At 49.5% G+C, this 57671-nt stretch carries 46 protein-coding genes (2 of these 46 running past the window's edge); 23 read left to right on the forward strand and 23 right to left on the reverse strand.

The genetic code is table 11. From position 1 onward, the window contains the following. Together ACFS25_RS11825 and ACFS25_RS11830 are read left to right on the forward strand one after the other, a co-directional pair. Positions 1-738, forward strand: partial view of a DEAD/DEAH box helicase gene (locus ACFS25_RS11825; RefSeq protein WP_381500880.1) — the final stretch only. It extends 771 nt beyond the left edge of the window; 738 of the gene's 1509 nt are visible here — the last part of the coding sequence; its start codon lies off the left edge, out of view; it ends in the stop codon at positions 736-738. Between the two features lie 89 nt (positions 739-827). After that, positions 828-1937, forward strand: a complete 1110-nt coding sequence (locus ACFS25_RS11830; protein ID WP_381500395.1) for a Gfo/Idh/MocA family protein — start codon at positions 828-830, stop codon at positions 1935-1937. Between the two features lie 66 nt (positions 1938-2003). Here the strand turns inward: ACFS25_RS11830 and ACFS25_RS11835 are convergent, their stop codons facing one another. Then, entirely contained in the window at positions 2004-3248 is a 1245-nt protein-coding gene (locus ACFS25_RS11835) for a BamA/TamA family outer membrane protein (protein WP_381500398.1), read from the reverse strand. A 156-nt stretch (positions 3249-3404) separates the two neighbouring features. Further along, entirely contained in the window at positions 3405-4151 is a 747-nt protein-coding gene (locus ACFS25_RS11840; protein ID WP_381500401.1) for a hypothetical protein, read from the reverse strand. A gap of 169 nt (positions 4152-4320) precedes the next feature. Between ACFS25_RS11840 and ACFS25_RS11845 the strand changes: the two genes are divergently transcribed. The 3 genes from ACFS25_RS11845 to ACFS25_RS11855 all read left to right on the forward strand — a co-directional run bounded on the left by ACFS25_RS11845 (position 4321) and on the right by ACFS25_RS11855 (position 9659). Beyond that, positions 4321-7395, forward strand: coding sequence for an amidohydrolase family protein (locus ACFS25_RS11845; RefSeq protein WP_381500404.1), 3075 nt, complete (start codon positions 4321-4323; stop codon positions 7393-7395). A 65-nt stretch (positions 7396-7460) separates the two neighbouring features. Next, a complete protein-coding gene (locus ACFS25_RS11850) occupies positions 7461-8765 on the forward strand; it encodes an amidohydrolase family protein (protein ID WP_381500407.1) in 1305 nt (434 codons plus the stop codon). A 156-nt stretch (positions 8766-8921) separates the two neighbouring features. Continuing rightward, complete coding sequence (locus tag ACFS25_RS11855; RefSeq protein ID WP_381500410.1) at positions 8922-9659, forward strand: YqjF family protein; 738 nt, start codon at positions 8922-8924, stop codon at positions 9657-9659. Positions 9660-9711: 52 nt separating this feature from the next. Here ACFS25_RS11855 and ACFS25_RS11860 read toward each other — a convergent pair whose 3' ends face one another. Further along, positions 9712-11910, reverse strand: a complete 2199-nt coding sequence (locus tag ACFS25_RS11860) for a B12-binding domain-containing radical SAM protein (RefSeq protein ID WP_381500413.1) — start codon at positions 11908-11910, stop codon at positions 9712-9714. A 202-nt stretch (positions 11911-12112) separates the two neighbouring features. Here ACFS25_RS11860 and ACFS25_RS11865 point away from each other — a divergent pair, with 202 nt between their 5' ends. Continuing rightward, positions 12113-12562, forward strand: a complete 450-nt coding sequence (locus ACFS25_RS11865) for a GNAT family N-acetyltransferase (RefSeq protein WP_381500417.1) — start codon at positions 12113-12115, stop codon at positions 12560-12562. A gap of 155 nt (positions 12563-12717) precedes the next feature. Here the strand turns inward: ACFS25_RS11865 and ACFS25_RS11870 are convergent, their stop codons facing one another. The 5 genes from ACFS25_RS11870 to ACFS25_RS11890 all read right to left on the reverse strand — a co-directional run bounded on the left by ACFS25_RS11870 (position 12718) and on the right by ACFS25_RS11890 (position 18336). Next, entirely contained in the window at positions 12718-13323 is a 606-nt protein-coding gene (locus ACFS25_RS11870) for a hypothetical protein (RefSeq protein WP_381500421.1), read from the reverse strand. Between the two features lie 108 nt (positions 13324-13431). After that, complete coding sequence (locus ACFS25_RS11875) at positions 13432-14502, reverse strand: peptidoglycan DD-metalloendopeptidase family protein (protein WP_381500423.1); 1071 nt, start codon at positions 14500-14502, stop codon at positions 13432-13434. Between the two features lie 72 nt (positions 14503-14574). After that, positions 14575-15546: a thioredoxin-disulfide reductase gene (gene trxB / locus ACFS25_RS11880; RefSeq protein WP_381500425.1), complete on the reverse strand. Its 972-nt coding sequence runs from the start codon at positions 15544-15546 to the stop codon at positions 14575-14577. A 181-nt stretch (positions 15547-15727) separates the two neighbouring features. Further along, a complete protein-coding gene (locus tag ACFS25_RS11885; protein ID WP_381500428.1) occupies positions 15728-17701 on the reverse strand; it encodes an OmpA family protein in 1974 nt (657 codons plus the stop codon). Next, positions 17656-18336: a 7-carboxy-7-deazaguanine synthase QueE gene (locus tag ACFS25_RS11890; RefSeq protein ID WP_381500431.1), complete on the reverse strand. Its 681-nt coding sequence runs from the start codon at positions 18334-18336 to the stop codon at positions 17656-17658. Before ACFS25_RS11890 ends, ACFS25_RS11885 begins: the two co-directional genes overlap by 46 nt. 616 nt (positions 18337-18952) lie before the next feature. Here ACFS25_RS11890 and hisG point away from each other — a divergent pair. The 5 genes from hisG (at position 18953) to ACFS25_RS11915 (ending at position 23532) form a co-directional block, all read left to right on the forward strand. After that, the gene (gene hisG, locus ACFS25_RS11895; protein ID WP_381500434.1) at positions 18953-19813 is read left to right on the forward strand and encodes an ATP phosphoribosyltransferase; all 861 of its coding nucleotides are present in this window, start codon (positions 18953-18955) and stop codon (positions 19811-19813) included. 94 nt (positions 19814-19907) lie between these two features. Continuing rightward, positions 19908-21197 (forward strand): histidinol dehydrogenase, encoded by a 1290-nt coding sequence (hisD, locus tag ACFS25_RS11900; protein ID WP_381500437.1) that lies wholly within the window; start codon positions 19908-19910, stop codon positions 21195-21197. 268 nt (positions 21198-21465) lie between these two features. Next, a complete protein-coding gene (locus ACFS25_RS11905; protein ID WP_381500439.1) occupies positions 21466-21783 on the forward strand; it encodes a type II toxin-antitoxin system VapC family toxin in 318 nt (105 codons plus the stop codon). A gap of 52 nt (positions 21784-21835) precedes the next feature. Next, positions 21836-23020, forward strand: coding sequence for an aminotransferase class V-fold PLP-dependent enzyme (locus ACFS25_RS11910; RefSeq protein WP_381500442.1), 1185 nt, complete (start codon positions 21836-21838; stop codon positions 23018-23020). Further along, complete coding sequence (locus ACFS25_RS11915; protein WP_381500444.1) at positions 23017-23532, forward strand: peptide deformylase; 516 nt, start codon at positions 23017-23019, stop codon at positions 23530-23532. Before ACFS25_RS11910 ends, ACFS25_RS11915 begins: the two co-directional genes overlap by 4 nt. Positions 23533-23682: 150 nt before the next feature. Here ACFS25_RS11915 and ACFS25_RS11920 read toward each other — a convergent pair whose 3' ends face one another. Further along, positions 23683-24030 (reverse strand): hypothetical protein, encoded by a 348-nt coding sequence (locus ACFS25_RS11920; protein WP_381500447.1) that lies wholly within the window; start codon positions 24028-24030, stop codon positions 23683-23685. Positions 24031-24132: 102 nt separating this feature from the next. Next, positions 24133-24711, reverse strand: a complete 579-nt coding sequence (locus ACFS25_RS11925) for a DUF4142 domain-containing protein (RefSeq protein WP_381500449.1) — start codon at positions 24709-24711, stop codon at positions 24133-24135. 128 nt (positions 24712-24839) lie between these two features. Between ACFS25_RS11925 and parS the strand changes: the two genes are divergently transcribed. The 6 genes from parS (at position 24840) to ACFS25_RS11955 (ending at position 32655) form a co-directional block, all read left to right on the forward strand. Further along, entirely contained in the window at positions 24840-25223 is a 384-nt protein-coding gene (gene parS, locus ACFS25_RS11930) for a type II RES/Xre toxin-antitoxin system antitoxin (RefSeq protein ID WP_381500452.1), read from the forward strand. An 11-nt stretch (positions 25224-25234) separates the two neighbouring features. After that, entirely contained in the window at positions 25235-25684 is a 450-nt protein-coding gene (locus ACFS25_RS11935) for an RES family NAD+ phosphorylase (protein WP_381500455.1), read from the forward strand. Positions 25685-25972: 288 nt separating this feature from the next. After that, positions 25973-28489, forward strand: a complete 2517-nt coding sequence (gyrA, locus tag ACFS25_RS11940) for a DNA gyrase subunit A (protein ID WP_381500457.1) — start codon at positions 25973-25975, stop codon at positions 28487-28489. Positions 28490-28629: 140 nt separating this feature from the next. Then, positions 28630-30069: a tetratricopeptide repeat protein gene (locus tag ACFS25_RS11945; RefSeq protein ID WP_381500460.1), complete on the forward strand. Its 1440-nt coding sequence runs from the start codon at positions 28630-28632 to the stop codon at positions 30067-30069. Between the two features lie 121 nt (positions 30070-30190). After that, a complete protein-coding gene (locus ACFS25_RS11950; RefSeq protein ID WP_381500463.1) occupies positions 30191-31513 on the forward strand; it encodes an IS3 family transposase in 1323 nt (440 codons plus the stop codon). A 611-nt stretch (positions 31514-32124) separates the two neighbouring features. Continuing rightward, positions 32125-32655: an IS3 family transposase gene (locus ACFS25_RS11955; RefSeq protein ID WP_381500467.1), complete on the forward strand. Its 531-nt coding sequence runs from the start codon at positions 32125-32127 to the stop codon at positions 32653-32655. Between the two features lie 451 nt (positions 32656-33106). On the opposite strand, the gene ACFS25_RS11960 is transcribed toward ACFS25_RS11955, so the two are convergent. Both ACFS25_RS11960 and ACFS25_RS11965 read right to left on the reverse strand, forming a co-directional pair. Then, positions 33107-33604, reverse strand: a complete 498-nt coding sequence (locus ACFS25_RS11960; protein WP_381500470.1) for a helix-turn-helix transcriptional regulator — start codon at positions 33602-33604, stop codon at positions 33107-33109. A 168-nt stretch (positions 33605-33772) separates the two neighbouring features. Continuing rightward, positions 33773-34588: a 2,3,4,5-tetrahydropyridine-2,6-dicarboxylate N-succinyltransferase gene (locus tag ACFS25_RS11965; RefSeq protein WP_381500472.1), complete on the reverse strand. Its 816-nt coding sequence runs from the start codon at positions 34586-34588 to the stop codon at positions 33773-33775. A 1137-nt stretch (positions 34589-35725) separates the two neighbouring features. Between ACFS25_RS11965 and gap the strand changes: the two genes are divergently transcribed. After that, complete coding sequence (gene gap, locus ACFS25_RS11970) at positions 35726-36718, forward strand: type I glyceraldehyde-3-phosphate dehydrogenase (RefSeq protein ID WP_381500475.1); 993 nt, start codon at positions 35726-35728, stop codon at positions 36716-36718. 106 nt (positions 36719-36824) lie between these two features. Here the strand turns inward: gap and trmB are convergent, their stop codons facing one another. From trmB to ACFS25_RS11985, 3 genes are read right to left on the reverse strand one after another with little or no spacing between them, the layout of a single operon-like run. Continuing rightward, complete coding sequence (gene trmB, locus ACFS25_RS11975) at positions 36825-37487, reverse strand: tRNA (guanosine(46)-N7)-methyltransferase TrmB (RefSeq protein ID WP_381500478.1); 663 nt, start codon at positions 37485-37487, stop codon at positions 36825-36827. Positions 37488-37489: 2 nt separating this feature from the next. After that, positions 37490-38776, reverse strand: coding sequence for a bifunctional folylpolyglutamate synthase/dihydrofolate synthase (locus tag ACFS25_RS11980; protein ID WP_381500481.1), 1287 nt, complete (start codon positions 38774-38776; stop codon positions 37490-37492). Next, on the reverse strand, positions 38776-39720 hold the full coding sequence (locus ACFS25_RS11985) for a hypothetical protein (protein WP_381500484.1): 945 nt from the start codon (positions 39718-39720) through the stop codon (positions 38776-38778). The genes ACFS25_RS11980 and ACFS25_RS11985 overlap by 1 nt, the downstream gene beginning before the upstream one ends. A gap of 201 nt (positions 39721-39921) precedes the next feature. Here ACFS25_RS11985 and menD point away from each other — a divergent pair, with 201 nt between their 5' ends. Further along, a complete protein-coding gene (gene menD / locus ACFS25_RS11990) occupies positions 39922-41688 on the forward strand; it encodes a 2-succinyl-5-enolpyruvyl-6-hydroxy-3-cyclohexene-1-carboxylic-acid synthase (protein ID WP_381500486.1) in 1767 nt (588 codons plus the stop codon). An 88-nt stretch (positions 41689-41776) separates the two neighbouring features. On the opposite strand, the gene ACFS25_RS11995 is transcribed toward menD, so the two are convergent. Further along, the gene (locus ACFS25_RS11995) at positions 41777-42964 is read right to left on the reverse strand and encodes a DUF819 family protein (protein ID WP_381500489.1); all 1188 of its coding nucleotides are present in this window, start codon (positions 42962-42964) and stop codon (positions 41777-41779) included. Between the two features lie 110 nt (positions 42965-43074). Between ACFS25_RS11995 and ACFS25_RS12000 the strand changes: the two genes are divergently transcribed. Beyond that, positions 43075-43998: a TolB family protein gene (locus tag ACFS25_RS12000; RefSeq protein ID WP_381500492.1), complete on the forward strand. Its 924-nt coding sequence runs from the start codon at positions 43075-43077 to the stop codon at positions 43996-43998. A gap of 39 nt (positions 43999-44037) precedes the next feature. Here ACFS25_RS12000 and ACFS25_RS12005 read toward each other — a convergent pair whose 3' ends face one another. Beyond that, positions 44038-45294: a Na+/H+ antiporter gene (locus ACFS25_RS12005; RefSeq protein ID WP_381500495.1), complete on the reverse strand. Its 1257-nt coding sequence runs from the start codon at positions 45292-45294 to the stop codon at positions 44038-44040. 222 nt (positions 45295-45516) lie between these two features. Here ACFS25_RS12005 and ACFS25_RS12010 point away from each other — a divergent pair, with 222 nt between their 5' ends. Then, positions 45517-47109 carry a serine hydrolase gene (locus ACFS25_RS12010; RefSeq protein WP_381500498.1) on the forward strand — a complete coding sequence of 531 codons (1593 nt, stop codon included), beginning with the start codon at positions 45517-45519 and terminating at the stop codon, positions 47107-47109. Between the two features lie 75 nt (positions 47110-47184). Here the strand turns inward: ACFS25_RS12010 and ACFS25_RS12015 are convergent, their stop codons facing one another. Then, positions 47185-48276, reverse strand: a complete 1092-nt coding sequence (locus tag ACFS25_RS12015) for a tetratricopeptide repeat protein (RefSeq protein WP_381500501.1) — start codon at positions 48274-48276, stop codon at positions 47185-47187. A gap of 31 nt (positions 48277-48307) precedes the next feature. Between ACFS25_RS12015 and ACFS25_RS12020 the strand changes: the two genes are divergently transcribed. Continuing rightward, a complete protein-coding gene (locus tag ACFS25_RS12020) occupies positions 48308-48556 on the forward strand; it encodes a hypothetical protein (RefSeq protein WP_381500504.1) in 249 nt (82 codons plus the stop codon). A gap of 239 nt (positions 48557-48795) precedes the next feature. After that, positions 48796-53442, forward strand: coding sequence for a chemotaxis protein CheB (locus tag ACFS25_RS12025; RefSeq protein WP_381500507.1), 4647 nt, complete (start codon positions 48796-48798; stop codon positions 53440-53442). Positions 53443-53456: 14 nt separating this feature from the next. Here the strand turns inward: ACFS25_RS12025 and ACFS25_RS12030 are convergent, their stop codons facing one another. The 5 genes from ACFS25_RS12030 to ACFS25_RS12050 all read right to left on the reverse strand — a co-directional run. Then, the gene (locus ACFS25_RS12030) at positions 53457-54425 is read right to left on the reverse strand and encodes a hypothetical protein (protein ID WP_381500510.1); all 969 of its coding nucleotides are present in this window, start codon (positions 54423-54425) and stop codon (positions 53457-53459) included. 98 nt (positions 54426-54523) lie between these two features. Next, entirely contained in the window at positions 54524-56245 is a 1722-nt protein-coding gene (gene ureC, locus ACFS25_RS12035; RefSeq protein ID WP_381500513.1) for an urease subunit alpha, read from the reverse strand. A 12-nt stretch (positions 56246-56257) separates the two neighbouring features. Beyond that, positions 56258-56632 carry an urease subunit beta gene (locus tag ACFS25_RS12040; RefSeq protein ID WP_456242998.1) on the reverse strand — a complete coding sequence of 125 codons (375 nt, stop codon included), beginning with the start codon at positions 56630-56632 and terminating at the stop codon, positions 56258-56260. 19 nt (positions 56633-56651) lie between these two features. Further along, positions 56652-56954 (reverse strand): urease subunit gamma, encoded by a 303-nt coding sequence (ureA, locus tag ACFS25_RS12045; RefSeq protein ID WP_381500517.1) that lies wholly within the window; start codon positions 56952-56954, stop codon positions 56652-56654. A 69-nt stretch (positions 56955-57023) separates the two neighbouring features. Next, positions 57024-57671, reverse strand: the 3' portion of a protein-coding gene (locus ACFS25_RS12050) for an XdhC family protein (RefSeq protein WP_381500521.1). The gene runs 336 nt beyond the window's last position; the window shows 648 of its 984 coding nt (coding positions 337-984); its start codon lies beyond the right edge, outside the window; its stop codon occupies positions 57024-57026.

The raw sequence follows: 57671 nt of genomic DNA on the forward strand, positions 1-57671 counted from the left end.
TCAGATTTGGAACAGGATGACCGCGAGGTAGTGTTGCGCGATTTTAAAAACAAGGCGTTCCCAATCTTAGTCGCTACGGATGTACTGTCGCGGGGTATTGACATTGACAACCTGACGCATGTAGTCAACTACGATATTCCGCGCGATGCCGAGGATTATGTTCACCGGATTGGGCGCACAGCGCGGGCTGCCACTACGGGAACGGCCATCACCTTTATCAGCGATCAGGACCAGAATCGAATCATTAATATCGAGAAACTCATTGAGCGTGAAGTTGTTAAGCAGGCTCTCACCGAGGAGTTGGGCATGGGCAAATCGCCCGAGTTCGACCCGAAACGATTTAGTGGACTACGTGGTAAAGGCCCCCGTGGAACCGGAGGATCTGGTGCTGGCCGGGGTGGTCGCGACGGCGGACGACATAGCGATGGACAACGGCGTAACGGGAACGCTCCGACTGGCGAACGGCGCGAAGGTCAGAACGACCGCCGACATGACCGTAGTGGTGATGCTGGACGCAGACCTCGCCCAGTGGAGGGAGCATTGCCCATTGCCGAGGTGCCAGTGAATATGAATGGAGGAGTTGACCTGGCACCCGTAGCACAGGCGCAACCGGCAAACCCCGACGTTCAGTCAGCGGACAAGTCCAGACGTCGGAAAAAACGTCGTCGCGGACCTAACGGTGAAGGTCGTGAAACTGACCAGAGCCAGACCAACGCGCCAACGCCGGTTATTGAATAAACAACTATGAGTCATACTGGTGCGGCCCGGAACTACTTCCGGGCCGCATTTTTTTGCTATCTTTTGTCCTCAAAAAAAAGCCGCCAACTATGAACGTTTCCATTTCCCGTCGAACGTCGATACAAACACTTTCTCTGGCCGTTGGTGGGTTGCTAACGCATCACTCAACCGATCTGTTTGCTAAACAGGTTGCCCCGAAAAAGGTAGGCGTTGCCCTGGTAGGACTTGGAAATTACGCCACAAATCAACTGGCTCCCGCTCTGTTGGAAACGCAGAACTGCTACCTCGCCGGTATTGTAACTGGCTCACCTGATAAGGCCAAAACCTGGGCAGCTACCTACAACATTCCAGCGAAAAATATATATACTTACCAGACCTTCGACCAGATTCGGAATAATCCTGATATCGACATTGTCTATGTCGTTTTGCCTAATTTTCTCCATGCTGAATATACCATTCGGGCGGCACAGGCGGGTAAGCATGTCATTTGTGAGAAGCCAATGGCCATGAACGCTACCGAAGCCCGGCAGATGATTACGGCCTGCGAAAAAGCGGGTGTGCAGCTTTCGGTTGGTTATCGGCTTTATTTTGAGCCACATCATCTCGAAATGCGTCGGCTGGCTGCCGAGAAAACGTTTGGCCACGTAAAGGTGATTGAATCGGAGTTGGGGTTCACCGTGCCGGGGCCGAATTCCTGGCGACTGGACAAGAAAATTGGTGGGGGAGGAGCCATCATGGATTTGGGTATTTATGCCATTCAGGGTGCCCGCCGAACCCTCAATCTTGACCCTATCAGCGTTACAGCACAAGCGTTCACCTTCGATAAGGAGCATTTTAAAGACATCCATGAGACGGTTTTCTGGCAATTTGAGTTTCCGGGCGGAACCGTAGCGCATTGCAGTACAACGTATTCGTCTTACGTAGACCGGCTCTACGCCACCTGCGAACGAGGCTGGTTCAAACTCGAACCGTCGTTCAACGCGACGGGTGCTCAGGGAGTTACGAGCCGGGGTGCTATGGACGTGCCCTCCCCTCATTACCAGCAAATTGCTCAGATGGACGCGTTTGTTCAGGCAATACAGACGAAAACCAAACCCGAAGCGTCGGGCGAAGAGGGCTGGAAAGATATGAAACTCATTGGGGCAATTCTACAAGCCGCCGATACAGGTCGAAAAATTCAACTCGACTGGCGTAGTTAATTATTTTTGCCCGTTTCTTCAAGATACGTAGACTGCGAACAGCACTATTCCTGTCTGTAGTTATTCTTAAAAAACTTCGCCCAAGTTGAAAAACAACCCTTTCGATCCGTCGAAGCCGAAGCCGTAGTCAACCGAGAGATTCGTGCGCGACACTTTGTTCATTTTGATGCGCAGACCCGCACCCACTGCCGGAACAACTTTTTCAAACTGCCCGCTTGGTTGTTCCGTTACGGTTTGGGCGTTGGCAAAGACTACCCCGCCCAGCAACCGGTCGTTGGTGATGTGAAAGCGGTATTCGGTTTCGGCATACAGCAGATTTTTACCCCGGAACCGCCCCTGAATAAATCCCCGGCCCACGTTGCCGGTGTTGTCCCAACCGGTGCTGGGCAAATCCAGAAACGGAGGGTCTCCGGTCAGCGTCAGTGCATTGTAGGACCAGAACGCCAGAATATTGTCGGAAGTCGGTGAGAGATGAATGTATTTTCGAGCCTCCAGCAAGAGCGATTGATAGGTATTGTCACTTCCCAGTTGACTCATATTAGCGCGATATACAGCATTTACATAAAATCCACCAGCTGGATTAATCGCGTTTCGACGGTTATCATAAAGCACATGTACGGCTGGCCCCGACGAGACCGACCGGCCTTCAACCCCATTCGTGTACCTCGAAATACGCGTTACTTCCCGGCGGCTGTTGTAGCTGTCTATATTCCAGTGGAGATCTAAATAATACCCCACGCCAGCATACAAATTGGGTGTTAGCCGACGCAGAAAACTCTGGTAAAATCGGAAGTAGGCGTAATCCATATTAATAACCCGGTCGGTGGAGGTGTACATACCCAAGCCGTAGGTTGCCTGAGGGTAGTGCATCAGCCGCCAGTCATTGGTCCACAGAAAACGGTTGTCGTGACTCCAGATGGCCGAGTTGGCGGTGAAAATGACCTGATTATTCTGGGTATAGGAAAGCTGGCCCGTCATCGTCGACATATTCGCGTTGGGGTTCCGAAAAGCCGCATTAACCAGAACCGCGACTAAACCACGAGTTTGTAACGTATACCCAACTTGAGGAATCACCAGCACAAAACGCTTCCCCTCATGCAAGCTTACCGAGTCGTGGGGAGTAATGGGCAAACGTGGATACCAACGTTTCAATACATCGGCAATGTCTTGATGGCGAGTAGGTTGACTCTTAATAGGTGCACTACTGTTGACGGCTATCGTATCCGCCAGTGGCATCTGGGTTGCGCGGCAAGTGATAGCCAATAAAGTTACTAGCAGGAATCCCACAAACAGGTTAGGTACGGGTTTCATGGGATAGCGCTACACGTATCGGATAGAGTTGATAATAGCGAATTTAGCAAACCAATTGCCCAATAGAGTCTGAACGATCGGGTTCTATGCCTACCCAAACGCAAAAGAACGCTGGAATGTTGCAACCGTATGAGGGTAACCAGCGGTTCCGTCCCGTTAAAGTTTGTTATAATAGGCGAAGAGTGTCCGTAGACCCTGCCTGGATTTCAGGTCAGGTTTTTCCGTTTTCAGGAAAGCCTCGATCTGTTCTTTTTTGTCGGCCATCAGGTCAAGAACGGCTCTTTTACCCGGCGAGAACTTTGTCGCCTGCTTACCACGGGCTACGTACCAGTCCATCTTTTTCGTTAATTCATCGTCCTTACTACCCGAATTCAGGGCCACATTATAATTGGCTTTACGGATATATACCGATGGATGCAGGAGCAAATCCAGTTTGCCCGTCGCGATTTGTTCAAAGAAACCGGTTAACGGGTTGGCATCACCCTGGTACTCGTGAACATTTAAAAACCGACTGACTGAGCCAAACGCGTTGTTCATATCCACATAGCGGATGGCCGTCGTCTTGACGGCTCTGATATCTTTTGCCCCGGCCCGAATTTCCACTTCGTTCGCTGATAAATCCAGCCGTACGGGCACACCTGCCAGTGAGTCGGTGGTTAAGGATAGGCCAAGTTTCGTGTAAAATTTCACGTTGCCAGCCTGCCAGGTGGTATCAAGGTACGGGTCGCCAAGTAATTGACCAGCTGGCCCTTTAATCGAAAATAGGGTAGCATTGTTCGTGGAGTTAAGCGTGGTAAAGTTAATTCGGTCACGGGTGGTTTGGGTCATGTAGTCCGTTTGTGCCTGCGCGAACGCATTCGCTGATGTTGCAATAAAGCCGATAAAAAAGACGAGAAAACGCATGGTGGATAAACAGACTGGTTCTTTTGCCCAAAGGAACAGGTTTATAGCTAGAATAGCTTGCTTAATTTGACTAAAAGTGCAAAATATTATTTGGGTAAAATGCCAAAAGGCACGTCAGTTTCCGTATTTTTGACAGTTAATCCCAATCATCAACCAATCAATCAAGTTCATGACAAAACATTTTCTGACAGCGCTGTTTGCGGCTGGTCTGGCTTATTCCTCTGTGGCTCAGACGACGTTTCCGCGAAATGGTGTCTATGATGAGCGGCCAGGGCTGTATGCCTTCACGAATGCAACCATTATTGTTGATCCTAAAACGACTCTTCAAAACGCTACCCTACTTATTCGCGATGGACGCGTTGAAGCCGTTGGTACGTCGGTTACCGTACCCGCCGGAACCGTTGTGGCTGATTTGAAAGGTAAACGCATTTACCCAGCCCTGATCGACATTGATTCCGATTATGGGATGCCCGACATGACGCGCGGACCGGGTGGTGGTCGGGGTGGCGTACCCCAGTACGAATCCAATAAGAAGGGCGCTTACTACTGGAATCAGGCCATTCAGCCCGAAAATGAGGCTAGTGTGCTTTTTAAATCGAATCCGGTAAAAGCCGACGAACTACGCAAATTGGGCTTCGGCGCCGTACTGACTCACCCGCACGATGGTATTGCGCGTGGGACGGGTACGCTCGTGATCCTTGCCGACGACCGGGAAAATACGCTCGTTCTCAAGCCCAACGCTACGGCGCATTACTCGTTTAGCAAAGGCAGCTCGGGACAGCAGTATCCAAACTCGATGATGGGCAGCGTGGCTCTGCTGCGGCAAGCCATGTATGATGCCGACTGGTACAAGCGGTCAGGTGGCAAAGAACAGGCTAATATGTCGCTCGATGCATTGAATCGGAACCAGACCTTGCCCGCTATTTTTGACGCTAATGATAAATTGGGCATCATGCGGGCCGACAAAATCGGTGATGAGTTTGGCGTTCAATATATTATACGGAGTTCCGGTGATGAATACCAGCGCATCGACGAAGTGAAGGCTACCGGTGCATCGCTGATCGTGCCGCTGAATTTTCCGCAGCCGTATGATGTCGAAGATGCGTGGGATGCCGACAACGTGGCGCTGGCCGAACTCAAACATTGGGAAATGGCACCCATGAATGCCGGACGGCTGGCAGTAGCCAATATTTCCTTCGCCCTGACAACGGCGGGTCTTAAAAACAAAGCTGATTTCTGGGCTAACCTGCGCAAAGCCATCGAAAATGGGCTGCCTGAGCAAAAAGCCCTCGAAGCCCTAACGACCATACCGGCCCGGCTGATACGTGCCGACGACCAGATCGGGACGTTGCAGAAGGGCCATATAGCGAACTTCATTATTACATCCGGTAACCTGTTCAGCGCCGACAACGTGATCTACGAAAACTGGATGCGGGGTAAGCAGTACATTGTCACGAACAAAGATGCGTCTGATTTGCGCGGAACCTGGAATTTGACCGTTGGTTCTCAATCGAATCTAAAGCTGAATATCACCGGCAAATCAGCCGACAAGCTGGAGTACCAGATTCTGGCCGATACAATCAAGATAACCCCAAAAGTGGCTATCAGTGGGGATTTGATTTCAATTCAGGTTCCGCTTGACAAGAAAGCCGGTACAACTCGTCTGACCGGCTACCGTACTACACCTACGAACATTAAAGGCGATGGCGAAACGCCGGACGGCAAGGCCATAACATGGTCGGCGGCACGGGCGGTTGATACCCCCCGGTCAACGACGGGCGTATCTACGACAGCAACCAGTTCGACACTGGCTTCCACGACGGCGGTTAGCAGTATGCTTTATCCGTTTGTGGGTATGGGCAATACGCAGAAACCCAAAGCCGAAACGATTCTGATTAAGAACGCGACGGTCTGGACGAATGAGAAAGATGGTATTCTGACCAATACGGACGTATTTGTCACCGATGGTAAGATTTCTAAAGTAGGTAAGAACCTACCCGTTCCGGCTGATATCAAAGTGGTTGACGGGACCGGTAAGCACCTCACAAACGGTATTATTGACGAACACTCGCACATTGCTCTGTTGTCGATTAACGAAGGGGGGCAGTCGAGTTCAGCCGAAGTTCGGATGTCGGATGTTATCAACCCGGAAGATATTAATATCTATCGTCAACTGGCTGGGGGCGTCACAACCTCGCAACTGTTGCATGGTTCGGCCAATGCCATTGGCGGGCAGTCGGCCATTGTGAAACTGAAATGGGGCGAATCGGCGGATGGTATGCTCATCAAAGGGGCGGACGGATTTATTAAGTTCGCGCTGGGCGAAAACGTCAAGCAATCCAACTACCCGAACCCTGGGGTATTGACCCGTTTTCCACAATCCCGGATGGGCGTGGAGCAGGTTTTTATGGATCACTTCACACGAGCCAAAGAATATGCCAAAGGCTGGGCTACGTACAATAAATTTAGCGCTAAAGAAAAAGCAACGGCTATTGTGCCACGCCGGGACATTGAACTTGACGCACTGGCTGAAATTCTCGCCAACAAACGGTTTATTACCTGTCACTCCTACGTGCAGTCGGAAATTAATATGTTGCTGAACGTGGCCGACTCACTGGGCTTTAAAATCAATACGTTTACTCACATTCTGGAGGGCTACAAACTGGCCGATAAAATGGCGAAGCACGGCGTAGGTGGATCATCGTTCGCCGACTGGTGGGCGTACAAAGTGGAAGTTCACGATGCCATTCCGTATAATGCCGCCCTTATGCACCGGCAGGGCGTTACGGTGTCGATCAACTCTGATGATGCCGAAATGGCCCGTCGCCTGAATCAGGAAGCGGCTAAAACAATCGAGTACGGCGGCATGACCGAAGAAGATGCCTGGAAAATGGTGACACTCAATCCGGCCAAACTTCTTCATTTAGACAATCGGCTTGGTAGCATTCGAGTGGGCAAAGATGCTGACCTCGTGCTGTGGAATGCCAGCCCGCTGGCCATTTACGCCCGGCCTGAAATTACCATGATCGACGGGACCATCTACTTTAGTCTGAAAGACGAAGATCACAAGCACGACCTGATGCAGGCTGAACGTGGCCGACTGATTCAGAAGATGTTGACTGCCAAGGCAAGCGGTGCTTCGACGACCAGACCAATGCCTAAACGCGCGCGGATGTGGCATTGCGAAGACGTTGAGGGTGTTATGGCCGAAGGCCAGGGACAGGCTGAACAACAGAGTAAATAGACGCGATCGGGCAACACGGAAATCGTCGCGCATCCTCTGTTATCGCTTCGTTTAAAACTAAAGACATGAAAAAAATAATAGTTTCTATACTCACACTGGCATCGCTCATGAGCTATGGCCAGAACCCCGCTCCGGCAAAACTGCAGACAAAGACCATCGCCCTGACGGGTGGTACTGTTCATGTGGGTAACGGGCAGGTTATTCCGAATGGCATCGTCCTGTTCAGCAATGGTGTACTGACCAACGTTGTTGACGGAACGCTGGTTAAGTTGAATTTCACCGATGTGGAGGTTATCGACGTGTCGGGGAAGCACGTTTATCCGGGCATTATTTCACCGGCATCAACCGTTGGCTTGCAGGAAACGGGCGCGGTTCGGGCAACGGTGGATAAGCAGGAAATCGGCATACTGAACCCAAATATTCGGTCGCTTATTGCCTATAACACCGATTCGGAAATTATTCCGACCATCCGTAACAACGGTGTGTTGCTAACACAGGCGATGCCACAGGGCGGCACCGTTTCGGGCAGCTCAAGTATAATGATGGCCGACGGCTGGAACTGGGAAGATGCCGCCCTGAAAAAAGATGACGGTATCTGGCTCAACTGGCCGACCTATTTCTCCAACGAATTTAACTTTGATGATTTTACGACCATCGTCAAACGAAACGAAAAACGTGGTGCCGCCATCGAAACATTACAGGCCACCTTTTCCGATGCGAGAGCCTACGCAGCCGCGCCAACGCCAGCAACGATGAATCTCAAACTGGAGGCTATGCGTGGCTTGTTTTCGGGTAAGCAAAACCTGTACATCCGGGCCGATTACGGAAAAGACATCATCGAAGCCGTTACATTTGCTAAGTCGGTGGGGGTGTCCAGGATCGTGATTGTCGGGGGTGAAGAAGCACATCGTGCCGTTACCTTTCTGAAGGAGAACAACATACCCGTAATTCTGAGTGGCTTGCACCGCCTGCCTAACCGCGAAGACGAAGACGTGGATTTGCCGTATCGCATGCCGAGCATTCTGCAAAAGGCGGGTATATTGGTCAGTCTGAGCTACGCCGACGAGTGGTGGAGGACGCGCAATTTGCCGTTTCTGGCTGGAACAGCTGCTGGTTTTGGCGTTTCAGACCATGAGGAAGCCCTAAAAATGGTTACGTCAAACACCGCAAAAATTCTTGGCATCGACAACCTCGTTGGTACGCTGGAGAAAGGCAAACAAGCCACGCTGTTTGTCTCGGCGGGTGATGCCCTGGATATGCGAACGAATAAAATCGAGCAGGTATTTATACAGGGTCGGAAAGTGAATTTAGATGACCGGCACAAGCGGCTCTACAAAACCTATAAGGATAAGTACGAACAGCAGAAGTAAGAATATATGTACGTGATACATTTCATGTACGCGTTAGCTGAGGTAGTTTTTAGTGACAGAAAGTGACCGAAGGGGATGGCATTGCCATCCCCTTCGGTGTTTAGTAAAACCATCGAACGTACATACCGTTGTTCATGTACCTGTCTTCGTCTTCATATGGCTACTACTTTCCTGAGCGCCGAATGGCGGAATCTGATTTTTGCCAACTACGCCATTGACCGTCGGGTGCTAGAACCGCTCGTGCCTTTCGGCACCGAATTAGACGAATTTAACGGCGTGTGTTATGGCAGTCTGGTCGGGTTTTATTTTCAGCGGGTTCGACTTTTTGGGGCTATAGCCGTGCCTTTTCACCAGGAATTTGAGGAATTTAATCTGCGTTTTTATGTCCGGCGCAAAACCGAAACGGGTTGGAAACGTGGTGTCGTATTCGTCAAAGAGATTGTGCCCAAGTTGGCTATCTCGCTGGTTGCCAACACCCTATATGGGGAACCCTACGCTACTCATCCCATGCGGCATAGCTGGCAGCACGCGGGCGATATCCAACAAATTCAGTACGACTGGAAAGTAGGTTCCGACTGGAATTACATCCGTGTTCATGCCGACCGAACGGGGCATCCGTTAGTGCCCGACAGCGAGGAAGCGTTTATCACCGAGCATTATTGGGGGTATACGAAGCGGTCGTCAAAACGGCAGGGCGAAGGCCGAACCTCAGAGTACGAAGTTGTTCACCCTCAGTGGTCTATTTTTCCGGTACGTGAGTATGACGTTCACTGCGACGTACCGAAGCTGTATGGTGCGGCCTTTGCCCCCTTTTTCGAACAGCCCCCTCATTCGGTTTTTCTGGCCGATGGGTCAGCCGTGACGATCAAATCAGGGGCCGTAATGCGGGGGTGACAGCCTTGACTCAAGATATGAGTCAGCGTGTCCCGGTCTTGCGCTCTATCATTTAAACAATAAGCAACCCGTTTTCGCGAAGTTTCGTCCAGACCGGCGACTGCATAAAGGCCGCAAAGCTACCTCGCCCGTCCGTTTCGTAATCGGTTTTTACTTGTGCTAGGGAACAAGGTTCGTGCGGACCAATAGTAAGTTTGGGCAACGTGTCCAATAGCCACCGGCCTACAGGAACGGTGGTTTCGAGTAACCACTGACCTTGTTTGCTATAGAATTCCAGCTCAGCCATCTCAACTACGTTTCGGCCCTGCTGCAACTCGAATACCTCCAGGCTGGGCAAATTTCCCGGCCAGATAATAAACGCATTGGGTCGTGGGTCTTTGTCGGAGGTCTGACTAATGGCTTTCTCGATGTAGCGGGGTGGGATGGACGTAGCGGGTATGCCAAACGTAAACCACTTCTGAAGCGGCAGGTCGAAACCCACGTCGTGCATATAGTTGAACAACGATTTTCGCAACCCCTCCGAAAATAAATCGTGGTCGGCACCCGTCGGGTCAGCATGTTCCAGATCATTATCGGCAAACCCGCCTACCGTCGGACCAATTCGCATGACATCGAAAGCAGCCGGGTCAACGCCAACCGGGCTATGAGCGGTCATGGCGAACCGGTGCCAAAAGCCCGATTGTACCACCCCGTTCATAAACAACTGCCGGACCATCTCCAGTGAATCAACCGTTTCCTGCATCGTCTGGGTCGGGAAACCATACATCAGGTAAGCATGAACCATAATGCCAGCCTGCGTGAAGGCATCGGCTACGCGGGCTACCTGCGCCACGGTCACCCCCTTTTTCATGCGGTCCAGCAATCGGTCGGAGGCTACTTCCAGGCCGCCCGACACGGCAATACACCCCGACGCTTTTAATAACGTACATAAGTCGGGCGTAAAACTAGCCTCAAACCGGATGTTCGTCCACCAGGTCACCGTTATCTTTCGGCGGATAACTTCCAGTGCCAGATCGCGCATAAGAGCCGGTGGCGCAGCTTCATCGACAAAATGAAAACCAGTTTGGCCGGTCTGCTCAATGATTTCCTCGATCCGGTCGGCCAGGAGCGACGCCGTTACGGGTTCGTATCGGTTGATATAATCCAGCGTCACATCGCAGAACGAGCACTTGCCCCAGTAGCAGCCGTGAGCCAGTGTCAGTTTATTCCAGCGACCGTCACTCCACAGCCGGTGCATCGGGTTGACAACTTCAATGACCGATAAGTAATCATGGAGGGGGAGGTCGCGGTAGTTGGGCGTACCCGTTTCGCGCTGCGGCACATCCTTTTCGCGGGCACCGTTATGATAGGTAACCAAGCCATTCGTTCGGGCAAACACGCGCTTTAGCTGACTCCGTTCGCGCTGGCCCGACAGGTATTCCAGCAGCGTCAGGAGGGGCGCTTCCCCATCATCGAGGCAAATAAAATCGACATAATCAAACACACGGGGCTCAGTCAGCGAACGCAGTTCCGTGTTTGCGTAGCCCCCGCCCATCACGATCTTGATAGTTGGATGATGTTGCTTTATATATTTTCCACACGTCAGGGCGCCGTACAAATTACCGGGAAAAGGAACAGTCAGGCAGACAACATCAGGCTGCCACTGCTGAATTTTCTGTTCCAGTAACTCAACCAGAATGGACGATATCTGCGTGTAGGGCGCTTGAAGGGCCTCGTGCAATTCATCGAAATGTGTCGCGGAGCGGCCCAACCGTTCAGCATAGCGACTGAATCCGAAATGCGGATCAACCGCTTCCTGAATAAGGTCGCTCAGGTCTTCAAGATATAAGGTAGCCAAATGTCGCGCCTTATCATGGATGCCCATCGTCCCGAAGGCCCAGTCCAGTTCTTCCAGCTGAGCAAAACGCGAGGCTTCGGGCAGGTACGTTCGGTCGCAGATGCTATGCGCGAGCGTCGGATTTTTGTTTTGCAGAAACCGAATCACCGGGTCAATCGTGCTGACGTAATCGGTTTGCAGGCGGCAGATGCGGTAACTATTGTCAGACAATTCGGCGTCGGCGGCTTCAAGCTCGGCAAACATCGATGCCAGTCCTTTGGCCGAAAACAGGGCCAGAATGACCTCAATCCCCAAATCGGCCTGATAAGCCGTCGCTCCCTTGGTTTGTAGAAACCCTTTTAGGTAAGCCGTTGCAGGATACGGGGTATTCAGTTGAGTAAAGGGCGGGGTGATAAGTAAGAGCGTCTGATCCACAGCGGTACGAATTCGTGGATAAGGTATGGCTCATCCTGAAGTTGGATAACCTTGCAGTTTCGGCAATGGTTCGTCGGGGTTGGCGAAGAACCAGGCCCAAAGGTCAATCATGCCTACTGTCTGTATATAGGTGCGAACCGAAGCATTTGACCAAACGAAATATTTATCTTAGCATTAATTACCTACCACTAAGTACACCTTGATGATAAAAACACAAAGAACGACCAGCGAAAAGCCTGATTTCATCAACTTAGTAACCCGCTTAGACACGTACTTGTGGGAAGTTTACCCGGAGACCCAGGCCCAGTATGACACATTCAATGTCATCGAAAAAAATGATACCGTTGTCATCGCCTATAAAGATGATGTGGCGGTAGGCTGTGGATGCTTTAAGGAATTTGACCAGGAAACCGTTGAAATTAAACGAATGTTCGTAAGCCCGGAGAGTAGGGGCCTTGGCGTATCGCACTTGATTATGGCGGAACTAGAGAAATGGGCAGCCGAATTAGGCTTTAGCTATTTGATCTTAGAGACCTTGCATAAGCAAGCTGCTGCTATCAGTTTGTATCAAAAAAGAGGCTATCAACGAATTGAAAATTACGGGCCATATGCTGGACTACCCAATAGTATTTGCATGAGGAAGGCGATTTGAGTTTTGCAATGACGCCATTTATTTGATTTAACCTGGTAATGCTATATGATGCCGATGGGGTCAGATATTTATAGAAACAATAATTGCTATAGACATTTGACCCCATCGGTGTCATACAGCATTACCAAGTCAGATAGGAGCGAATTCTATGAGTACTAATGGTCCCAGTTTAAACCGGCTGTTCTGAATTCGATTTGCCGTCGGCCCTGCGCATAAAATTCAACGTCAATAAGTAGTTTATCGGCGGCCTGTATCCGATCAATCAGCGCCTGTTCGGAATCGAAAAATATAATATTGGCCCTGCCATTTTCAGCGGCTGAAAATGAATAGTTGGTTGACGGCTTATTGTCAAACCGGATGCGCGCGTTTCCCCCCTGGAAACTTCGGTTGAACTGCCCTTTTGAAACCTCCAGATAGACGGTATTGTGCTCGTTCCGGTGCCGAATGGTCAGCGTGGCAGTAGATCCACCTGCATAGGGAAAGGTAAAGTCAAGGATGTTGGGGGATGTAATCGATGCCTTGTAAATCGTACTGCCCGGCTTATCTACAATTTCCTCATACGTCCACGTAGCGGCACGAGCGGAGATGTCATTTTTAGATAGCGGTTTGTCGGATACTATTCCACCCGACTGAACACGGCTAGTCTCCACCGTGTCCTGCATGCGCTGGACAGTCTCGGTACCTGTCGGCTGGTGTGTTTTGTCTTTATTTGAGCAATCGAAAAAGGTCAGCAGACTAAGTACGCAAAGGATATTTTTCATGCTGGATAGGGGTCGCACAAGAAAAATTTTCATGCCCTGCCCTCAACTTACTAATAGGTAGAAAAAGGACTGGGTAGTGTCATGCAAATAACCTTAACCCGCTGTTTATCAGTGTACCCGCAGCTTTTGTCCTGGCCGGATACGAGCGCGGGCAGACATGTGGTTTTTTCGGGTTAGCGATGAGACAGACATACCATAGCGGTCGGCAATGGAGCTGAGCGTTTCGCCCGATCGCACCCGGTGCAGTACTGTCCGTTTGAAGCGCGGTCTCGAACTGCTCTCCGACGATGACGAGCGCCCCCCACGCAGGTAATCCCAAACAGAACCCGTCAGCAGAAAGTGATCGGAATTGATCGTGTTTTCCGGGAATGAATAAATATTCAGCGGACTAAACGGATTGCCCTCGTAGCGGGTCTCAAAGTGCAGGTGGGGCCCCGAACTGCGTCCCGTACTACCGCCCAAGCCGAGTTGATCACCCGCCTTAATTAACTGACCCGGTTCAACCGTTTGCTTCGACATATGCCCGTAGAGCGTTTCGAGGCCATTATAATGCCGAACCAGTACGTAGCGGCCATAGCCATTACCGTCCCAGCCGACCACGCGTACAATGCCATCGAAGGCGGCATAAACCGGGTCGCCGGTGTCCAGGTCCAGGTCAGTACCCGTGTGCCAGCGTCCCCACCGATACCCGAAATTCGAGGTCATTTTGCCTTCGTTCAGTGGAGCCGACCAATAGCGATTGACTGGCGGGTCATACAACTTGATGTCGATGGCTTCGTCAAACTCCAGCGGGTTGATGTTGTAAGGGTCAATGGTGCGGGAATCCCAAACGGCGTAATAATCAGCGATTTTAACCCACTCTGTGCCAATCAGCACCGAATCAATTACTTCAACAACGCTGGTTGCTCCCTGATCGAGTTGACTGGTATCTTCACTAACAACCGGATTTAATTCTTTTTTCGGTTCAAACTGGCTGTTAAAGCGCAACTGAGTAGTTTCCTGTTCAAATTGGTCGTCCGCTTTTTGCGGCTGTTCGACGACCGGGAAATTCGGGTTAGACCCATTTTTCGGGGTAATACGCAGGTTATTTTTAAATCGCCCGCGTTCCTGGGCCTGTGTCGTTACGGTCAAACACAAGCACCCAATGGCCACTAGCCATCGTGTAACGGTTTCTCTCATAGGGTATAAGATGAGTTTTGGGTCTTCGGTTTATGCCAGACTGGCGCAAACCGAAGACCCAAAACCAGTCAGTTAATGAACAAATTCTTCGTTCTGCATTTCCAGTGTGACTAGATAACGTTCGGCGTCAAGGGCGGCCATACAGCCTGTTCCAGCGGCTGTTATAGCCTGACGATAAATGTTATCCTGAGCGTCTCCGCAGGCAAATACGCCGGGTATATTGGTTCGGGTACTTCCCTTTTCGGTTAGTATATACCCATTGTCATCCAGTTCAAGGTATTCCTGGAAAATGCCGGTATTAGGTTTGTGACCGATGGCTACGAAAAAGCCGGTTACGTCTAAAACGCGTTCTTCACCCGTTACCATATCCTTCACCAGAACGCCCGTTACATCCTCGTCGCCCAATACTTCTTCAGTAGCTGTATTGTACAGGATTTCGATGTTCGGAGCGGTTTTAACGCGCTTTTGCATAAACTGCGATGCCCGCATTTCGTCGCGCCGAACCAGCATATAAACCTTACGGCAGAGGTTCGCTAAATAGCTGGCTTCTTCGGCGGCTGTGTCGCCTGCGCCAACAATGGCAACGTCCTGCCCCCGAAAAAAGAACCCGTCGCAGACGGCACAGGCCGATACGCCCCGGCCGTTAAGCCGCATTTCGGATGGGAGGCCGAGCCATTTGGCCGATGCCCCCGTCGAAATAATTATGGAATCAGCGGTGATCTCATGTTTGTCGTCAACGATGGCGCGGTGGGGCGTGCCGAGGCTTGGCTGTCCCGAAAATTCGACTTTGGTAACCATCCCATAGCGGATGTCTGTTCCAAACCGACGTGCCTGACTTTCAAGGTCCTGCATCATCTGTGGTCCCTGAACACCAGTGGGGTAGCCCGGAAAATTATCTACTTCATTCGTGATCGTGAGTTGGCCGCCGGGCTGGCCACCCTGGTATAAAACGGGGTGCATGTTGGCCCGGGATGCATAAATAGCGGCTGTGTAACCGGCTGGACCGGAACCAATAATCAAGCACTTAACGTGTTCGGAAGTCATTGCAAAAGGAGCGAAGTCGTCTGGTAACTAAAAAAAGTTTCCACTAAAAAGCGGAAGTATATGGACAACATACACAAAATTGAAAAAAATCCCGCGTAATGCAATGGATTTACAATTTACGTGCTCACGGGTGGCCTCGTTACGCTTATGGCGAACGCCAAACAGGCCCATAATTCATTTATCAACGTACACGCCACTCAATCCGCCGATTTAAGCGCCTGTTTTCGTCGGTGGTGTTGGGCACGAGCGGGCGGGTTTTTCCGTAGCCGACGGCCTGGATGCGGTCTGGTTGAATCCCCGCTTTCGTCAGGTAAGCGACTACTGCCTGCGCCCGCTTCTGCGACAGTACCAGGTTGGCGGCTGCATCGCCTTTGTCATCGGTATGGCCCGCAATCTCAATATTCACGGTCCGATTCGCCTGCATAAATAAAGACAAGCGATTTAGTTCGGTGAGGGATTTCTCGGCCAGATCGTAGCGTCCATACTCAAAGAACAGGTTATTCAGCGTTTCATTGGCCGACGATCCGGCAACGACCGGCTCCAGGGGTACGCTCAATGAGAGGCCTTCCCCTTTGGTCTTCTGGGTGAAATCGAATGATAAACTTTTGAACAGATAACCGGGCACACTTACGTAAAGCGCGTACTCGCCCCCGCTTGGTAATACCGCCGTATATTGGCCCGTCTGAGCATCGGCCTGCACCTGAGAAACGACCTGATTCGTTTTCAAGTCAACCAGTTCAACGGTGGCCGCGAGGGGCTTTTTTGTTTTCGCATCGGCGACCATGCCCTTCAAAAAACTCACGGGCCGCACCCGTTCCCGTAAGGATTCGGGTAAATCGAACGTGTAAAGCCTCGATTTTTGCGAGACGCCCTCTTTTTGTTCTTCGAAAGAATAATAAGCCCGCGTGCCATTCGCCGTCACAAACAGGGATGCCTGGTCTTCCGCCGTATTAATCGGGTAGCCTAAATTCGTTGGTGCCGACCAGCCCGACCCCCCACTATCTGTTACAAACAGATCATAACCACCCAACCCTATGTGGCCTTCTGAGGCAAAAAACAGGCTTTGCCCATTGGCATGAATAAACGGCGATGCTTCGTTGAAGGCTGTGTTGACTGGTTCGCCCAGATTAACCGGCTCGGCCCAACTGCCATTGGTAGCAAGGTCACTGCGCCATATATCGCGTCGGCCTTTGCCCCCTGGCCGGTCTGATATAAAGTACAGTTGGCGACCATCGGCCGACAAAGCGGGCTGCGATTCGTAGAAGTGGGTATTGATGGCCGGACCGAGGTTTTCGGGACTAGACCAGTCACTGCCGGTTTTATGACTCATGTACAGATCACAACTGCCAAACCCTTTGCGCCCCTGGCAAGCGGTGAATACCAGGGTACGGCCATCCGCCGAGAGACTAGCCGTGCCTTCATTATCAGGCGTATTGATACTGGATGCCAGCGATACCGGTGGAGACCATGTTTCCCCGTTGAAAGTAGCGGTCATCAGGTCTTCATCGCCTTCCGGTTTCAACGCTGTAAAGACTAATGTTTGCTCATCTGCGGTGAGCACCGGGAAATACTGCGAAGGGGTGGTTTGCAATACCGACGACAGAGGCTTGGGATCAACGGCCTGCGGGTGTGCTAGCGCTTCCTGACCAAACCGGGCCGTCTCGATTTGTCGGGCAATGCGTTTAGCCAGGGCCGATTGCGGAGCCACCAGCGTCTGAAATTTTTCGAGATAGGGCAGGGCATCGCTGTAGCGACCCAGCCGAAGCAGCGCATTACTCAATCCCTGGTACGCGCCACCAGAGGCCGGACTGTCGGGTTGGAGCTGGATGGCACTACGGTAGGCCGCTATGGCTGGATCGTAGTGTTTGGTGAATTCATACAACTGGCCCAGTTTGAGGTAGGCATCCGTAAAAGTAGGGTCCTGCTTCACGGCCTGCTCCATAAATGGAATGGCTTCGCCCGCTTTTCGTTCGCCAAACAGTTTAATTGATTGGGCGTAGAGTTCCTGCGCTTTACTTTGGGCATTGACCCAGGAGTAGGGGGCAAGAAAGAGCGCAACAAACACGAATTGCTTTATCCCACGTCCCAGGTGCCACGCTCTACGCTCCCCTACGGAATATCCAGATATTTGTGCGTCTGCAACGAGATTTGCCATTGCGGATGATTTTTTACGTAATCAACGATGCGAGGCAGCATTTCATTGGATCGACTCCATTCTGTTTGCAAAAAGAGTTTGCAGTCGGGTCGCAGATACGGCACAAACGACTCCGCAAAGGCAAAGTCTGACTGGTTATAAATGATGACTTTAAGTTCGTCGGCTTTGGCGTAAATAGCTGGATTTGGCTTCTTGAATTTCTTTGGTGAAAAGCAGATCCAGTCCCACGAGCCTGTAACGGCCTGGCACACGCCCGAGGTTTCGATATTCGTCCGGAAACCGGCGGCTTGTAACGTCTCCGTCAGATCGGTGAGGTCGTGCATAAGGGGTTCTCCGCCCGTAATGACCGCCATCCGGCCGGGGTAAAGCAAGGCTCCGTCAACAATAGTGTCGATGGACTGTTTTGGGTGCGCGTTGGCATCCCAGGATTCTTTTACATCGCACCAGTGGCAACCCACATCGCAGCCACCGAGCCGGATAAAATAAGCCGCCCGACCAGTGTGTGCGCCTTCGCCCTGGATCGTGTAGAACGCTTCCATAACGGGCAGGGCCGCCGTGGATGCGGCCGATGTGGCCGCATCCACGGTAGAGTTGGTGTGCGTTTGTGTCGTTTGTTGTTTCTGTTCCAAAAGCATAGACAAAGATAGGGAAGGTTCAATGAATGGCTATTTTACCAGTCTGCGCCAACGCCTGAGAATAGGTCTAAACCACTCCATTGCCGACGATTTTAGGTTTAAAAACCAAATTTGTCCGTCACTTCCGGGTGGCTTTTATGTTTTCTTATTTAAGTACTGCCTGTTTGGCGGCTCACTCATCGTTTACCGCCAGTCTCGATTAGAGAGGTTAGGCGTAAGGAGCCGGTTGTTCGATATCAACGCTAATGGCTAACTGGGTTGTTCCCAACTGATACCAAAAATAGATAACGAAGATCGCTGGACCGTTTGGAAGTATATAGTACAAACCTTCATGACCAGTAAAATTAATTGTCAGGATCTGCTTACTTTTGCCCTATGATTTCCCAACGGGCAACCCATTCTCTCTTCCGACATCGTCGCCACCATCGAGGCTGACAAGCCGACGTCTTGAGCGACCAACGCGCCCTTCCCCGTTTTTCACTTACTTTTGCCCCCTGAATCAATTAATTGTATCCTGATGCTATTCGTAATTGGCGTAACGACAGTGTTTTACGGTCAATAGAGGCATCCCGATCTGTATGAGCTACATCATACATCACACATTATATATTTAGTAATGTCTTCTGTATTACGAATTGCCTTACAAAAGTCCGGTCGGTTGAGCGAAGATTCGTATCAGCTTTTTAAAGAATGCGGTATCCGTTTTGACTACGGGACCGGCAAACTCAAATCGGTTTCGTCTAACTTCCCCGCCGAATTCCTGTTTCTTCGCGACGACGATATTCCCGGCTACGTCGAAGATGGCGTAGCTGACCTGGGTATCGTTGGGGAGAACGTGGCCGTTGAAACTGGTCGGCCCGTAAAGACCGTCCACAAATTAGGCTTCTCCAAATGCCGATTGTCCATTGCCATTCCCCGTGGCACCGACTGGACGGGTATTCACAACCTGGATGGTAAAAATATTGCGACGTCTTACCCAAACCTGTTGGGTCGTTATTTGGCCGGTCAAGGTGTACGGGCGGAGATTCACGAGATCAGCGGGTCGGTTGAGATTGCCCCCAGTATTGGTCTGGCCGAAGCTGTTTGCGATATTGTCAGTTCGGGTAGTACGCTGATGAGCAATGGTCTGAAGGAAGTCGAAACAATTTTCCGGTCTGAGGCTATTTTAATTTCCCGACCTGACCTCGATGCCGACAAACAGGTATTGGTCGATAAGTTGCTGTTTCGTATTAAGTCGGTGCAGGCCGCCAAGAATAATAAATACATTGTGCTGAACGCGCCGAACCACGCGCTCGGCCAGATTACGGCCTTGCTTCCCGGTATGAAAAGCCCGACCGTAACGCCACTGGCCACCGAAGGCTGGAGTTCGGTACATTCGGTGTTGAATGAAAATGAATTCTGGGAAAATATCGAAGCCATTCGAGCCGCCGGTGCCGAAGGGATTCTGGTTATTCCAATCGAGAAAATGATCTATTAAATCAACTCATGATGAATGATGAATGATACATGATGAATAAGAGCCGGTGGGAAATCATTCATTATGTATCATTTATCATTCATGAATGCTATTCATGAACATCATCCCTTTTCCCGACCGCGCCGACTGGCCTGCACTATTGGCTCGCCCGGTGCAGTCGACTCAGCAGATAGAAGCGGCAGTAGCTCCCATTCTTGCCCAGGTTCGCGCCGGGGGCGACGCGGCTTTGATTGCGTTGGCCCAGAAATTTGACAAAGTCGATTTGTCAACCGGCGGATTAGCCGTGACCACATCGGAAATCGAAGGGGCCGAAAGTCAACTGAGTGACGAGTTGAAGGCCGCCATTGAGCAAGCCTATCAGAATATACGCCTTTTTCATGAGCGGCAGAAACAGCCAATTGAGAAAATTGAAACCATGCCGGGTGTACTGTGCTGGCGCAAAAGCGTGGGTATCGAAAAGGTGGGTCTGTACATACCCGGTGGCACAGCGCCACTTTTTAGCACCGTACTAATGCTGGGTGTTCCGGCACAACTGGCTGGCTGCCGGGAAGTTATCCTTTGCACACCCAGCAATCACCCTGCCATTTATTTTGCCGCAAAACTCGTTGGCATCACAAAGGTATTCCGCATCGGTGGGGCGCAGGCTATTGCTGCAATGGCGTACGGAACGGCGTCTGTGCCACAAGTCTATAAAATATTCGGGCCAGGTAATCAGTACGTTACAGCGGCAAAGATGCTGATTGCGAAAGAAGGTATAGCCATTGACATGCCTGCCGGACCAAGTGAGGTGGCTATCTATGCCGACGATTCGGCGGTACCCGCGTTCGTGGCGGCTGACTTGCTTTCTCAGGCTGAACACGGAGCTGATAGCCAGGTGTTGCTGGTCTCGACCAGTAAGAAACTTATTTCGATGGTTAATTTGGCCCTGCCAGCACAGTTAGATAAACTTCCTCGAAAAGAGCTGGCCGCTAAAGCCCTGTTGAACAGTAAAGCGATTCTGGTCGAAAGTGAGGCCGACGCCATTGATTTGCTGAATGCCTATGCCGCTGAGCACTTGATTCTGAGCGTTGAAAATGCGGAGGCCGTAGCCGAGCAGATTGTTAATGCCGGCTCTATTTTCCTCGGCAATTATACTCCCGAATCTGCTGGTGACTATGCCTCTGGTACCAACCACACCTTACCAACCAACGGTTTTGCGCGGGCCTACAGTGGGGTGTCGCTGGATAGTTTCGTGAAGAAGATTACCATCCAACACATCACACCGGAAGGATTGCAGGTACTCGGACCCGTTGTTGAAGTGATGGCCGAGGCCGAATCGCTCGATGCCCACAAGCGGGCCGTAAGTTTGCGCTTGGCAAGTTTGACGGAAGTAAATCCGGCTTGATTTTGTTATCTTGCTGAATAAACGAGAAAACTTATGAGCCAGTTAGTGATTGAGATGGATTCCGACGAAGGTGAAGCCTTACTCATTCAGCTGCTTCCCCGATTAAATGGACGATTAGTTGAAAGGAAGCCAAGTTCCCTAAGCAACAGTTGAAAGACGTATTAGAGCATATCATCCAGTCGGGTGGAGCCGGTGAATTGTTTGGTGATCCATCGGACTGGCAACGCGAGATTCGTAGTTGGGATTAGGTGCTTGATGGCCGGCAAGAATGATCTTAGACAGTAACATCATTATTTACTCAGCGAGACCTGACTATGTACAATTGGCCAGGTATCTTCAAATAAACCAGGCTACTGTTCGAGTTTCGCTTATTTTTACACTTGAGGTATTAGGGTTTAGTCGCATTGAATCGAACGATAAGTTACTATTTGAAGCCTATTTTACTAGTATTGAGGTATTACCTCTAAGTAGAGACATTATCACTGAAGCCATTCGCCTGCGTCAGCAACGCAAACGCTCCCTCGGCGATTCGATTATTGCCGCTACAGCCCTCGTGTATACGCTGCCCATCCTAACCAATAATTGAGGGTATCACTGGCATCGGTTTTATAAATTTTACGTTTTCGTACTGCCCACTCATGCTTGATCTCATGTCTCTCCGCGCCGACACCCCCGGCGTTCAGCATGTCGCCCATTTTAATAACGCTGGCGCTTCGTTAATGCCGCAGTCTGTAGTTGACGCGATTACTAAACATATTATCCTGGAGGCCGAAATTGGTGGTTATGAAGCCGCTGCGGTCCGCAAAGACGCTATTCGGGGATTCTATACCGCAACGGCTGAACTATTGAATACAACAGCCGACCACATTGCTGCAACGGCTAATGCCACCGATGCTTACGCTCGTGCGCTTTCGGCTATTCCGTTTCAGCGGGGCGATGTGATTCTAACCACAATCAATGACTATGTTTCCAATCAAATCGCGTTTTTGTCTCTACGAAAACGGGTTGGTATCGAGATCGTTCGGGCAGCTGATGACGTGGCTGGCGGGGTTTCAGTGGAGGACATGGCCGATAAAATCAAGTCGTTACGCCCTCGATTAGTGGCTGTTACGCACGTGCCAACCAACTCCGGGTTAATTCAGCCGGTCGAAGCTATCGGGCAATTTTGTCGTGAGTATGACGTGCTGTATCTGGTTGATGCCTGCCAGTCGGTGGGGCAGTTGCCGGTCGATATAAGCCAAATACACTGTGATTTTCTGACGGCCACTTGCCGAAAATTTTTGCGTGGTCCCCGTGGAATGGGGTTTCTCTACGTCTCCGATAAGGTTTTATCGAGGAATATGGCGCCCTTATTTGTTGACCTCCACGGTGCTTCGTGGGAATCGGCAGATACCTTTCGTCTGGAACCGACTGCTCAACGCTTTGAGGATTGGGAGTTTCCACATGCCCTGGTTTTGGGCGCTGCCGAAGCGCATCGCTACGCCCTTACCGTTGGGATTAAGGCTATTGCCGAACGTGATGCTGAACTTTGCGTATTACTGCGACGTCAATTGGCTCAGTTGCCCGGTGTACGTTTACTGGACGAAGGTGAGCACTTATCCAGCATCATTACGTTAGTCAGTGAACGAAAATCAGCCACTGATCTAAAAGCTGGATTGACAACGGAACGGATTAATACATCGCTCAGTGGACATGGAGCCGCTATTCTGGATTTTGACCGGAAAGGTATGTTAACAACCGCCTTGCGTATTTCGCCCCATTATTTTAATACGGAGGATGAGATCAGCACGCTGGTTGACACCCTTCACCGACTGCTGGCATGAAACACCTCGTCGATCTATTGCTCTTAGGCGACCCACGCCTGTACGAAACCTGTGAGCCCGTTCTGGAATCTGATTTGCCGCAGGTGGCTGGCTGGGTAGATGACCTGCACAATGTTATGGAAGAAATTCGGGCGATGTATCAATTTGGGCGCGGCATTGCAGCCCCGCAACTTGGTATCATGAAACGGTTGATTTACCTTAATAGTGACCATTCGGACTACACTTGGCCAATGGTCATTATCAACCCCGAACTGGTGACTGTTAGTAATGAGACCGACGAACTTTGGGATGATTGTATGAGCTTCCCAAACTTGCTGGTACGCGTTCGACGGCACCGACAGTTGACCATGACGTATCGCGATGAACAGTGGCAACCGCATACGTGGGTGGTAACGGATTGGCGGTTGGCCGAATTAATTCAGCACGAATATGACCATCTGAATGGGGTGCTTTGTACCATGCGCGCCGTTGATGAGCGGGCCTTTAAGTGGCGACCCACGCCCGGAAAGTAACCTTTCAGGTAACCTCTTATAGCGAGAATTGGGTGATTTATAAGTAGGAGTGAGGGGGACTGCATAAACCAATCTTCACGTTCTTGTTCTTCAGAAATTGGTTGCGGTTGGGCTACTGGCTGATCACTATGTTCGAGAGGCCCACACCAGTTACGGTTGGGCACCACTCTTCTTTGGCGTCGCAGTTTTACCGGGCGTTTTTCCCTTGGCAGATACCTTTGTGTGGTTTGGTGATAAACCAGTTGACCCGTCTGGCGAGGCCGACCGGTTTTTCGCACTAGTCGGCGGCACATACATGTAAGCGCGTGAAGCCCCCTCGTCAGCAATGGTCATGCTTGACGGATTTGTTTCGGCAGCCCGTTTTCCTTCGGTCAGATAACCGGTACCGGTCGAGGATGTCGACCCACCACTTCGGCTACCCGTAGTCGACTGCGCCTGGGTAAGCTGCGTGAGGCCAATTGTCAGAAACAGACTGGCTGTTATGAACGTCATTTTCATGTTCGTGTTCGTAAATGGTTTTGTGTTAGTTTGATTAGACCAACTTGACATCAGCAGGCTTATGCCCTGATTAACTATCAACCAGGGTATAAGCCTGCGTTATTAGTTAATTTTCTTATCTAACTCAGTGATGTGTTCCATGTGTTTTTGGAGCGTAGGCAACGTCTTAACGGCAAACGCCTTGACATCAGCATCGGTCTTGTCATCGTCGGCGGCTTCCTTGAACAACTTAATGTCCTCTTTGTGATCGTCTACCATCATGCTGACGTATTTCTTGTCGAAGTCAGCACCCGATAATTTAGTTAATTCATTTACGTGCTTCTGTTCGTCTTCACCCAGCGTGGTTGGCAGCGTAATATTCTTGCTTGAGGCTAGGGCTTTCATCTCCTCATTGGCTTTTGAGTGATCGGTAACCATCATAGCGCCAAACTCCTTTACATCTTTACTCTGAGCTTTCTCCTGCGCCAGACGACCTAGTTCTACCTCCAGCATACCCCCGTTTGCTGCCTTCACCGCAAACTCGTTGGTGTCTTCGGTCTGGCCGGTTCCCTTATCTTCTTTTACTTCGTTGGCATTATCGGCGTTCTCAACGCTGTCGGCATTTTCTTTCTTTTTGTCGCTACAAGCCTGAAAACTCAACGTGCTGATAGCTAGTAATAGAAGCAAACTTACTTTTTTCATAACATACTTAATTTTTGGTGAATCCTAACTGAAAACGATTTCTACTCAGTTAGGTTTTGATAAACTAGGTAATGGTGAATTTTTGGACAAAATTCTCTGTTTTATAGACAAAACTCCTATGTTTGTGTATGATTGTCCCCGACCGTATCGCGATTGTTTTTTCAGCTCTGAAAGGTGTTCCTGCTACTCGTTTTTTCGAGATTGCTGATCTGACTGGATATAAACGCGAGCAACTCGCGGAGGTGTTCGATACGTCGCTCAAAACGTTTCAACGGTACGAGCGCGAGAAAAAGAAACTTAATCCGCAGGATAGTGAGAAGGTACTTAAAATTATGGCCTTGTTCCAAACCGGCGAATCGGTATTCGGTACCGCCGATTCCTTTCGGCGGTGGATGGACAAACCGGCCTATGGGTTGGGCAACCAGATTCCATTCGCGCTACTGCACACCTCTGGCGGTATTGACTTAGTCATGGATGAGGTGACTCGTATTGAATACGGTGATCTTGCCTAGGGCAACCCTACATGCTTGTTTATCGAATTACGAAAGCTGTTTATGCCGACCGGTTAGTGGCATCCGGTGGGGCGGCCCGTTGGAACAGTCGGGGCCAGTTTGTGATCTACACGGCGGCTACACGAGCACTGGCTTGTTTGGAGAATGTTGTTCACCGGAGTGGCGAAGGTTTGTTAGAGACGTTTCGGGTGATGGTTATTGAGGTGCCCGACAAGATACGCGTTGACACGATTTCGCCTGAAGTGCTGCCCGCCAACTGGTTCGATTTCCAGCAATACATGACCTGTCAGCAACTGGGAGAGGAGTGGCTCAGAAGCAGCCGTTCAGCTGTGTTGCGCGTCCCATCAGCCATCATTGCCAATGAGTGGAACTACCTGCTCAATCCGGCACATCCCGATTTTTCGCGTATCAGGTTGCTTCGGACGGAACCGTTTGCCTTTGACCCGCGCCTTAAATCCTAGTAACTATATCGTCTGGATAGTCAGCTAGTTATAGACCGGAATGGCGACTATGTTTTAGTTGAAATAGAATTGTATTTGATTTAGATGATGGTAGTTTCCTGATCTGTTGTTGTTCTGTTCTTTTATGGGTTTATCAATAGGCGGCCTGTTGCTAGTTTAGGGCGCTCAGGCGCGATTTTAAGGGATTATTTCTCTTTTCTACTGAAAAATTTGTATATTTGTATATAGAGTGGTTTACGCGCAGTGTGTAAACTAGAATAGTAATTTTCTGCGAAACTCCTTTGTCACATGGCGGACGAAACTCCCGACCTCGAAACTCCCAGTAATATCATTCCCATTAACATTGAAGACGAAATGCGTGGTGCTTACATTGATTATTCAATGTCGGTTATCATTTCTCGTGCTTTGCCTGACGTTCGCGACGGCCTGAAACCTGTTCACCGTCGGGTATTGTTTGGAATGGCTGAATTGGGGGTTAATTACAACAAGCCTCATAAGAAATCGGCCCGTATCGTTGGGGAGGTACTGGGTAAATACCACCCGCACGGCGATTCGTCGGTGTATGATACAATGGTCCGCATGGCCCAGGATTGGTCGTTGCGCTACCCACTCGTAGACGGTCAGGGAAACTTCGGTTCCATCGACGGCGATTCACCGGCCGCGATGCGGTATACCGAAGCCCGGTTGAAGCGCATCGCGGACGAAATACTGACCGATATTTATAAAGAAACGGTTGACTTCCAGGGAAATTTTGACGATTCCCTTCAGGAACCGACGGTAATGCCAGCCAAGTTGCCCAATTTATTGCTCAACGGGTCATCGGGTATTGCCGTTGGCATGGCCACAAATATGGCACCCCACAACCTGACCGAAGTGGTGGACGGTATTCTGGCGTACTTAGAGGATAATGAGATTAGCATCGAGGATCTGATGCAGTATGTCAAAGCACCTGATTTTCCTACGGGAGCGACCATTTATGGTATGGAAGGCGTTAAATCAGCCTTTAAGACCGGTCGTGGTCGTGTGGTAATGCGCGCTCATGCAACGATTGAAGAGAACCGGGGCAAAACACAGATCATTGTAACGGATGTTCCGTACATGGTCAATAAAGCGATGATGCTCGAAAAAACGGCTGAGCTCATCAACGATAAGAAAATTGAAGGCATCGCAGCGTTCCGCGATGAGTCGGACCGGGACGGTCTGCGCGTGGTTTATGATCTGCGCAAAGATGCCATTCCAAACGTCGTGCTGAATAATTTGTATAAGCACACGGCCCTGCAATCGTCCTTTAGTATCAACAACGTCGCGCTGGTTAAGGGGCGTCCGATGATACTGAACCTAAAGGATATGATGAAGTATTACGTCGAGCACCGGTTCGAGGTAATTACCCGTCGTACGCAGTATGAACTGCGCGAAGCCGAAAAACGGGCGCATATCTTAGAGGGCCTCTTAATTGCGCTTGATCACATAGATGCTGTCATCGCGTTGATTCGCTCATCGCGGGATTCAGAAATAGCCCGGACGGGTCTGATGGAGCGGTTTAATCTGAGTGATATTCAGGCGAAAGCAATTCTTGAAATGCGTTTGCAACGCCTGACGGGTCTGGAGCGGGATAAGTTACAGGCTGAGTTTGATCAGCTGATGAGCGAAATCAGTGATCTTAAAGCTATTCTGGACAGTGAAGAGCGTAAGCGGCAGGTAATTAAAGAAGAACTGACCGACATTCGTACCCGCTACGGCGACGAGCGACGGACGGATATTAATCCCCTCGGTGATGGTCATATTAGCGACTTATCGCTTATTGCCGATGAGGACATGGTTATTACGATCTCGCACGAAGGGTATATCAAACGGACGCCAACCACCGAATACCGGTCCCAGGGTCGGGGAGGAGTGGGCGCGAAGGCCGTAGCTACCAAAGAAGAGGACTTTACGGAGAACCTGTTCACGGCCACAATGCATAACACCCTGCTGGCATTTACCCAGAAAGGACGTTTGTACTGGTTGCCGGTTTATGAACTTCCCGAAGGATCACGGACGTCAAAAGGTCGGCCACTGGCTAATTTTATTAATATAGAATCGGACGATAAAGTCCGGGCGGTGATTAACGTTACAGACCTGAAGAACGAGGACTACATCAACAATAATTATATTGTGATGTGTACGCGGAAGGGCACCATCAAGAAAACCATGCTGGAAGCTTATTCCCGCCCTCGCCAGAACGGAATCATTGCCATCACCATTGATGAGGATGACCAACTGCTTGGCGTTTGCATGACCAATGGTGATAATGATATTGTGATTGCTTCGAGTGCAGGAAAGGCTGTTCGTTTCCACGAAAGCCGCGTCCGGCCAATGGGTCGAACAGCCGCTGGTGTACGGGGTATCACTCTGGATGATGAAGATCCTACCGACCATGTTATTGGGATGGTTTGTATCTCATCGACTGAGGCTCAATTGCTGGTTGTTTCTAAAAACGGGTATGGTAAACGTTCTGACATTGATGGATACCGGATTACCAACCGGGGAGCCAAAGGAGTTGGTACGCTGAAAGTAACCGAGAAAGTTGGTCGGCTAGTGGCCGTACTCGACGTAGCGGATAATGATGACCTGATGATTATTAATAAATCGGGTATTGCGATTCGAACGCCGGTAGAGGCTATCAGTGTTATTGGCCGCAATACCCAGGGTGTGCGGTTGATTAAGCTGAATGATGGCGATGAAATATCGTCTGTAACAAAAATTAAGCGGGAAGAAGGGGAGGAGGTAACCCCTGCTGAACCGGAGGCTATTGTCGAAGAATAGCCTATTTATAAGGTTGTTTGAGCCGCCCAACTGATACTATAAATCAGTTGGGCGGCTCAAACAATTTAAGATGGGTCATGCTTATACAGACAGATTCCGTAATTTCGTTTCTGAAAAGGAAACACAACCCCATTTTACACATGAAACAAGTTTTTGTAATTCTCGTCGCGTGTCTACTCTCGATAGGTGTACGCGCCCAGCAACCGGCAGCCGCTGGCGATGCAGTGGCTATGGATGCTTTCAAGAAAGAAAAGGAAAAAAGTGACAAGGATATTGCGGATGCTAAAAGTGCCGCAAAAGCCAGTACCTGGATGGATCGGGCTAAAACCTACCAAAGTATTGCCGGTCAGTACATTCGGCTGGATTCAACAGCGGCAACAACGGCTTACGAAGCCTTCAAGAAGGTTGTTGAACTGGACAAGGATAAAAAGGGAGGTCCGGGTAAATTAGCCAAAGAAGCCGAAGAGGCTTTGAAAGGTCAGGCTATGTATGGGGCTTTCATGCAGCAGGGAGTGGCTAAGTTCCAGGCTAAAAACTTTGGTGACGCAATGAAGTCGATGGCGATGGCGGGTGATATCAACCCAAAAGATACCTTGGCTCCTCTCTACACGGCTATTGCTGCTCAGCAAGTTAAGGACAATGCAACGGCGAAGACGCAGTTGGAGAAGTATATTGCTGGTGGGGGTAAGGATGCCGCTATCTACGGTTCGTTAGCTATGTTGTATCGGAGTGATAATGAAGTAGATAAAGCGCTGGCCACCTTGGATAAGGGTATTGCGCTGGCACCGTCTAACAAAGATCTGTCGAATGAGAAAATCAACATTATGCTATCGACTAACCGGATGGAGGATGCCATTGCCGGTATGAAACAGATGGTTGAGAAAGATCCCACCAATGTACAGAATCTGGTGAACCTGTCGATTGTATACCATAATGTTGCCGATAAGTCTACTGAAGAAATTCGGAAGTTGGAAGGTGATACGAAGAAGGGTGGAAATACGGCAAAGCAACTGGCCGATGCAAAAAGCATTGTTGATGCGTACAACAGCGAGATTGCCCGGTTAAGTGCTTCTATCAAAAAGACGCCAAAGCCTGAACTGAAACGTCAGTTAGCTGATGTGCAGAAAAAATTGGCCGACCAAAAAGCAGAAGTAGCTAAATTCGAAGCGGATGCCAAAGCAGCGGCTGCCAATGCATCAGCATCCGCTGATTCTGACAAACGGTTGACTGAACTCAAACAGAAGCAAACAGAGATCAAGAGTTTAGAAAAGCAGTATCTAGATAAGGCGTTAGCCGTTGATCCAAATAACTACGATGCTAATTTTAATATGGCTGTTTTCATTTTCAATGATGCGGTTGAAATGAAGCGTAGTGTCGATAAAATGGATATGACGGAGTACAGTAAGAATGGGAAAGAGTTAGACGGTAAAGTATGCGGAAAGTTCAAACAGGCACTTCCTTACTTTACAAAAGCTAAGTCGATTAAAGATGAGCCTGAATTGACGGAGAACCTGACCAATCTGACCAATATTCTTAAGCAGTACGAAGAGAAGAAGATCGTTTGCATTGAGAGCAAGTAAGTAGGTAGGGTTGGTATCGAAAGGTGCCAACCCTATTTAATAGAAACTTTACTTAACATAATATAAATTATATAACAAGTTGTATTACGCTGGAATAGCTTGACACAACCCGTGTAGAGTTATGAAGGTAAGTGGTTTTATTAATCTCAAGAAAAAGTACAAAGTCAGTGCCTTTCGCTGGCATGTGGTCGAGCTCTATCGATTGGAACTGGTCAGTGAAAAACAGATTTTGGCAGAACTCAATATTTCCCGAAATTCACTCCGGATCTGGAATCGAGCTTACCAGCGCTATCGACTCCGGCGCTATTATCCCAGTCCTAAACGGGCCCGATTGATGAAAGCCAAAACTGATGAAGTGGCGCTGCTCAAAAAGCAGTTAGCCGATACCCAGCAACTACTCCAGCGTGAGCAACTTAAACGAGAAGCCCTGGAGATCATGATCAACATCGCCGAAAAGGACTTTAAGATCCCGATCCGAAAAAAGCCTGCGGGGCCGCCCGTGCGGTCCCAAACAGTAGATCAACTCAATCTGCATCACCCTTTGGTGAGTATGCAGACACTCTGCGAACTGTTTGGGAGGAGCCGTCAGGCTTGGTATGAAAAGCAGAAACGACATCAGCAAGCGGATCTTAAAAGTGCGATGATACTAGCCGAAGTTCGTCGGTTGCGCCTTAATCTACCCTCGGTTGGAGCCGAAATCTTGCATCACCAGTTGGTTGGCTTCCGCCAGCAGCATGGCATCAAATTAGGTCGGGACAAGTTCGCTAAATTGCTGAGAGATAACGGTCTATTAATAAAACGTAGAACTCGACGGGCGAAAACGACCTGGTCGAATCACCCCTTTCGCAAGTATCCTAACCTGGTGAAAGGGAAGAAAGTAAACGCACCCAATCAGCAATGGGTAAGCGATATCACGTACTTGCGCCTGCCTCGTGGGTTCGCTTATCTAAGTCTGATTACTGATGCCTATTCACGAAAGATCGTGGGCTGGGCGCTACATCCTACTTTAGAAATGGAAGGTCCTTTATCCGCGTTGAAGATGGCTTTGAAGCGAAATAAGGTTAGTGAACACCTAATCCACCACTCAGACCGGGGCGTTCAGTACTGTTGCCATGCCTACACGGGTCTGTTACGGAAAAACAAGATTGCCATCAGTATGACTGAGCAGGGCGATCCGTATGAAAATGCGTTGGCTGAACGAGTCAATCGAACGATAAAAGAGGATATGTTGCTCAACCGGGGCTTTATCAGTTACGCGGCTGCCGAAGAAGGGGTTCAACGAGCGATTGAGAACTACAATCAGCTACGGCCACATCGGAGTTGTGGTTACAATACGCCGGAACAAGCGCATCGCATGCGGGGTGAATTGGTCAAGAAATGGCGGGTAACGAAACGTCGACAAGCAGCAAAAATGCAATCGACGGAGTCAATGGCTGAAGCATAAAAATGAATGTAAATCTGTCAAGTAAAATCAGGGTAATACAGTCAAAACGCTTGAACGTAAGATAGCGGACATGGAGAAAGAAAACCAGTTCCTGCGTTTGCAAGCCGAAGCCTATCAAACGGTGATTCAGATCGCCGAAGAGCACGGGGCCGCCCGCGCGGTTTAATATCCCGATCATAAAAAAGCCTGGCGCCAAGCCGTTGAAAAGCTAACTCGTCGCTACCCTCTGGTGGGTATGGAGTTGCTCTGTAAACTGTTTCGGGGCCGCCCGTGCGGGCCGAGTACGTCAAGCCTGGTATGCGGCATCCAGGCAACAAGAAAAGGTAGGCTTCCAGACGGATGTTATCCTACAGGAAGTCAGACGATTACGTGGTGAAATACCCGGCATAGGTACGCATAAGCTACATCATGAGCTCAGTGGCTTTTTGACCCGGCATCGCATTAAATTAGGTCGGGATCGATTGCATTTGCTATTGAAGGAGAACGGCATGTTGGCTAAAAAGAAGGCCAACAAAGTAACGACGACTGAATCGAACCATCCTCATTACAAGTATCCTAACAAAGCTAAGGATGTCAAGCCGATACGAGCTAACTAGTTGTGGGTAAGTGACTTGACTTATATTCCAGTCGGGGCTAACTACGCTTATCTGTATGTGATTATGGATGCGTTTTCGCGCAAGATTGTCGGCTGGTCACTGCACCAGACGATGCAGGCTAAAGGAGCTTTGGAAGCCTTAAATATGGCCTTATTAGCCCGTAAAGACATCAGTCAGCCAGTAATTCATCACTCGGATCGAGGTGTACAGTATTGCTCCTGGGCCTATGTGCAGCGATTGCGGCAAGTCAATGCCACCATTAGCATGATAGAGTCGGGCGATCCCAATGAGAATGCGATGGCAGAACGCGTGCTACGAACCTTGAAAGAAGAGTGTAAGCTGGCCCGTGGATTTTTGTCCTTTTCATCAGCTGTTGAAGCGATTGAAAAAGCTATTAATGCCTATAATACAGTCCGTCCTCATGCGTCGATAAACTATCTGACACCCCACCAAATGCACCAGCGAAAGCGAAAACCCAGGCTCCGGTGGTACCCTTATAAAAAGGTTAGGTACGGAAATGTGCAATATGAGGCTGTATTTCGCTGATTTTAATAACTGTCCAACTCAATCAGTAGCATACGAATTAGATAGGGTGATTCAGAGCCTTATAACAACGTATCCACGTGGAACACTAAAGCCTTGCTTTACAAGCAGTTAGGTGTTTATAGTAAAATATAGGGCTTTATGAGGCTTGTAGGGGTGTTTGTAAGGAGAAATTCACTAATGAAGAGTGCTTAATTAATATATAAAAAAAAGAGAATTATAACAATCTCCGGTGAAATTTAGGGCGGTTAGTTAGCTCCGCTCTTTTCGTTGGCTACCGTTGCTGCATAGTTTGCTGCCACATACATACGGTGCCCATATTTTAAATGTGTTGGGTAGTTGAATATGTGGTTTTAGATGCCTCCTTAAATCAGAGTATATAAATAGAAAATAGTCAGTGCTCGAGTTTTTAGCAGATGGTGACTGGAATAGCAGCCATACTGATTTAGATTAGTTAGGATGGCATATATTCTCGAAATGAACCATCCGTGTAGAAGATAAGAATACGCTCCACTTTCTTCTCCATATTCGCTGTGTTGGATTGTGATCCAATAGAGCCTCCCATATCAATGGGCATTTCCGTTGGTAAACCAACAGGCGGTATTTCATTCCGCTGGCTGCGAATACCTGGCGATTGTGTTGGGTAAGAAGCCGCTGGCTGCCCTAAACTAAACCGATCAGAACGGTCAACGGTAGGTCGTCCTGCATTTCTATTACCATATCCTGTTGGAACAGATTGGGCCGCTACCTGACTGTCTTCTTCCATAATCCATTCGTATCCTAACTCTGGAAAGCGACGAATAATTTTCTGAATAATGTCAAAGCTTGGACGGTTTCGCCCTGATAGAATATGCGAAATACTGGAGCGCTGAATGCCAATTTCATCAGCAAAATATGAGGGTGTTAAATTCTTGTCAATCAGAATCTGTTTAATTTTGTCATTTATATTCATGGTATATATAAATAGGTAAAGTAATTCATTACAAAGATAAACGTAAATAACAGGTTAATGTGAAATTTACAAATAAAAATAGCCACACAAAATGTGTGGCTATGTAAACTTTACAAAAGTCACAATAGATTTATGTAAACTATGTATATTGTAAATCAATCTGTTACGTTAAACTGATACATTATTTTCGCGTAGGGCATCGTTCAAAGATGTCTTCAAATCCGTTGATGATTTACGCTGTCCAATAATAATGGCGCAAGGAACGTGAAATTCACCCGCTGGGAATTGTTTAGCATAGCTTCCGGGAATAACGACGGAATTAGCAGGTACAAATCCTTTATACTTCACTGGTTTAGTACCTGTCACATCAATAATTTTCGTTGAACCCGTAATTGTAACGCCCGCTCCTAATACAGCTCGTTTGCCAATTCTGGCTCCCTCCACAACAATGCAGCGTGAGCCAATGAATGCACCATCTTCAATGATGACCGGAGCTGCTTGCGGTGGTTCAAGCACACCACCAATTCCTACACCCCCACTCAAGTGAACATCCTTCCCAATCTGGGCGCAGCTACCAACCGTAGCCCATGTATCGATCATTGTTCGCTCATCTATGTATGCGCCAATGTTCACATAAGATGGCATGAGGATAACACCCGGTGCCTGGTATGAACCAAATCGAGCCACTGCTGGTGGAACAACTCTTACTCTGGCTTCGGCAAAATTTGTTTTGAGTGGAATTTTGTCATGAAAGGTAAAGATACCGACCTCTTCGGTTTTCATTTGCTGACTTACGAAATAGAGCAGTATCGCTTTTTTTACCCATTCATTTACTGTCCACTCCCCCGATTCATTAGCAGGTGGGGTAGCGACTCTGAGCTCTCCCCTATCTAATTTATCTATTATGTCTTTGATTAACTGAATGGATTCCGGTTGAGCTAGTAACTCACGGTTCTCCCAAATTTCTTCGATTTTATTGACCATTTAAGTAAAGTAAAGATTTATAAATATTAGTATAACTATCTGAATAGTAGGTATTTATTTTTATGGCCAAATTTTATATTGCTCTACAACGATATTATAATAAACGTATTTTTCTCCTTTCAAAGGTAACAATAACACACGTATAGTTGAAATATATAGCTTAATTTATTCTGATAATAGTCAAATGATCAATCCTGTGGTCAATGTAGGCGGATTGATGAAAGACCTCTCTATCTGCTTTATTCAATCATTGTGATTTTTACTATTGGTCCCTTTTTTATTCATAATCTTGAGTTTACTCACTTTGTTTATTTATCTGTTACAATAATTGCTCTATTCTTCAGAAATTAAAACTCATAAGAAAGCCTTTGGGTAGAGAATGAGATTGGGCTATTTAGTTATACGTTTTTGATTTATGTTGTACAGGTGATGTGGTCTGCTTGTATAGATAATTGTTCTTATCTATACAAGCAGACCACTACCTATTATTCTATGTTGTACGGAATCCCGTTAGATCTACGTAAAGAGAATCTAAAGTTCTAGAGTACTTTTTAACAAATAGTAAAGTTTAGGCTGGTATAATTAATCTTTAAGCGAGTCAATAAGATGATTGATATGATATGCTTTTTAAAGCTATGGAGGCTTGTTATTTGCCCTTCTATTAATGATTGACAAGGCCGTCTTTCAACGTCAGAAGAAGCTAAGCATCAAATAGTAGTAATGCGTAGGACAAAAATCTATAGTATAGTCTATTGTTTAAATGTTGGATATAAAGTCTAAGAGTACCTTTCAATGTTGAACGATGGCTTTTAGTTGACAACATAGATAATCTACTTTACTAAGCTTCCCTCCTCTTTATTACACTAGACGATACTAATAAGTGTTTTAGTAATGTAAGAAGACGATTTAGCAATTTGTAGCAATAAAATTAGTATTTACTAATAATTTTAGCGTATATTGACCGATTTGCTACACATATTTAGTATAAAGCTGCTAATTTACTAATAAAAATCCTGATTTACTACATTGCTAAAAATCGACCTTAATTTGCTAAATACGTATTGCTAATGTATATACTGGTAAAGGCTTATTTAATCCGTATATTTGACCCCGAAAACAAACAAAGTTTCTCTGTACATGGAAAAAATACGCGTTGCTATTAACGGCTTTGGACGTATTGGACGGTTATCGTTCAGACGGCTACTCGAAAAAGAAAACATTGAAATAGTCGCTATCAATGACCTAACAGATAATGCGACTTTAGCGCATCTACTGAAATATGATTCAGTTCATGGACGATTTATTGGTACCATAGCTTCAGATAATGAAAGTTTGACCGTCAATGGTCAAAAGATCAACGCTTACGCTGAACGTGACCCAAAGAACTTACCCTGGGCTTCCTTAAACGTTGATGTCGTCCTCGAATCAACTGGCCGTTTTGTTGATGAACCTGGTGCAGGCATGCACCTTCAGGCTGGCGCTAAAAAAGTAGTTATTTCAGCTCCCGCAAAAGGTAATATTCCAACGGTTGTACTGGGCGTAAATGACAATACGCTAACTGGTCAGGAAACGATCATTTCAAATGCCTCCTGCACAACCAACTGTCTTGCGCCGATGGCGAAAGTACTTGACGATGTATTTGGTATCGAAAAGGGGTACATGACCACCATCCACGCCTACACTGCCGACCAAAACTTACAGGATGGTCCCCACTCCGATCTGCGCCGGGCACGCGCTGCCGCTTTATCTATCGTACCAACGTCAACCGGTGCCGCTAAAGCAGTAGGTCTCGTTCTTCCTCAACTAAAAGGAAAACTGGACGGAAATGCGCTGCGTGTGCCAACACCAGATGGATCACTCACCGATTTAACCGTTGTTCTAAAACGTGAAACATCTGTTCAGGAAGTTAATGACGCTATGAAACAGGCATCAGAAACTACTCTGAAAGGGTATCTGGAATATAATACAGATGAGATTGTATCAATTGATATCGTTGGCAATCCACATTCATGCATCTTCGACTCAAAACTAACGGCTGTTAATGGAACGCTGGTGAAAGTTGTAGGCTGGTATGATAATGAATATGGCTACTCTAGCCGGGTTGCCGATCTAATCGCCATGTTATTTTAATATTGTGAATTGTAAATAGATTAGTCGCGAAGTAACAACCGTAACATTTATCTATTTACACTATTATATTACATAAGTAAATATACGTTCAATGGGTGTGATAATGTTAAATCACACCCATTTTGCATTGTAAATAGTTGATTGTAAATCCCTTGTCAAAAAACAATTGTTCATACTTGGTTTTTATACCGAGATGTATTTCGTTCAATGGGGAGTTATATAAATCAATTGTATACTGTAAATCAACACAGTTAATTTGTTGAACCTGTTCCAGGCTGTAGGCAAATAACTCCGGATTGTCGGTCTTTAAATGAAGGGTTCCGCCCGGAACGAGCAATGTTTGATACGTTGCCAGAAACCGCGGGTGAGTCAGGCGATGCTTCTCCTGGCGAGGACGAGGCTGCGGATCAGGAAATGTTATCCATATTTCGTTAACCTCATCTTCAGTAAAAAACTCGGTTAGAAAATTTATATCCGTACGCAGAAAGGCGACATTAGATAAGCCCAGTGTTTGAGCCGCTTCTGAACCACGAGCAATTCGGTCACCTTTGATATCGACCCCGATAAAATTCATACCGGGAAATGCCTGGGCCAAGCCAACAGTGTACTCTCCTTTTCCGCAGGCTAATTCGAGAACGATTGGATTGCTGTTACTAAAATAATCAGTACGCCAGCGGCCACGAATCGTTTTATAAAGGGGTTTACCAACTTCAATAACATTTGCGCTCTCTGCATTTTGCAGAAAGCGCTGTATTTTCCTATGCGTCACAGTTATAAATTTATTAATTCGGCAATGGTGTAGTTACTGCCCGTTATCAAAATTAAATCATCAACCGATGCTTGTTGTAAGGCAACTGAAAGGGCTCTGTTAACATCCGTGAAGGCCTCTCCCAGCCGGCCTAGTTGAGCAGCTTCCAATTGTAATAAATCGGCCGGTAACGAACGGGGCGTTTGAGCCTGACAGAAGTAATAAACAGCCGTTTGAGGGAGTACAGTCAATAAATGGCTTCGATCTTTATCCGCGACTAACCCAATTACAATACGCAACGTTGTGTAGTGTATCGACCGGATGGTGTCAAAAAGTGCCTCTAATCCTGGCCGATTGTGCGCAGTATCAGCAATGACTTTAGGATGTTCCTGCAGTGTTTGAAAGCGCCCTTTTAATCCGGTCAACGAGGTTACAGACGTTAATCCCTCCTGTTGGGCGGCTAAAGATACCGGGAATACAGGTTGTAAAACGGCAACGGTTGCCAGCACAGTAGATAGATTGGTCAATTGATAATCGCCCAACAAATCCAGCTTAAACGGGTACACAGGCCCGTTATCCCGAGAAACCAGGACGTGACGAATACCGGCTGTAACGCCTTCATTCTGCACTGTATAGTGCTGATCGGCAAATAGAATTGGAGCCGTTACAGATTCGGCCACGGACCGAAATATACCCGCTGTTTCCGAATGCGTCTCTCCTATTACTACAGGAACACCGGGCTTGATGATTCCGGCTTTTTCACCCGCAATCTGTGGCAGGGTGTCGCCTAATATATCGGTATGGTCATACCCGATATTGGTAATGACCGAAACTACCGGCGTAATGACGTTTGTCGAGTCAAGCCGACCACCCAGCCCCACTTCAATCAGGGCAACATCAACAGCCTCGCGAGCGAAAAAATCAAACGCCATCGCTACCGTCAACTCAAAAAAGGATGGTTCTACGGTTTCAATTAAGGCTTGGTGCCGGGTAACAAACCGGGCCACCTCATCCTCCCCAATGGGCAGACCATTGAGACGAATTCGCTCCGTAAAGGATTTTAGATGAGGGGATGTATAGAGACCTACCTTATAGCCTGCCGACTGATAAATAGCCGCCAGCATGTGCGAGGTACTTCCTTTTCCATTGGTTCCGGCAACATGAATACTCGTAAACCGTTGCTGCGGATTACCAAGTGCGTCGCATAGCAATAAGGTGTTGCCTAATCCGGGTTTAAGCGCTTTGGGGCCAATCCGGTGAAAAACCGGGAGCCGACTATATAAGTAGTCGATTGCTTCCTGGTACTGCATTAATCTTTCGACTTTATGATAAATGTAATGGTGCCGGTAGCTGTGGGCGGGGTTGCACCCCCTTTCGGGCGTAGTCGGAGCCGTCCTACCGCTCGTCGATACAGTTCGCTAACCGAAGGACTAACGGTACTCTGCACCTGACGGACATTGGTTATCTCTCCTTCGCCATCAACTGTAATCTTAAAAACAATCTTACCGGTCTCGTCAGAATCATCATCAACTGTCGGCTTACTAGCCATTGACCAACCCGACACGTCGAAGGCTACGCCCGACGAAGCCCCACCGGGTGTTCCATAAAATTCTTTCGCGTTGATTTTTCCGTTCGGGTTGCCTTTATCACCTACCCCATTGGCATCGTCGCCGTTGTTGTTTCCACCCGTCCCCGACGCTTTACCAACTGTACCATTGGAACCACCCCCTCCCGACGACTTTTTGAAAAGAGCGTCGTTGTTTACCGTCTCCACTTTTTTGGGCGGAGCCACGGGAGCTGGCCGTTCGGCAGGAGCGGTTGCTTTGGGCGATTCAACCCGTTTGGGTTCGGGCCGTTCGGGCGTTGTTACCGGACTTTCGGCTTTGCTGCTGATGATCGGTTTCTCCGTAGCGGTCTTAGCCGGTTTTGCCTCGTCGATTTTGGGCGATGGTGTAACGCGGGTCTTTTCCAGCCGGGGCGTTGTATTCACCTTTGGATTGGGCCGCTTTTCGGCAGATTTTACATCGTTCGGATTGGGCGAGTCAGACGCTTTATTATAGGTCTGAATACGACCACTGCCCCGTGCATCTGTGCCGAAGTTGACTTCCACAAACTGGATGGGGGGAGGATTTGGACTGGTTTGCGACAGGTTCACCAATAATAACAGCGCGACGAGAATCACGTTGATAATAATGGCACCAGCAAAGGACTTTACCCGAATTTCGTCCTCGTTCTCAAAGATAATACGGTTCATACAGGCTATGGTTTCATTCCTATAACGCTAACAGGAGCTGCTTCGTTTATCGTTAAAACAGGATGCACAGCAACTGTATAAACAAAGTAACAGAAAATCTGCGATAGATAACCGGAATTGGTATGTACCGGCCCAACCCGCTAGACCAAGACATACCGTTTCGGGCTTATGTTTGCAGTCTGAACGCTCTTCGTCTACCTTATGCCTGTCCTCCAGCCAATCGTCAACATCGCCGAACTTCTTTATCAAAAAGGGATTACCGACGTTGTTGTCTCACCGGGATCCCGCTCGGCTCCCCTGACGCTGGCCGTAGCCCGGCACCCACACCTGCGGGTCCGGGTCATGGCCGACGAACGCTCGGCCTGCTTTGTGGCGTTGGGTATGGCCCAGCAGAGTCGCAGGCCGGTAGCGGTTATCTGTACGTCGGGCAGTGCAGTCTATAATCTGGCCCCGGCGGTTGTCGAAGCGTTTTTTGGCCAGACCCCCCTCCTGCTCCTGACCGCCGACCGCCCCCACGAGTGGCTACACCAGCAGGATGGCCAGACGATAAATCAGGTCGGTCTATTCGGTGCCCACGTAAAACGAAGTTATGATTTACCCCCCGACTATTCGCACCCCGACGCCCGCTGGTTTATCGAACGCTCCCTGAATGAAGCGATCACGTTAAGTCAACTGTATCCGGCCGGGCCGGTGCATATCAATGTGCCGCTTCGGGAACCCTTCTATCCAACGGCCGATGAGTCGTTTTCCTACGGACCCGTGCGGGTAATTGACGTCTGTACCGCCCAACCCACGCTGGCCCCTGACACCTGGCATGGCTTACTGAGGCAGTGGGAACAGAGTGACCGGATCATAATTGCCGTGGGTCAGTTGCCCCGCGACCCGGCTCTGCTGGCCATATTACGGAAACTTAGTGACGAAATAGGGGTTCCTGTCGTGGGCGAAATTGTCGGCAATATTTCCCGCAACGACGTGTTTATAACGCGTACCGATACATTTCTGGCCGGGATCGATGAACAAACGGCCCAGTCGCTCCAGCCCGATTTGTTACTAACCATTGGCAATTCGTTTCTGACCCGAAATCTAAAGACATTCCTCCGACAGTATCCGGCGCGTCGGCACTGGCACATTCAGCCGTCAATCGACCGGATCAATGATTCGTTTCAGAGTTTGACGACGCTTATTCCCGCCGAGCCGCTCGCTTTCCTGGAAAAACTATTTGCCGACCTGGATTACCAGCGGTTCCTACAGGGCGATGATGACGATGACTCCGATTCACACGCGTTTCTCAACCGCTGGCAAACCCTCGACCGGCAGGCCACCCGACTCATTGAGAAAACACTTATGCCCTCAGCTGAGCAGACGAATCAACTGACAGACTGGTCGGCAGTACAGCTTATCATGGAGCAACTGCCAGAAAAATCCGTACTTCATCTGGCCAACAGTATGCCCGTCCGGTATGCCAACCTCTGTGGCGTATCGGAACGCCAGCAAATTAGTGTTTCGGCAAATCGGGGCGTCAGCGGGATTGATGGTTGTTTGAGCACGGCCCTTGGCGCAGCCCTGATGACGGACCAACTCGTAACGCTGCTCATTGGCGATGTCGCGTTTTTTTATGACCGCAATGCGCTATGGTCAGCCCCGGTCCCGCCCAACCTGCGGATTATTTTACTGAATAACGACAGCGGACATATTTTCCGCATCATCGACGGACCCAGCCGCCAACCCGAACTGGAAACTTATTTTGAAACCCCGCACGGCTACACGGCCCGTAATACGGCTGAAGATGCCAAGCTACTATATACGGTATGCGATTCGCTCGACACCCTAGGTTCGCTCCTCCCCGACTTCTTCCAACCGGGTAACACGGCCAGGCTCCTTGAACTAACGACGGACAAACAAGCCAATCAGGAACAGTTCCTGGCGTACAAAGCGCACATAAGGGCGTTTTATGACAACAAGATATGATGACCTGCCCTACCTACGTTGGCGATTCCGTCAGATAACCCGGAAGTAAGCGCTTAACTACTTACTTACTTGATTTGCCAACTTTTGATCAACCCACTAGCCAGCTAGCTTCGCGTAGGTACTCCGCTGTGAGCAACCCGCAATACGTACCGACGGCATTGCCCAGGGCCCCCACCAAAATACCCGGCAAATGCAAATCGGGCCGGTTCAGGCTTTTGGTCAGGGCTAAACACGAGGCCGAACCACCCAAACACGCCTGAGACGCGACGCTGAGAACAGCCCAATCCTGACGAAGCAGCGCTCCTACGCCAAACTGAATCAGGGAATGAACTGCAACCAGCACACTCACAAACAGAAGCATCATGAGGGCTAAATGGCCATCTTTTAATAAAGCCGCAATGTCGCAGTACGCACCGATTACGGCCAGAAACAAATAAATGCAGAATATACTCACGACCCGAACACCCCGAAGTTTCTGAATAGGCGGCCACTGGGCCAGCAACAGGGCGAAGGTCGTCAGCAACAGGATTTTGGGAATGGCAGGAACGTAAACCGCGACCTGACCCGCGACAAACAAACTCAGCATACCAAGCCCAATCAACAGGGCCAGATCGGTTGGACTCATGGTTTCAACGTCGCTGATCTGCGCATTAGCCTCAGCCTCAAACTGTTCTTTCTCGGCGGGTGTCCCGTCGTACGCCAATTGTCGGGGGAAATATTTATTGAGCAGGGGCGGCAATAGCAGCGTGACACCCATCCAGAGCGCCGTGACAATATTGTCGGTGGCAATGGCAGCGGCATACAAATTCCCGGCTTTGTTGACCCCATAATGGAGGGCAATGGCGTTCAGGTTGCTACTGCCTCCGGTATAGGTACCGGCAAACATGCCGCCAAGCGCATAATATAAGGGACCAAACCCTTTAGGACCCGCTACCGCCCACATACCCGCCACCACACCAAGTAGCGTGCCGGCCGCTCCAATAAAGAAGTTTATAACCATGGGCGAACCCGCGCGTCGCAGGCTACGCAGGTTGACCGTCAGGAGCAGGTAAAAAATCGAAATGGGTGCCAGATATGTAAAAATTCCATCGTACAGCGGAGGGGCATTCGTCGATGTTGGAATCAAACCCACATTAGCCGTTAGGGCCGTTAAGAGAATGACGGTGAGTGATGTCCCGATCTGACGAAAAACCGGCAGTTTGGTCAATTGATCAGCAACGAGGATATTACCCATCAGTACGGCTAAAATAGCCAAAGGGTCTTGAATCAGGGACATAGAGGGGAGGTTGAAAGCGGAATATACAGAAAAAATAACGAGCTTACCAGACCAGAGCTTGTTTCCGAGTCAACTCCGCCATCAGGCGTTTATCCTAAAAAAGACAACGTATGCCGATCTCCAGCCATTTTATCCGAAAATCAATAAATCGCTCATCCGCTTTCTATTGGCTTGCCCTGATGCTTCCTCTACTGCCCTATACCGTAACGCTGGGTCAGACTCCTCCCGACGCGGATATTTTTCTGGTTGATCTATCGCTAAAAAGCCAGCCCGTTCAGGTAGGTAAACCGGTAAATAGTACGCAGCGCAAGGGCTACGACAATCAGCCCTCATTCACCCCCGATGGTACGGGCCTGTTATACACGTCCATGCGCGAAGACGGCCAGACCGATATCTACAAGTATGATCTTCAGCAAAAAACAACGACTCAACTAACCCAAACGCCCGAAAGCGAATACTCGCCCACGGTCACCCCCGATCAGGCTTATTTCTCGGTCATTCGAGTGGAGAAAGATAAGACGCAGCGCCTGTGGAAATTCCCTATCGCCGGTACCGGTGAGCCAACGCTGGTGCTGGAAAAGGTGAAGCCTGTGGGCTACCATTGCTGGCTTACTGCCGACTGGCTGGCACTGTTCATCCTGGGGACACCGAATTCACTCCAGCTTGCCCACGTCAAAACCGGCGACACCACCCGAATCGAAGGTAGTATCGGGCGGTGTCTCCTTAAGATTCCGGGTAAAAATGCCCTGAGTTTTGTCCATAAACGCACCCCCACCGATTGGGAGATAAAGCAACTCGACCTGCAAACGCTCCAGATTACGTCTATTGGCCGAACCCTGACCGGTAGTGAAGATTTCGTCTGGACGCCCGATGGCACCCTACTGATGTGTCAGGGAACCGCCTTGTATCAACTTAACCCAAGCCGCTCTCCGGACTGGACGCAACTGGCCGATTTTAGTTCTGTGGGTATTAAGCAGTTGACCCGGATGGCTATTGATCCTGAAGGCAAAAAATTAGCGTTGGTCGGCCAGTGATGCAGTTGACCCGGATTGAGTACGTTCCAGAATCTGGGCTTATTTTCTGTCCTGAGCAACGCCCAACCCGTTTACCAGCAGCGGCAAACTCAACCCCTGCGCGACCAGTGTTATCAACACCGTCATGACCGCCATAAAGATGATGGTGTCTCGTTGCGGAAACGCCTGGCCGTCGGCTAACGTAACGGGTAAGGCAATGGCGGTAGCTAGTGAAACAATTCCCCGCATCCCCGACCAGCTGATAATCAAACAGTTTCTCCAGTCCAGTTGCGCATCTTCCAGTTGGCTGGACTGGGTTTTCTTAAAGGCTCGGTCAATTCTGATTTTTTGCAGGAATACCCTGACCATTCGGATAGCCAGGGCCACGACACAAATGAGAAAGCTGTAACCGATCAGGGGTAGTATTTCCTGAGGATCAATAGTAGCCAGTACATACGGAAACTCAAGTCCGATAAGAACAAAGACCAGTCCGTTCAGGATAAACACGCTAATGTCCCATATAGCTTTAGATTGGGCTTTTGTTCCGTCAGGAAAGAGTTTACTGGCAAACTGAGAGATCGTCAACCCCAGCGTAACAACAGCAATGACACCCGATACGTGAACTTCTTCCGCGACCGAATACGCAATAAACGGCATCAACAAGGTAAAACTGATGGCAACCAGGTTGTTCTTCGGAATTAGTTTAAGAATAAATTCAAGCCCTTTACCCAGTACCAGCCCCACCAGAAACCCGCCGGTAATCAGCACTAAAAACTGCAATCCTGCTTTCCACAGCACAAACGAACTACCCGCTACGGCAGCCACGGCCAGCCGATAGGCAATCAGACCGGAGGCATCGTTAATCAGGCTCTCTCCTTCTAAAATCGTCAGGGTTTTGTGCGATAGACCCAATCCTTTGGTAATGCTCGTGGCGGCTACCGCATCGGTAGCCGCCAGAATAGCACCCAACACAAATGCCAGGGGCCAGGTCATGCCCGGAATTAAGAAATGGGCCGTAAGGGCAATGCCCCCCGTGGTTAAAAAAACCAGGGCGAACGCCAGGGTGGAAATCGTGTTTATATTCCGTTTAAATTCGGGCCAGGAGATAGTAAAGGCCGCATCATACAGCATCGGGGGCAGAAAAAGCAGAAAGATAATGTCTGGATCAAGCTCGATTTTGGGCATTCCCGGAATAAACCCTACCCCAATGCCAGCCAGTACCAACAGAATTGGATACGGTAATTTAATCTTGTCAGCCACCGCCGATAAGCCGATCATTACCGCCAATAAAAATAAAATGATGCTATAATTCTCCATACAGATCGTGTTGAGAAGTACGTGGGGGTTAACTTGCCTTCCCTCCTGCTTTTCGTATCGCTACAGTTGACAAAAAAACTACATGTGCGCCAGCTAACAAATTAAAACTAAAACGATAGTTATAGTTAGTATCTTCAGGCCGATACGTATTGTTCATCCACGCACGTAAACATACTGTCTTATTTGCCTTTCTCACGTTCGACAAGCCATAATCTACAAGCCATGAAAAACCAGTTTCGTTATGTTAGCCTTATCGGATTTATCCTGATGGTTGGCACAGCACCGTTCATCGCCAATGCCCAGACGATCACCTCCCCTCAGATCGATGCGCTGGTGCAACGAACCTTAACTACGTTTGACGTGCCCGGTATTGCCGTCGCAGTGGTCAAAGATGGGCAGGTAATTCATGCGAAAGGCTATGGCGTTCGCTCGTTGAAAACCGGCGAAAAGGTGGACGAAAATACCCTGTTTGGCATCGCGTCCAATAGTAAAGCGTTCACGGCTGCGGCCCTGGGTATCCTGATCGATGAGGGAAAACTGACTTGGGATGCTAAAGTGATTGATTACATACCGGAGTTTCGGATGTACAATGCCTACGTGACCGACGAATTTACCATTCGGGATTTGCTTACCCACCGGAGCGGGCTGGGCCTGGGTGCGGGCGATCTGATGTTCTGGCCGGATTCCAGCAATTTCACCATAAAGGACGTTATTCATAACCTCCGCTATTTGAAACCGGTGTCGGGCTTTCGGACCAAGTATGATTACGACAACCTGCTGTACATGGTGGCGGGCGAAGTCATTGAACGGGTCAGCGGCAAAAGCTGGGAAGCGTTTGTGGAGGACCGACTTATGAAACCGCTCCAGATGAACCGCAGCGCGGGAACGTACGGGCGACTGACCGATAAAATCAATGTTATTGATGCCCACGCGCCCGTCAATGGTAAGGTGCAGGTGATCAGCCGGGATATGTTTCGGTTTGGCAATTCGGCGGGCGGCATTAATTCCAGCGTGGCCGATATGAGCAAATGGGTGATCATGCAACTGCACAAAGGCAGCTACGGCGATAACCTCAGCCAGCATTTATTTAGCGAGAAAATCCACGCTGATATGTGGTCTTCGCAAACGATTCTTCCGGTAAGCAGCACCCCGACGCCCCCTTACAACACCCATTTCGCGGCCTACGGACTGGGTTGGGGATTGAGCGATGTGAAAGGGTACAAACAGGTAACGCACACGGGCGGTCTGGCGGGCATGGTTACCCAGGTAACGCTGCTTCCCGAACTTCAGCTGGGTATTATCGTCTTTACGAATCAGCAGTCGGGCGCGGCTTTTAGTGCGGTTACCAACACCATTAAAGATAGCTATCTGGGTATTCCGCCAACGGATTGGGTAAACGTATACAGCGAACGGGTGAAAAAGAGCCAGGACGAAGCAGATAAAATCACCAGAGATCTCTGGGAACGTATTGAGAACGAGCAAAAAAATAACGCCGTCAAAGTTGATTTAGCAAAGTTTACCGGCACGTACCGGGATAGCTGGTTCGGCGATGTGGTTATTAGCCAGACGGCTGGCAAGCTGTGGTTCCGGTCGGTACGATCGCCCAAACTGAGGGGCGAGTTGTTCGTTTACAAGAATAATACGTTTATCGTTAAGTGGACTACCCGCAGTTTCGACGCCGATGCCTACGTGACCTTCCTGATCGACGAAGCCTTGAAACCGGTATCCATAAAAATGAAGCCTATTTCGCCCCTGACCGACTTTAGTTTTGATTTTCAGGATCTGGATTTACTCCGGGTAAAGGACAAGGACTAAGAACGACCCGTTGGGGCGGTTTCCAATACGATTCGGGCCACCATAAAAACAGCGATCCGGATGTCCGCTTATCCGCTACCGACAGTGTACGGCCCGTTCGCGTTTGGCCTGTTCATCGCCAGCGGATTCGCCCCGTCGCCAGGCCTCACACGCGTCCGCTTTGTGGCCAAGGGCAAGTTCGCCCGTACCGATATAATAGTACAGTTGGTCAACCGACGCGTCTAGTTTTTCGGCCTGCCGAAATTCGGTGAGGGCCGGGCCGGGTTGGTGCTGACTCAGGTAGTAGAGCCCCAGAGTTTGGTGCGCCCAGGCGTTTTGACTATCACGCTGGAGTGATTCCTGCACCAACGGCAGCGCGTCGGCGGGCCGGTTAAGTTTGAGCAGCAAATAGGCTTTGTTGTTCAGGTAATAGGGCTGGCGGGGTTGGATGGCCAGGGCCCGTTCCACGTAACCCAGCGCGTCGGTATAGTTACCGGCATGAGCCAGCAGCAAACTCTGGTTATTGAGGGCCGCATCCTGTTTTGGATTTAGCTGCAACGCCCGCTGACTATCCTGCTTTGCCTGGTCATACGCTTTCTGACTATAAAATAATGCCCCCCGGTTAGTGAGAGCCTCTACATTAGCGGGGTTAAGCTGAACGGCCCGGTCATACGCGACCTGCGCCTGCGCCGGGTTATTGAGTCGGACGTAGGCATCGCCCAGGCGGGTCTGATAAAATGTGGAGTCGCGGTACTGCTTGTCGATGTGCTGTAAATCGGCCAGGCCACCAGCGGCATCGCCGGTTTCTAATCGAACCTCGGCGCGGTTAAAATAAGCCGTTCCAAAATCAGGATCGGTTTCGATGGCGCGGGTATAATCATTTAAAGCCCCTTCCCGATCATCATTACGAAATTTGGCTAATCCCCGGTTGTTGTAGGCATCGGCGAAGTCAGGCTTCTTGGTAATCGCTTCCGAATAATACCGGATGGCTTCTTTATATTCTCGTTTTTGCAGTTGAACATTTCCCTTTAAAAAAAACTGGGCCGCTTCGTCGGCAGTACTGTTCGAACAACTGGTAAGGATGACGGATAACGGATAAATGATGAGTACCCAAAGCAACAAGCGATGACCTAAGTTACCTACCTTTACCCGCGCAATACGATACCAGCCTACAGCGTAATCATTCATAATTTATCACCTATAATTCACTACTGAAACCATGCGTTTCGTTCAGGACATCCCACACGCCCAGTTTCGCATCAGTCTTTACGCTTGGAACGGCAAATATATCGTCAAAATCGAAGCCGGACCGTATGAGCAGACATATAAGATTAGTGAAATGGACTTTAGTGACCCGGAGACCGTACCGACAATGCTCGACGAGCCGTTCCTGAACCGGGTCGCCCAGCGCTTTCAGGAGATGGCTATCGACTGGCAGGCCACCGGTGAGCGGAATGAGGTCTTTTGACATTGCCGACTTACTCTATCGAACCCCATAGATAATTTCGTATCTTACAAAGATAAGTAGCCCCTATCAGGGCTGGTAACGGATGGTAAATGACACGACTGGAATAATATGCTGCCGTAACGTAGACCCCATAATTTCGGTAAAACGGATCCGTCCCGAGCCGATAAATCAACGGCTATTTTTTTGTACTGCGTCCCTATTTGTACGAATTCTTAGCCAACATGCATTAGCCACCCGCTATGGATCAATCTGATAGCCCCAAAGAGCAAGCCGCTAACCCGCCGGTTCCCATCGTAGCTATCGGCGCATCGGCGGGCGGACTGGAAGCTATTTCCGACTTGCTGCAGCATCTGTCGCCCACCACCGGGCTGGCCTTTGTCTACATCCAGCATCTGAGCCCAACGCATTTAAGTCAGCTTTCGGGTATCCTGAGCCGGGTAACGACCATGCCCGTACGGGAAGCGAAAAACCGAATGCGGGTTGAAGCAAACCAGGTTTATATTATTCCGCCCAATAAGGATATGGAAGTGATCGAGGGGGTTCTGACACTGGCACCCCGTCGGCCGAAACCCGCCCTACATCTGCCCATCGATCAGTTTTTTGTTTCATTGGCCGAACAGCAGCGGTCCGCTTCCATGGCCGTAGTGCTCTCAGGTACAGCCAATGATGGTACCCTGGGATTAAAAGCCATCAAGGCCGCTGGTGGCATTACGTTTGCCCAGGACGAGACGGCTAAATTCCAGGAAATGTCCCAGTCGGCCCAAGCAGAAGGTGTTGTCGATAAGGTACTCTCACCCAGAGAAATAGCGGTAGAACTCGAATGGCTTAGCCGCCAGCCAGGTCTTTTTCAGCAAACGGCGCTGGCCGTACTGGATGAAAAGGCCCGACTGCATAAAGAAAGCAACGCCTATACGGATGGCGAAGACCTAAGCATACTCTTGCGGTTGCTAAGAGAAATTATCGGGATCGATTTCAGTCATTATAAAACAGCCACTATTCGGCGCCGGGTTCATCGGCGAATGGCACTCTATAAATTACCTGCGTTACCGGACTATACCGAGTATGTACGTCAGCATCCCACAGAAACGGGCCTGCTGTATAACGACTTACTCATCAACGTGACCAGCTTTTTCCGGGATACCGATACGATGGATTATCTGGGAAAGGTACTGCTGCCCCAACTGATCACAGATAAACGGGCCAATGCTACCTTTCGGCTGTGGGTTCCGGCTTGCTCTACCGGCGAAGAAGTGTATTCACTGGCTATCATGCTGCTGGAAGCCCTTGATAATCAGGAAAAATCTATACCTATACAAATTTTTGCCACTGATCTCAGCGAACGGGTCATTGGGCGGGCTCGCCTGGGTCGCTACAGCGCCAGTCAGATGGCGGGCGTTTCGCCGGGGCGGCTGAAACGTTTTTTTACGCGGGAAAACGATGAGTACCGCATTAGCAAAGTCGTTCGCGACCTCTGTGTATTTGCCAAACACAATGTATTTGTCGACCCGCCTTTATCTCGGCTCGACCTGATTAGTTGCCGTAACCTGTTGATCTATATTGACAATAGTTTACAGCGCAAAGCCATAGCGACCTTCCACTATGGCCTGAATGTTATGGGCCATCTGGTACTGGGTAAAGCCGAAACAGTGGGTTCTTCCATATCGCTGTTTACGCAGGTGGCAAAAAATCATAAAATCTACGTTCGCAAAAACAGCGGCACCCGTTCCGTTATCCCAATGGGGGAACAGGTTTACCAAGGCCCGGCAGACGATACTAGTACCTCCCGGAATCAGCCCATACAGCAGATTCCATCAATTCTGATACCCGTTGACCCATTAACTGCCTTGCCAATCCCCCCCAAGCGGACAGAAGATATTGAACGAGGGCCCATTTACACCGTTACTATGCACACACCTGGTCAACCCGACGATTTAGACCAACGCGTCGATGAATTGTTAAGCCGGTACACTCCAGCCTCGGTGGTTGTCAATAAGGATATGGAAATTCTCCGCTTCCGGGGATCGACCAGTCTTTTTCTGGAAGCCGCGCCTGGGCGTGTCAGCTTCAACCTATTGAATATGGCCCGGCCCGAACTAGTCTTTGATTTGCGCAACGCGGTTACCAAAGCCTATAAATCAGGCCAGCCAGTGTCAAAAACCGGATTGCAGATTCTGGTTCGGGATCAAACCTACCACGTAGCGATCAACGCCATTCCGTTTAATTCTCAACATCAAGAAGCCCTGATTCTGGTTCTCTTTGAGGAAGTTCCTCCCGTCGAGATTTCCCCGGCAATACCCCCGGATCAACTCCGCAACCGACGAATCAAGCAGCTGGAAGAAGAATTGGCGACGATGCGCGACGACATGCGCTCGATGCTGGAAGAACAGGAGACAGGCAGGGAAGAACTACAGTCGGCCAACGAAGAAATTATCAGCAGCAACGAAGAGTTGCAAAGCATCAACGAAGAACTGGAAACCAGTAAGGAAGAGATTCAGTCGAACAACGAAGAACTGCAAACCATCAACCAGGAGTTGCAGTTAAGCAACGATCAGTTGTCGGAATCGTACGATTATTCCGATGCTGTTTTCGGAACCATCCGGGAGGCAGTCCTGGTACTTGATCAGGACCTTCGCGTGCGCAGTGCCAACCGGGCCTTTTACAAAACATTCCGGGTTGAGGCCGACGATACCGTGGGGCGCCTGCTCTACGAACTGGGTAATGGCCAGTGGAACATTCCCGCCCTGCGCACATTACTGGATCAGGTTATTAACCAGAACGAGCCGATTACAGGCTACGAAATGAGCCATCATTTTCCTGAACTGGGCGAAAAAGTGCTACGGCTCAATGCCCGCATGGTTGTGCAGCACCAGGGCCAGTCGACCATCCTGCTCGCCATTGAAGATATTACTGACCATAAACAGGTACAGCGACTGCTCGAATTTTTGCAGAGCATTCTGACCCACGCCCCCGTAGCGATCCGGTTGTTCAGGGCCGTTCGCAACGAGCGCGGCACCATAGTCGATTTTCAACTCATACCATTGGCCGACGAGCGAGGAGGACAACAGGAGAAAAAATCGGTGGAAGAGTTGTACAAAACCAGTTATAAAGCCCTGTACAGCGATACCGAACAAAGCAACCTGTTTACGCAGTATATCCAGGTCGTTGAAACCGGCAAACCCCTGCAAGTGGAGATACCCTACGGGCAGGCCGATCAACCTCAGTGGCATCTGGTATCGGCCAGCCAGTTTGACGATGGCTTTTTGCTGGTCACCTCCGACATCAGCGATCGTAAAAAAGCCGAAGAAGCCGTACGGCAGCGCGAAGCCCAACTACGGAGACTGGTCGAAAACACCCCGGATGTGATTACCCGTTGGGACAAAGACCGGAAACTCGTCTTTGCCAATGGCGCTTTCGAGGGGAAAACCGGTTCGGCCAATCCAAGTTTACTGGGCCTCACGAACCTGGAGATAGGACAACCCGAATCGATAGCGATTCCGTATATGACCAGTTTGCAGGAGGTGCTTGACAGTGGACAGCCCAAAGACCATTATTATTTTTATCCCCAGCCTGGGGGCACTGTTTTCTTTTACTCCAGGATGGTTCCTGAGTTGGGAACGGATGGGTCGGTAGAAGGGGTGCTGGCCATTGCCCGCGACATTACCCAGCTCAATGAAGCCAAAGAGCTAAAACAGGCGTACGAAACAATTCAGCAGGCGGCCCTGGACCGGCAGCAGCAGACGGATCGGCTACAGACCATCCTCGATTCATCGCAAACGGCCATGTTTACGCTGACGCCGATGTACAGCGAAACCTCAACCGGAGCGCCTGCTCAACTGGTTGACTTTTACTTTCAGACGGTTAATCAGGTCCTGGCCGCGTATATAGGACAACTCCCGACGACCCTGCCTGATACACCAATCAGCCGCTGGTTTCCCAGGAATGAACACGCCGATAACCTTTGGGACCATTGTTGCCACACGTACCTTACCGGCCAGCCCCAACGAATTGAGTGGCATCATACCAGCCAGGAAAAGGACCGGTGGCTGGATATGACACTCACCCGCGTAGGCGACGAGTTACTGGTTACCTTTTCCGATTTTACCGAACTCAAACAACTCCAGCAACAACTCGAACGATCGGTGGCTGAACTCCAGCGGTCCAACACCAGTCTGGAACAGTTTGCGTATGTGGCCAGTCATGATTTGCAGGAACCGCTGCGTAAGATTCAGCAATTCGGCACTATCATTCAAGCCAACTACGCGGCCAACCTTGGCGAAGAAGGGGCCGATCTGATTGGCCGGATGCACTCGGCAGCAACCCGCCTGCAAACACTCATCAAAGATGTGCTGGCCTACTCGCGGCTGGCGCCTAAACGCGACGCGTTTCAACCCGTTAACCTGAACAGCATCATTAATGACGTTTTACTGGATATGGAAAACGTTATCACCGACCAGCAGGCTATCATCACCGTAGACTTCCTGCCAATAATAAAAGGAGACCAGGCCCAGTTGCGGCAGTTATTCCAGAACCTGATTAGCAATGCGCTCAAATTCGTTGCCCCCGAACGCCCCCCCCAACTTACAATCTCATCCCGACCGGTAGCAGAGCAAGAGGCTGGAACGTTACCTATACTGCACCCCACCGTTGCAGATCAGCCATTTCATTTAATCGAAGTGAACGATAACGGTATTGGTTTCTCTACGGATCAGAACGAACGTATTTTTCAGGTCTTTCAACGGTTACACGGCAAATCAGAGTATGCCGGAACGGGTATTGGCTTAGCCATTGTACAGAAGGTTGTGGATAACCACCAGGGATACATCAGCGCGGAAGGGCACCCTGGCGAAGGGGCTACATTTCGAATTCTGCTGCCCGCCGATGCCTAACCAACGCCTACTCGTTAGGGTTGACGGGTCCCATTTTTAGGGCTACGACCCATTGCCGGACGCAGAAGTATAAAGGTGAGTAACCAAAGAATGGCCGGGAGTATAACAAGGCCATAATCGGGCGAATAAGTAACCGACATAAAGTCATCAACGGACTCGTCATGCAGGGCGTTTAATAAATCGGACGGTTTCAGGGCGTCAAAGTCATCGTGGCTAATGGGAATGACGCGTTCCTGCTGCTGATACCGGATGGTCGCCTGGTAATGGTACCAGTTAATGCTGGAATGTCGCGTATTACGTCGATTATAAGCTATTCGCTGGGTAGCCAACACTTTAACGGACACGGGACGGCCAGTCGCTTTTATATGCTGGTAATAGAGCAAATACGCCCAAGCATCATACGTAAAGAAAATAGCCGCGATAACCAGCTCCGCTATGAACACAAACCGGGCTATATCCTGCAAAAACGGGATGGGAATGAGCGTTACGATAAAGCCGGTTATAAAGAAAAAAGAAGCCGTGGAAAGGAGTAAACACAAGAGTAACAATTTCTTCTCATTGGTAAATTCACGAACGGTTGTCCAGCCAATCAGGCGGGATTTGCGTTTCGACTGATCGAAACGAACCTCATCGCCGGGTTGTCTAAACGCTTCGTATCCAGCATGATACAGCAACTTAACCCGATCGCCTGCGCCAACATACGCGCTATCCATCACAAACCGGGTCGTGTACGCTTTGCCCCGGTAGGTAAAGGTGAGGTAGGTACTGTGGCTCAGGATGTCCCGCCACGACCGCTGATTCTGGTCGGCCTGCTCAACCCTCACCGAGACAAGCTGCCCTTCTTTCGTAAATTCACTCTGTAGGGTGGCATCCTGGTAAATCACCCAGAATCCCCAGGTGGTAACACCCAGAATCACGGATATAATCAACGATAGAAGGAAGCTGTACAAGCGACCTAAGGCGGTAAAGAGTTTTTGTACCATCAGTGACCAGATAGCCTAAAACTACCGTTGTTTACGATGACAATTCTTTCGGTTTCTTCGGTGAGGGGTCAAGTAGCGTCTGATTAAAAACAGCTCTTCTAAAACAAAAAATACCGCTGCGCCAGCGGCAGAACAGAGACTGGTTCGCAGGTAATGGGCTGACCGTCAACCTTCACTTCGTAGGTTTCTGGATTTACGTCGATCTGGGGCGTAGCGTCGTTGTGAATCAGGTCTTTTTTCGAAATGGTTCGGCAATTCTTCACCGGCAGCACCATCTTCTGTAAACCGTATTGTTGCACGATTCCTTTTTCCAGCGAAATCCGGGAAACGAATGTCGCACAGGTCTTGTACAGGGCTTTGCCGTAGGCACCGAACATATGCCGGTAAATGACCGGTTGCGGGGTCGGAATGGACGCATTCGGGTCGCCCATTTTACTGGCGATAATCATGCCGCCCTTAATGATCATTTCGGGCTTGGCCCCGAACATGGCTGGATGCCACAACACCAGATCGGCTAGTTTCCCCGCTTCCAGTGACCCCACATAGTCGGAGATACCGTGCGTGATGGCGGGGTTGATCGTGTATTTCGCTACGTAGCGTTTCACCCGGAAATTATCATTTTTATTTCCTTCATCTTCCGGCAGAAAGCCCCGCTGCTTTTTCATTTTATCGGCGGTTTGCCAGGTACGGGTAATCACTTCCGCCACGCGGCCCATCGCCTGCGAGTCGGAGCTCATCATGCTAAAAACGCCCATATCGTGCAGGATATCCTCAGCCGCAATGGTTTCCGGACGGATGCGCGAGTCGGCGAACGCGACATCTTCCGGCACCGATTTATCCAGGTGGTGGCAAACCATCAACATATCGAGGTGCTCGTCGATGGTATTTATGGTGTAAGGGCGCGTTGGATTAGTTGACGACGGCAATATATACGGGTACATAGCCGCCTTAATAATATCCGGAGCGTGCCCCCCACCGGCCCCTTCAGTATGGAATGTGTGAATAACCCGACCATTGATGGCACTGATGGTATCTTCCAGAAAACCCGACTCATTCAGTGTATCGGTATGAATAGCGACCTGAATGTCGTATTTATCAGCCACTTGCAGAGACGCATCGATCACGGCTGGCGTTGACCCCCAGTCTTCGTGAATTTTCAGTCCCAGCGCGCCCGCTTCAACCTGCTCTTCGAGGGGGGCCAGCGTGGCACAATTCCCTTTGCCCATAAAGCCCAGATTCATCGGAAACGCATCGGCAGCTTCCAGCATTTTCTGAATATTCCAGGCACCGGGTGTAACGGTGGTGGCGCTGGTGCCATCAGCAGGGCCTGTACCACCGCCCATCATAGTGGTGATGCCGCTGAATAAAGCATGGTCGATTTGCTGCGGACAAATGAAATGGATATGCGAATCGATGCCGCCCGGCGTAGCAATTAACCCTGCACCGCCGTGAACTTCGGTCGATGCGCCGATAATCATGTTGGCATCGACCCCATCCATCGTATCGGGGTTTCCAGCCTTCCCAATGCCGACGATTTTGCCGTCTTTCAAACCAATATCTGCCTTTACGATACCCCAGTGGTCAATGATCATCACGCTGGTAATGACCATATCCAGCACGCCTTCGGCACGGGTGGCCGTGGCCGACTGCGCCATGCCATCACGAATCGTTTTGCCCCCACCGAATTTGGCTTCGTCGCCGTAAACGGTATAATCTTTTTCAATTTCGATGATCAGATCCGTATCCGCCAGACGCACTTTGTCGCCCACCGTTGGACCGTATAGATTGGCATATTTGATTCGACTGATGGACAGGCTCATATTTTTTTGTCTTTAAAGGGGTGAACGGCTACTGCGTTGGCGGTCCAACTGCGCCATCGCTTTTTGTTTACTGGCCTCCGTGGTCGTGTCGCCGTTGGTTAAGTTATTGAATCCATACACCCGCCGGTTTCCACCCAGCGTGACCAATTCCACGTCTTTTTCTTCGCCCGGCTCTAAGCGTACGGCGGTTCCGGCTGGAATATTCAACCGCATCCCAAACGCTTTCTCGCGGTCGAATGCTACTTGTTTATTGATCTCAAAAAAGTGAAAATGCGAACCAATTTGTACGGGTCGGTCGCCCATATTGACAACGGTTAGCGTCACAGTAGGTCGGCCCACGTTACACTCAATCGGTTCGGCGGCAAGAATATATTCTCCTGGTATCATAGTGATCGGTGGTTTTGGTTTACCGGATCGGGTCGTGAACAGTGACCAGTTTGGTGCCGTCGGGGAACGTAGCTTCGATCTGAATCTCGTGGATCATTTCGGCAATTCCTTCCATAACATCCTCGCGGGTTAAAATCGTCGTGCCGTATTGCATCAATTCGGCTACTGATTTCCCGTCGCGGGCGGCTTCCTGTAGTTGACTGCTGATGAGCGCGATGGCTTCGGGATAGTTCAGTTTAAGCCCCCGGGCTTTTCGCTTTTCGGCCAGTTCGCCCGCCAGAAACAGGAGTAGTTTTTCAGTTTCGCGCGGTGTCAGGTGCATAAATTAAGAAGGGGGTTACGCTGATTTAGAGCCAATATAAGCTGAAATAGAGTTTATTACTATGGCGACTCACCCTGCGTTCTTCACTTGAATAATCTGTCCCGCAATACTTACCGCAATTTCTTCGGGTGTCTGACTATTGATGGCCAGGCCGATGGGCGAATGAATTCGGTTTAATCGGTCATCGCTGATACCTTCCGAGCGGTAGTCGCCAATCAACTTTTCAATTTTGGTCTTGCTGCCCAAAACGCCGATATACCTGAATTCTTTGGTCAACAACGCTCTGACGGCCAAATCGTCGGTGCGGTAGCCGAATGTCATGACCACCACGTACTGATGCGGGCCGGTCGGAATCTGTTCGGCGAGTTCGCTGTATGTATTGACTATTATTTTTTCATGATCTGCCTTGTTAAGCCGCATCGTATGTAGGTCCGGGCGGTCGTCGAAAACGCGGATGTAGAAATCCATCCGGCTCATCAGTTCGGAGAGCGCCAGCGCGCAATGCCCTCCGCCGATGATAAAAAGCTGGTTTTTATAGCCGATTTTTTCCTGATACAGCCAGTCACGATCCGACTGCATCCTGAACTGATAATCGACTTCGGGCAGTTGATCGGCGGCAAATTTTATTCCGGCAGGCGATAGGTCGAGCAAGCCATTTTTGTTCTGGTCAAGACAGGCGATGATTCCGCCAATGGCAACGGCATCGCTCGGCTGGAT

The organism is Spirosoma flavum, assembly GCF_042686045.1.
GTDB lineage: Bacteria > Bacteroidota > Bacteroidia > Cytophagales > Spirosomataceae > Spirosoma > Spirosoma flavum.

What these genes read in the sequence shown, in the direction of transcription:
- ACFS25_RS11945 (WP_381500460.1), top strand. Translation starts at nt 28,630, where the DNA reads ATGAAACAAGTTTTTGTAATTCTCGTCGCGTGTCTACTCTCGATAGGT.
- ACFS25_RS11965 (WP_381500472.1), bottom strand. Translation starts at nt 34,588, where the DNA reads ATGGTCAATAAAATCGAAGAAATTTGGGAGAACCGTGAGTTACTAGCT.
- hisG (WP_381500434.1), top strand. Translation starts at nt 18,953, where the DNA reads ATGTCTTCTGTATTACGAATTGCCTTACAAAAGTCCGGTCGGTTGAGC.
- ACFS25_RS12040 (WP_456242998.1), bottom strand. Translation starts at nt 56,632, where the DNA reads ATGATACCAGGAGAATATATTCTTGCCGCCGAACCGATTGAGTGTAAC.
- ACFS25_RS11830 (WP_381500395.1), top strand. Translation starts at nt 828, where the DNA reads ATGAACGTTTCCATTTCCCGTCGAACGTCGATACAAACACTTTCTCTG.
- ACFS25_RS11875 (WP_381500423.1), bottom strand. Translation starts at nt 14,502, where the DNA reads ATGAGAGAAACCGTTACACGATGGCTAGTGGCCATTGGGTGCTTGTGT.
- hisD (WP_381500437.1), top strand. Translation starts at nt 19,908, where the DNA reads ATGAACATCATCCCTTTTCCCGACCGCGCCGACTGGCCTGCACTATTG.
- ACFS25_RS11850 (WP_381500407.1), top strand. Translation starts at nt 7,461, where the DNA reads ATGAAAAAAATAATAGTTTCTATACTCACACTGGCATCGCTCATGAGC.
- menD (WP_381500486.1), top strand. Translation starts at nt 39,922, where the DNA reads ATGCCTGTCCTCCAGCCAATCGTCAACATCGCCGAACTTCTTTATCAA.
- ACFS25_RS11985 (WP_381500484.1), bottom strand. Translation starts at nt 39,720, where the DNA reads ATGAACCGTATTATCTTTGAGAACGAGGACGAAATTCGGGTAAAGTCC.
- ACFS25_RS12000 (WP_381500492.1), top strand. Translation starts at nt 43,075, where the DNA reads ATGCCGATCTCCAGCCATTTTATCCGAAAATCAATAAATCGCTCATCC.
- ACFS25_RS11905 (WP_381500439.1), top strand. Translation starts at nt 21,466, where the DNA reads ATGATCTTAGACAGTAACATCATTATTTACTCAGCGAGACCTGACTAT.
- ACFS25_RS11980 (WP_381500481.1), bottom strand. Translation starts at nt 38,776, where the DNA reads ATGCAGTACCAGGAAGCAATCGACTACTTATATAGTCGGCTCCCGGTT.
- ACFS25_RS12020 (WP_381500504.1), top strand. Translation starts at nt 48,308, where the DNA reads ATGCGTTTCGTTCAGGACATCCCACACGCCCAGTTTCGCATCAGTCTT.
- ACFS25_RS11865 (WP_381500417.1), top strand. Translation starts at nt 12,113, where the DNA reads ATGATAAAAACACAAAGAACGACCAGCGAAAAGCCTGATTTCATCAAC.
- ACFS25_RS12010 (WP_381500498.1), top strand. Translation starts at nt 45,517, where the DNA reads ATGAAAAACCAGTTTCGTTATGTTAGCCTTATCGGATTTATCCTGATG.
- ACFS25_RS12025 (WP_381500507.1), top strand. Translation starts at nt 48,796, where the DNA reads ATGGATCAATCTGATAGCCCCAAAGAGCAAGCCGCTAACCCGCCGGTT.
- ACFS25_RS11885 (WP_381500428.1), bottom strand. Translation starts at nt 17,701, where the DNA reads ATGGCAAATCTCGTTGCAGACGCACAAATATCTGGATATTCCGTAGGG.
- ACFS25_RS11915 (WP_381500444.1), top strand. Translation starts at nt 23,017, where the DNA reads ATGAAACACCTCGTCGATCTATTGCTCTTAGGCGACCCACGCCTGTAC.
- gap (WP_381500475.1), top strand. Translation starts at nt 35,726, where the DNA reads ATGGAAAAAATACGCGTTGCTATTAACGGCTTTGGACGTATTGGACGG.
- ACFS25_RS11910 (WP_381500442.1), top strand. Translation starts at nt 21,836, where the DNA reads ATGCTTGATCTCATGTCTCTCCGCGCCGACACCCCCGGCGTTCAGCAT.
- ACFS25_RS11845 (WP_381500404.1), top strand. Translation starts at nt 4,321, where the DNA reads ATGACAAAACATTTTCTGACAGCGCTGTTTGCGGCTGGTCTGGCTTAT.
- gyrA (WP_381500457.1), top strand. Translation starts at nt 25,973, where the DNA reads ATGGCGGACGAAACTCCCGACCTCGAAACTCCCAGTAATATCATTCCC.
- ACFS25_RS11950 (WP_381500463.1), top strand. Translation starts at nt 30,191, where the DNA reads ATGAAGGTAAGTGGTTTTATTAATCTCAAGAAAAAGTACAAAGTCAGT.
- ACFS25_RS11995 (WP_381500489.1), bottom strand. Translation starts at nt 42,964, where the DNA reads ATGTCCCTGATTCAAGACCCTTTGGCTATTTTAGCCGTACTGATGGGT.
- ureA (WP_381500517.1), bottom strand. Translation starts at nt 56,954, where the DNA reads ATGCACCTGACACCGCGCGAAACTGAAAAACTACTCCTGTTTCTGGCG.
- ACFS25_RS11890 (WP_381500431.1), bottom strand. Translation starts at nt 18,336, where the DNA reads ATGCTTTTGGAACAGAAACAACAAACGACACAAACGCACACCAACTCT.
- ACFS25_RS12005 (WP_381500495.1), bottom strand. Translation starts at nt 45,294, where the DNA reads ATGGAGAATTATAGCATCATTTTATTTTTATTGGCGGTAATGATCGGC.
- ACFS25_RS11840 (WP_381500401.1), bottom strand. Translation starts at nt 4,151, where the DNA reads ATGCGTTTTCTCGTCTTTTTTATCGGCTTTATTGCAACATCAGCGAAT.
- ACFS25_RS11935 (WP_381500455.1), top strand. Translation starts at nt 25,235, where the DNA reads ATGCTTGTTTATCGAATTACGAAAGCTGTTTATGCCGACCGGTTAGTG.
- ACFS25_RS11920 (WP_381500447.1), bottom strand. Translation starts at nt 24,030, where the DNA reads ATGAAAATGACGTTCATAACAGCCAGTCTGTTTCTGACAATTGGCCTC.
- ACFS25_RS11925 (WP_381500449.1), bottom strand. Translation starts at nt 24,711, where the DNA reads ATGAAAAAAGTAAGTTTGCTTCTATTACTAGCTATCAGCACGTTGAGT.
- ACFS25_RS12015 (WP_381500501.1), bottom strand. Translation starts at nt 48,276, where the DNA reads ATGAATGATTACGCTGTAGGCTGGTATCGTATTGCGCGGGTAAAGGTA.
- ACFS25_RS12030 (WP_381500510.1), bottom strand. Translation starts at nt 54,425, where the DNA reads ATGGTACAAAAACTCTTTACCGCCTTAGGTCGCTTGTACAGCTTCCTT.
- ACFS25_RS11870 (WP_381500421.1), bottom strand. Translation starts at nt 13,323, where the DNA reads ATGAAAAATATCCTTTGCGTACTTAGTCTGCTGACCTTTTTCGATTGC.
- ACFS25_RS11835 (WP_381500398.1), bottom strand. Translation starts at nt 3,248, where the DNA reads ATGAAACCCGTACCTAACCTGTTTGTGGGATTCCTGCTAGTAACTTTA.
- ACFS25_RS11960 (WP_381500470.1), bottom strand. Translation starts at nt 33,604, where the DNA reads ATGAATATAAATGACAAAATTAAACAGATTCTGATTGACAAGAATTTA.
- ACFS25_RS11855 (WP_381500410.1), top strand. Translation starts at nt 8,922, where the DNA reads ATGGCTACTACTTTCCTGAGCGCCGAATGGCGGAATCTGATTTTTGCC.
- ureC (WP_381500513.1), bottom strand. Translation starts at nt 56,245, where the DNA reads ATGAGCCTGTCCATCAGTCGAATCAAATATGCCAATCTATACGGTCCA.
- trxB (WP_381500425.1), bottom strand. Translation starts at nt 15,546, where the DNA reads ATGACTTCCGAACACGTTAAGTGCTTGATTATTGGTTCCGGTCCAGCC.
- parS (WP_381500452.1), top strand. Translation starts at nt 24,840, where the DNA reads ATGATTGTCCCCGACCGTATCGCGATTGTTTTTTCAGCTCTGAAAGGT.